This window comes from Roseibium sp. QJM3NY_11, from assembly GCF_056173175.1.
The window spans coordinates 1,000,344-1,058,014 of the sequence record NZ_CM149660.1 but is presented as its reverse complement, the minus strand read 5'-3'; the positions used below and the strand labels follow the sequence as shown (position 1 = coordinate 1,058,014).

Below are 57,671 nucleotides of genomic sequence, written 5' to 3'. Positions count from 1 at the left end.
ATTTCGGGGTGGTCATGACCTTCAACCTGTGTATCGGCATCTGCACGCCACCGGTCGGGTCGGCCCTGTTTGTCGGCTGTTCGGTCGCCGGAGTGAAAATTGGTGAAGTCATCCGGCCGATGCTCGGTTTCTACGCCGTGCTGGTCGCGCTGCTGCTCGTGGTCACCTATGTGCCGGAACTGAGCCTGTTCCTGCCGCGCGTTCTTCTCGGTTACTAGGAAAATTCATGAAATCGCTGAAAGACTGGCAGTTCGCCGGCCGAACCGGCACGGGCTTCGCCGTGGATGTCGAAACCCGGCACCGGCTCGAAATCAGGGTTCTCGAACAGGATCTGATCCGGGTCAGCCTCCTGAAGGACGGTGCCTGGCGGCTCGACCGCACCTGGGCCATCGCGCCCGCCGCCGATGTCCCCTGGGAAGGCCGGCCCCGGGACGATCTCGACGGCTTCACCTGTCCTAAATTCGTGCTGGACACGCAGGAAACCCGCATCGTTCTTGAAACGGACTGTCTCCGTCTGACTGTCGAAACGCCGCTGGCTCTGGTCTGGGAAGCGCGCACCGCGCCCGATAGCCCCTATCGCGAAATTGCCCGTGACCGGCCCCAGGATGCCTACATGATCGGACGGCGGGACCATCGAAAGTACCATTACATGCGCCGGTTCGACGGCGAGCGCAGCTACGGTCTCGGCGAGAAGACCGGACAGTTGGAGCGCTCCGGGCGCCGCTTCGAGATGCGCAACCTGGACGCCATGGGCTATGACGCCCGTTCAACCGATCCGCTCTACAAGCATGTTCCGTTCACCATCACCGATCGCGGCGAACTTGGCGCATACGGTCTCTATTACGACACGCTCGCCCCGTGCTGGTTCGATCTGGGAAATGAAAAGGACAACTACCATCCGCCCTTCCGGTCGTTCCGCGCAGATGACGGCGACCTGGACTATTATTTCAGCTGGGCACCGACGGTCCTGGACATCACCCGGCGGCAGCACTGGCTGACCGGCGGCACCGCCTTCATGCCGCGCTGGGGTCTCGGCTATTCCGGTTCGACCATGGCATACACGGATTCCGACAACGCCCAGGAGCGTCTGATGGAATTCCTGGACAAGCTCTCCGACGAGCAGATGCCCTGTGACAGTTTCCAGCTGTCCTCCGGCTATACCGCGATCGGGGCAAAACGCTACGTATTCCACTGGAACACCGACCGGTTCCCGGACGCGGAAGCCCTGACGGAGGCGTATCGCCAGGCCGGCATTCACCTGATTGCCAACATCAAGCCTGTTCTGCTTGACGATCACCCGCTCTACCGGGACGTGCAGCAGGCCGGATTGTTCATCAGCGACAGCGAAACCGGCTCCCCGGAACAATCCCCCTTCTGGGACGGCACCGGCTCGCATCTGGACTTCACCAATCCGGACACCGTGACCTGGTGGCAGACAAACCTGCACGACCAGCTCTTCGCCAAAGGCATTCACTGCACCTGGAACGACAACAACGAATACGAGGTCTGGGACGACGAGGCGATTTGCGCCGGGTTCGGTGATGCCATTGCGGTCAACCTGATCCGGCCGCTGCACAGCCAGCTCATGACGCGGGCGTCCTTTGATGCCCAGCGGGCCGACAAGCCGGACGAGCGGCCCTATCTGATCTCCCGCTGTGCCTGCCCCGGCACACAACGCTATGCCCAGACCTGGACCGGCGACAACTACACCTCCTGGCAGACGCTGCGCTGGAACATACCCATGGGTCTCGGCCTCAGCCTGTCGGGTTTCTACAATATCGGCCACGATGTAGGCGGCTTCGCCGGCCCCCGCCCGGAACCGGAGCTGTTCCTGCGTTGGGTGCAGAACGGCATCTTCCATCCACGCTTCACCATCCACTCCTGGAATGACGACGGCACGGCCAACGAAGCCTGGATGTATCCGGAAATCACGCCGCTGGTGCGAGACGCCTTGAAGCTGCGCGCACAGTTGATCCCCTACCTCTACGGTCTGCTCCACCAGGCGGTGACCGATGGCGAACCCATGCTGCGGCCGTTGTTTCTCGATCATCCGGACGACCCGGCCTGTCGCGCGGCGGAGTTCGACTTTCTGCTCGGCAAGGACCTTCTGGTCGCAACAGTCGTGGAAGAAGGCGCCACCTGCAGGAAGGTCACGCTTCCCGCGAACGCCGAAGGCTGGTGGGCTTTTGACGGCAGCCGGTGGTATCCCGGCGGGCAGGTGATCGAGGTTCCCGTCTCCCTGGAGACGATCCCGCTGTTCGTGCGCGGCGGCGCGGTCCTGCCGCTCGCGGCGGCCGGCCTGCGTTCGGACCCGGCCTCGGACACAGACCGGACCTGGCGCATCTATCCGCAACCCGATGGCACGCCCGACAGCGTCACGCAGTTCTATGACGACGACGGCACAAGCCCCGATGCGCTGACCGGGGACCATTGCCTGACACGGCTCGCGCTCGCCCGCAGTGACGGCGCGGTACATCTGGACTGGCAACGGAGCGGACACTGGCAGCCGGCTTTCGAGACGGTGTCCGTCTGGCTTGCGGAACCGTCCCCGCTCATCGTCAATGGCGCTGTACACGCCCCTTCGGACTCGATCCGCTTTCTGACCACGGCAAGGTCCTGACACCTCTGCCCCTCACTCACGCGGGCGATGTCCGACCGGCACGTCCTGGCCTTGCGTCAGGATACCGGCGGACACGTTCGAATGAGGTGGACAGCATCTGACCGGTTAACCGCGTCAGTCCTTTATGACCTTCAGGTCAGCCGGGTCCTTTTGGCGCTGCTGGCCTGAAAGCTCTCCGCAACGCAGGGCGGCGGCCTCGACCGTGCGTTTGACGAGATCGTGAATGCCGTGCTCGTCCGCCATGAATTCCAGCATGCCCGCTTCCGTGGTACCGCCCTTGGAGGTAACCGCGACGCGAAAACCGGTGGCATCCGCCTCCGGCTCCGCAAGCATGCGTCCGGCCCCGGCGATCATCTTGATGGCCAACTCGTGTGAAAGATCTTCCGGCAGGCCGAGTTCGAGGCCCGCTGCGGCGAAGGCTTCGGCCATGGCGAAGACATAGGCCGGCCCCGCTCCGGAAAGCGCGGTGACAATCGGCAGCAGGTCTTCTTCCGGCATTTCGACAACCGTGCCGACGCACGTCATCAGCCTGACGAACAGCGCCTTCTGATCGTCACTCAACTGCCCGTTCGTGACATAGGCGGTGATCGCGGCGCCGACCGTCGCCGGCAGGTTCGGCATCGCCCGGACGATGGGGGTGCCTTTTGAAAAATGCGACTCGAAAAGGGAAAGCGGCTTGCTGGCGGCGATCGACATGATCAGCGTGCCGCCGCCGCCATACGCTTCCAGAGACGGCAGGATCTTGTCGACATCCGGCGGCCGGGTTGCGATCACGATCCCGGCCGGCTGATCGGGAAAGGGCTCGTTGAGATGGATGCCTTCGACGCGCGTCAACCAGTCGGCCGGTCTCGGATCGCGAACGAACAGCGACTCGGCCGCGATCCCGTCCGCGAGCCAGCGCGACAGAAGAGCCTTGCCCATAAAACCACACCCGACAAGGCAGATACCCCGGTCCACAAGGTTTGTCATACGTCCCCTGCATTCGATTGAGGATGATCTGTTGCGCCTGACCGGTCCGGCAACCCAATTGCAGCCACCTCAGCCCGAATCTTTCACGCATTTACCATTATAGCGCAACAGTACACAGCGCCACTGGAAATCAGTAGTAAGAGTTTTGAGGGCGGCGACGATCCGTCAAAGGACTCGAAAGACACGATTGCCTGTCGTGTCCTTTGGCGGACTGCGCAAACTGCTTGGGAATATTGTTATCGGCCAGTGTCAGACGGGGATCAGGCACCCCAGGTGTCGCGGAGCCGGTAACCGCCGGGCCAGGGGTCGCCCGGGTCCAGCATGTGCTGGTGAATTCCCGTTATCCAGCCCCGGCCGGAAATTTCCGGAATGATGCCCGCGCCGTCGCCGACCGCCGCATCGGCAACGATCCGCCCGGTGAAAGAGGAACCGATGATGGAAACCGCCTCGAAGGTGTCACCGACCGTCATCTGCCCCCTGGCCGCCATCAGCGCCATGCGCGCGGACACGGCTGTCCCCGTCGGTGAACGATCGATCTTGCCCGGTTGAATGGCAACCGCGGAGCGGCCGTGCAGGCCCGTGTCGTTCCGTGCCACGGGGCCGCAAAAGGCGCAGAATGAAATGTGATCCCAGCCCGGGTTTTCCGGATGGGAAAACCCGATCTGCGCATTGGCCGCGTTGGTGATCCTGACACCCAGGCGCGCAAGGTCCCCCGCCTCGTCCTCGGCAATGGCAAAGCCCAGCGCCTCCGCGTCGACCATGACGAAACTGTCACCGCCATAGGCGGTATCCACCGTCAGGGTCCCAAGCCCCTCCACCTCGAGCGGCACCGACATTTTGCCGGCAAAGCTTGCCACGTTCCGGACAAAGATCCGCTCTGCCTTGCCATTGCGGCACTCGGCCCGGACCCGGACCAGACCGCCCGGCGCCTCCAGCACCATGTCCGTGACCGGCTCGTTCATGGGAACGATACCGCTGTCGAGCAGCACCGTCGCCACGCAGATCGAGTTGGACCCGGACATGGGCGGCGTGTCCTCCGGTTCCATGATGATGAAAGCCGCGTCCGCGTCGGGATGTTTCGGCGGCACCAGCAGATTGACATGCCGGAACACGCCGCCGCGCGGTTCGTTGAGCATAAAGTTGCGCAAGGTCCCGTCGCTGGCGATGAAGCTGCGCTGATCCCAGAGCGTGTCTCCGGGCGGCGGCGCGACCCCGCCGACGATGACATCGCCGACCTCGCCTTCCGCATGGCAGGAAATCACGTGAACGGTCTTGCTGCTGCGCATGATGCTCTCTCAGGAATACCGGGCGACCGGGTCGCCCAATGCGTCGAGGATAGGCGTTATGCCGAGGCCCGGACGCTCGGAAGCGGTCATCCGGCCATTAATCCGTTTTGGCGCGCCCTCGGCAATATCGACGGTGCCGTAGCTGTTGAAATCTGTCGCCGAGAACGTGAATTCGGCCGGCGTCGACCGGGCCAGATGGGCAATCGCCGCGGTGGTGATGTCACCTCCCCAGGTATCCTCGATGGTCATGGGAAGGCCGTGGGCGACGCACAGGTCGCGCATCAGCCTGGCCGCGGTCAGCCCGCCGACCTTGGAGATCTTGAGGTTGATGCAATCCATCGCATCTTCCGCGATGCCGCGCACCAGCGTGTTCGGTCCGTCGATCACTTCGTCCAGGATGAACGGCAGGCCGGTGCGGCGGCGGATGGAAACACTCTCCTCATAGGTGAGGCAGGGCTGCTCGATATAGACGTCCAGATCGGAAACGGCGCCGACCACCCGGGCCGCCTCGTGCCGGGTCCAGCCGGTGTTGGCGTCCGCGACCAGGAGGTCCGAGGCTTTCAGAACGGACCGTGTCGCGCGAATGCGCTCGATATCGTCATTGGCATCCCCGCCGACCTTGAGCTGGAACTTGGTGTAGCCCTCTGCGGCATAGCCTTCGATCTTCTTCGCCATGACCTCCGGGTCTTCCTGGCTGATCGCCCGGTAGAGCACCACATCGTCCTGGGCCGCGCCGCCGAGGAGAACATAGACCGGCAGTGACGTGGCCTTGCCGAGCAGATCCCAGCAGGCAATGTCGATCGGCGCCTTGGCATAAGGATGACCGCGCAAGGCCGCGCCCATCACCCGGTTGATCTCACCGATGTTCAGCGGATCCATGCCGATCAGATGGGGCGCCAGTTCCTGCAGCCCGGCGCGCACGCCGAGCGCGAAACTGGGTAGATAGGCGGATCCCAGCGGACAGCATTCCGCATACCCTTTCAGACCCTCATCCGTCTCGATCTCGACAACGGTGCTGTCGAACACCTCGACGAAGTTTCCGTTGGACCAGCTGTAGCGCCCTTCCTTGAGTGGAAGGTCGACCTGATAGACATTGATGGCCGAGATTTTCATGAAAGTTCTCCTTGAAAGCTGCCTTGGAAACGGCGCGCTGAAAAAGCGCTGATATCGATGGGGGGCGGTGTTTCGCCGGAAAGGCTGGCCACCAGTTCCGCGGTTCCGGCGGATTGGGTCAGCCCCAGATGGCCATGGCCGAAGGCGTAGAGGATCCGGCGATCCCGCGGTGAGCGGTCGATGACGGGAAGGCTGTCCGGCAGAGACGGGCGGAACCCCATCCACCTGGTGCCGTTTTCCGTCTTCAGCTCGGGAAGAAAGCTTCGCGCTTTCTGAAGCAGGATGTCGGCACGTTTGTAGTTGGGCGGCAGGTCGAGCCCGCCCAGTTCGACCGCGCCGCCGACCCTGATGCCGCCGTTGATCTTCGTCACCACGAAACCGTGCCCTGAAAAGGTCAGATGCGTGCGCAGGTCCAGGGCGCCTTCGGGCAGCGTTGTATTGTAGCCGCGCTCTGTTTCCAGGGGGATCCGGTCGCCCAGCGTCCGGGCAAGACGGTGGGACCAAGCCCCTGCGGCAACCACGACATTGCGAGCCAGCATGGTGCCGGCCGAAGTTTCAATCCCGACACCGGCCTCGCCCGGCGTCAATACTCTTGCGGCACAATCGGCCATCCGGCCGCCGCGTTCCAGGAACACGGACCGGAGCTGCCCCAGCCAGCGGGCCGGATCACAGGTATTGACCCAGTCGTGCGTGAACCCGGCATGGGTGAAGCGGTGATCCAGACCAGGCTGGATTTCGGCGATGGCTTCGGGACTTTCGAGAAGGTCGAAGCGTATCGCGTGATCGCGCCGCAAGGCCCAGCCGGCAAGACTGGCGCGGTATTCATGTGCGCCCTCATAGAGTTGAAGCTGGCCCTCGGGCTGGATCAGGCCGGCGCCTCCGACATCGGCAACCTGCCGGTCCAGGGCCGCGCGCGACAGCTTCATCAAGGCGGCCTGCGCGGTCAGGGAGGCCTTGAAGCGGTCCGGCCGGCTGGCCCGCCAGAAGCGCAACATCCAGGGTGCGATCCGGATGGCATAGCCCGGCGGGATCGACAGGGGGCCCAGCGGATCGAGCAGCCATTTCGGCGCGCGGCGCATGATCCCCGGCGTCGCCAGCGGAACGATATCGGCAAAGGCAAAGGCGCCGGCATTCATGTCCGATGTCCGCGCGGTCTCCCGTTCACGGTCCAGCACCATGACCTGCCGGCCCCGCGCCTGAAGGGCGAGCGCGCTGCTAAGGCCGATGATCCCGGCGCCGATCACAACACTGTCGTGGACCTGTGTGTCCGTCATGAATGATCAAACCTGCAAAAATGCGCGGGACGGCGGCCCCGCAAACCGGCTGACATCTCGTCCTCGATTACGAGGATGTGTCCTGAAGGCGGATGCCCGCGCGATAGGGATCGGCGGCGTCGAACATCAAGGTGGCGCGCGATGTCACGAAGGCCTGACCGGTGATTGTGGGGATGACGCCGCCGCCCGGACCGGGCTGGTAACTGATCCTGTAGGTGCTGCCGATCACGCTCTCCTGAACGTAGTCCTGGCCCGGCGCCAGCTTTCCGTCCGCCGCCAGGCAGGCCAGTTTCGCCGAACAGCCCGTGCCGCAGGGCGAGCGGTCGTAGGCGCCTCCCGGACACAGCACGAAATTGCGGCTGTCGGCCTCCGGATTTTCAGCCGGTCCGAACAGCTCGATATGGTCGATCCAGGCACCGTCCCTGCCCGTCACGTTCGCCGTCTCCAGTGCCGTGCGTATGGCAAGCGTCAGGTCGGTCAGCGGGCGGATATTGGCTCCGCTCAGCGCGACCGGGCTTTTTCCGACCAGGAAAAACCAGTTGCCGCCCCAGGCGACGTCGCCGGTCACCGGCCCGACCCCGTCGACCTCGACGGTGACGTCCTTGAGGTGCCGGTCGCTCTCGACATTGACCACCGACACCGTGTTGGCATCCAGAAGATCGATCCCGACCCTGCCCACCGGCGTGTCGAGACCGTGCCGGCCCGGCCCGATCCGTCCCAGATGGGCCAGCGTGACCCCGAGGCCGATGGTGGCATGGCCGCACATGCCCAGGTTCCGAAGGTTGTTGAAGAAAATCACCCCGGCCGCACACCCGGGATCGTCCGGCGGTACCAGCAGCGCCCCGATGATCGCGTCGTGTCCGCGCGGCTCAAGCACCACGGACGCACAGAAATCGAGATGCTCCGCCTGCAGCCGCGCCGCCCGCTCGGCCAGCGTGCCCGATCCAAGGTCGGGACCGCCGTCAAGCACGACCCGGGTCGGTTCACCGGCCGTATGACTGTCGATTACGCGCATTCGCCGATCACGCCTCCCTGCTTCGACCAGTCCGCATACCAGGCCTTGAACAGGCTGTACTGAGCCTCGACATAGTTGCGTTGCGCATCGCTCAGCGCGTCGGTCTCGTTGAAATGCAGGCGGTATTCGTCTTCCCCGTTCAGCACCATCAGGTGCTTGTAGTAAAGCACGAGATCCGGGCCCTCGTCGAAGCTGGAAAGCACACCGAGCGCCTCTTCCAGTTCCTTGGCTCTCAGGCGCGCTTCCGCGTGGCCTTCCGCCGCCTTCCTGCACAGTGCCACCAGATGCAGCACTTCCCTGGGCAGGGCATTGCCGATGCCGGTGATCGCACCCGTCGTGCCGCAATTGACGTAGCCGTGATAGACGGCGGTGTCGACGCCGACCATCAGGGTCACCTGGTCGTCCTGGGATGTTATGTTTTCCGCGGCATAACGCAGATCGTCGAAGCCGCCGAATTCCTTGAAGCCGATCAGGTTCGAAAACTCCGCGCGCAGGTCGAAGAACAGGTCTGCGCGGGTGGCGAAACCGTAATAGGGGCTGTTGTAGATCACCGCGGGCAGGCTCGGCGCGGCCTTGAGGATGGCGCTGAAATGATGCCTCTGCGCGATCACCGAACTGCCGCGCGACAGCACCCGCGGAATCACCATCAGCCCGTGCGCGCCGACCCTTTCGGCATGCGCCGAAAGGGCGACGGCGGCCTTCGTGTTGACGGCGCCAGTGCCCACGACCACCGGCACACCGGCCCGGACCAGACGCTCGACGCCTTCCATGCGCTCGCCGTCCGTCAGAAGCGGCCAGTCACCCATGGACCCGCAATAGACGACCGCGGACATGCCCGCATCGATCAGTTCCCTGCCCTTCTTCACGAGAGCATCGAAATCCGGCGAGCGGTCGGCCTTGCACGGGGTCATCAGGGCAGGCATCGTGCCGGAAAAGATATTGGACGTCATTGTCTACTCCTTGAAGGGTCGGGCCCGCCGCCACGGATTGCGCGTGGCGGACATGAGCCCCTGGGTCGGCGGATGGCCAATCGGAATCCTGCGGATCTCCAACAGTTCATCTGCCTGTTAAGTGTTCGGTCAACCGCCTGTGCTCACGCGCCTGCAGGATGCTCCGGGCCGACGGCCGATTATCGCGGCGGATCAGCGGACGTTTGCAAGAAACTTGCGGGTGTTTTCAGAGACCGGCTGACCGAAGATCTGATCCGGCGGACCGATCTCTTCCATCACACCGGACTGGAAGAACGCGACCCGGTCGGAGACGTCGCGGGCAAAGCCCATTTCGTGCGTGACGCAGATCATGGTCATGCCCTCGTCGGCCAGCAACCGCATGGTGTCGAGCACTTCGCCGACGAGTTCCGGATCGAGCGCCGAAGTTGCCTCGTCGAACAGCATGTAGGTCGGCTCCATGGCAAGCGCCCGGGCAATCGCGAGGCGTTGTTGCTGTCCGCCGGACAGGGCATTGGGAAAGACGTTGAGCTTGTCTTCCAGCCCGACATGTTTCAGTTGTTTTTCCGCAATCTGCAACGCCTCGGCTTTTGACTTGCCCTTGACGATCCGGGGAGACAGCGCGACGTTTTCAAGCGCTGTCAGATGCGGAAAGCTGTTCCATTGCTGAAACACCATGCCGAGTTTCTGGCGCAGCTTGTTGATGTCGGTGCCCTTGGCGTGGACATCGGTGCCGTCGACGATCACGGAGCCTTTGTCGATCGGCTCCAGAGCGTTGATGCAATAGAGCAGCGTCGACTTGCCGGAGCCCGACGCGCCGATGACGGAAAGCACCTCGCCCTTCTGAACGTCCAGATCGATGCCCTTGAGCACTTGCAGGGAACCGAAATATTTCTCAAGGCCGCGTATCTCGATCATTGAGCCCACCTCTTTTCAAGTTTTGCGGCAAAGCGCGAGATCGGGAAGGACAGCGCGAAATAGAACGCGCCGGCAATGGAGAGGATCAGGAACGGGTCCTGGGTCCTAGTGATCAGGATCTGGCTGGCTTTCAGCAGTTCGACATACCCAAGCACGGATACCAGGGCGCTGTCCTTCATGACGCCGAGCGCGACCCCGACCCAGGCCGGAAACACCGCCCGCCCGCCGATGGGAAGCACGACATAACGCATGTCCTGCCAGTAGCTCATTCCCAGTGACCGGGCCGCCCGGCGCATCGGCTGCCCGACAGCCTCGATCCCGCCGCGGGCGACACTGGCGACAAGGGCGGCGGTGTAGATCGTCAGGATCACCACACCCGATCCGAACGGATCCAGGTTGAGACCGGCGATCGGGGCGAAATTGTAAAACAGCACCAGTTGAATGATCAGCGGCACGGAGCGGAAGACATCGAGCACCGGGGCCAGCAGGACAGTCGCCCAGACCCGGCCCTCGTAAAGCAGCCAGCCGAACACCGCGCCGAGCACCGTGCCGATGGAAATCGACAGGGCGGAGATCCACATGGTTCTGAGGGCGGCTTCTCCCAGAAACCACAGATCGTTGATGTTGAAGCCGGAAAAGAAGTTGAGTGTCTGGTTCATACCGGTCTCCTCAGTATCGGAACAGGCGCATGGCCAGAAGCCGGGAAGCAAGGAGAATGAACTTCACGATCACATAATAGATCACGGCGGTCATGGCGAAATATTCAAAGATCCGAAAGGTACGACTGGCGAAAAACTGGGTCTCGCCCGAGAGCTCGCGGAAACCGACCAGCATGCCGAGCGACGACATCAGCACCGCCCAGACAAGCTGATTGGTGAGCGGGTGATAGACGATCCGGAACACCTGCGGAATGATGATGCGCGTATAGGCCTGAAACGCAGTCATGCCGAGTGAGCGCGCCGCACGCAGCTGGGTATCGGGCACCGCCTGAAACCCGCCGCGGAAATTTTCCGCAAGATAGCCGGCGCAATTGAAACTGAGGCCCGCGAGCACGATCGCGAACGGTGTCAGGTGCAGGCCGAAGGCCCCCAGACCGAAGCCGAAGAAAAACAGCTGGAACAGGGCCGGCGTGTTGCGCGCCAGCTCCACCCAGGCCGTCGCAAGCCAGTAGAGCGGCCCCTTCAGCTTCATCCGGATCAGCGCCAGGCACAAGCCGATGACGATACCGAGGACCATCGCAAGCGTGGCGACCTGAAGTGTCAGGAGCCCCGCTTCCAGCAGGTCCGGCAGGTTTTTCAGGACCGGCCGCCAGTGGAAATTATAGTCGAACATTGATCTACCGATAGCTCCGGCTGGATCCTCCGGATCAGGGCAAGGCGGCGTGTTCGCATGGCAGGGCGTGACACCTTCCCTCGACGAGAGGGATGGGTGAGGAGAGTTCCCCGGCGTATCTGCCAGATCCGCCCCCTCACCCGCTGTTTCACGCCGGCCGCTCACCGGGAGTGAGACGGCCTCGGGTCAAAGACGCCATTCGAACACGCGCACAGCCCGTTTCCAGACGGAACGCTTCAGGTCCGCGACTTAGTACATCACACCCGGAATGCGCAGTTCGGGAGCTTCGCCGCCGACATATTTGCCCCACAGCTCCTGGTACCGGCCGGATCGCGCCTGATGGGTGACGAACAGGTTGAGGAAATTCAGCCAGGTCACGTCTTCGCGTTTGCCGACAACGGACGTGTAATCCGTGGTCCAGGGCATGCGCGGGCCGGCGTCGATGGTGTCATACTGATCGGCAATCGGCTTGACTGCCGTGTTTGTGGTGATACCGATATCGGCCTTGCCCTGGGCCACGGCCAGGAACACTTCATTTTCGGACTGGTAGCCCTGGTAGAGATCCTCCTCGCCCCATTCGGCGGCGATCTTCAGCCATTCCTGTTCCGGCACGGTGCCGATGGCCGCCGCGACACGCTTGCCGCGGATGTCTTCGAACGTCTTGATACCACTATCGGAATTGACCACGCCCTGGGCATAGTAGATTGCGTAGGGAATGCTGAAGCCGACCGTCCGTGCGCGTGCAAGACTGTCGGACGTTGCACCGAAGACCACGTCGGCGCGCCCGGTGACGATCACCGGCAGGCGTTCAGCCCAGGTCAGCGGCAGAATGACCGGTTCGACTTCCAGGGCAGCCGCAAGGTCGTTGCAATAGTCAACGTCATAACCGGCAGGTTCGTTGTTTTCGTCCCGGTAGCCGATCGGCGGAAAATCGAGCACCACGCCGCAGCGCAGTTCACCCCGGTCGACAACATCGTCGAGCGTGTCGGCTGTTGCCGGAACCGCTGTGGCGATCGACACGGCGGCCGCGGCCAGAAATTTCTTGAACATGAGTTCCCCTCTTCCTTTTTTCGAAGATTTTTGGTCCCCGGACCTCTTCCGACCCGGGCCTGATTTTGCATGTCAAACTCCGGTCGTATCCTGACCGGTTGCGAAGCGTGCCCGGCGCCGGGGCGTCCTCCTTCCCCGGAAAATCGTCTGGCCCGATATTGATAAACCAGATTGGATCCAATATTCAATATGAAATATTCAAAATGAATTTCACTTCAAAGCAATGCGACCTTCCCCTAAAAGAAGGCCTCAGGGAGAAACGGCTTATGAAACTGAAATCGATGGATATTTCCGCGACCGCCTCGGCGTCTTCGATTGTCTTCGACGCGCTCCGGAAAGCCATTATCGAGGGCCAGATCGAGGAAGGCGAACCGCTCCGCCAGGACGAAATCGCCCGTCTGTTCAACACCAGCCGGATTCCGGTACGCGAGGCGATCTCGCGCCTCGAGGAACAGGGCCTTGTCAGGACCCGGCGCTACAAGGGCGCCGTGGTCGCCGGGCTGTCGGCGAAGGAGACCGCGGAGATCTTCGACCTGAGGGCCCTGGTCGAGCCGGAAATCATCCGGGATGCGGTGCCGCGCATGTCGCGGCAGCTGCTGGCCGGGGCACGCGACAAATGCGCGGCCTTTTCCGCGGCCACGGATCCGATGGCCTATGGCGATCTCAACCGCGCCTTTCACGAAACGCTGTACAGCGCGAGCGACCTGAAGTTCTTCCAGGAGATCGCCGACAATGCCATCGACCGCGTCGAACGCCAGGTCCGCGCACAGCTCGTCATGTCCGACGGCATGGACCGTGCCGGCCGCGAGCACTTCGCCATTCTGGAAGCCTGCGAAATCGGTGACGCGGACCTCGCCTCGACGCTGACCCGCGAACACATCCGGGGCGCGAAGGAGTCCTTGCTGAAGCATTTGCCGGACCTGCCGACCGAAACGTGATCGCCGAAACTTCGCCGGCTCCGGCAGACCCTGATTGAACTCCTTGGCCCTCGGGACGTTTTCCCGACGGAAGCGAACCAAGGAGGTCACCCAGGTGAACATTGCATCAAATCGCTCCGGCCCGTCCCGCGCCGCGCTCAAATCCGCCTTGATGGCGGCTGTCGTCCTGACTGCGACACCAGGTGTCGCCGCTCAGGAGCATGAAGACTGCATCGTCCGGCCGCGTCAGGATCACGGTGACAGTCGGTCTTCGGAAAACATGGAGACACAACCTCTGTCCGACTGCAAAGGCGTTCTAAGGCCCGAACCGGTCGGTGACGGAGAGCTTGTCGAACCGGCGCCGCAAGCAGGGCAAACACCCGTGATCGAACCTGACGAGGTGCCGGAGCAGCCGCTCCGGGACTGACGGCAACCGCATAAAAAAAAGAGGCCGGTTCGGGGAACGCGAACCGGCCTTGCAGTGGGAGTCGGGACAGAATTTTCAGGCATTCGCCTTCAGGTGATCCTTGCGGCGATGCTCTTGGTCTTGCAGTAGCTCTTCAGGCCTTCAAGGCCCTTCTCCCTGCCGAAGCCGGATTTCTTGTTGCCGCCGAACGGCACTTCGACCCCGCCCGCGAAATATTCGTTGATATAGATCTGGCCGGCATCGATCCGCCGCGCGAGCTGATGGGCCCGGGCGAAATTCGACGTGTAGATGCCGGCGACCAGTCCGTACTGGCAGTCATTGGCCAGTTCCAGCGCATGGTCGGCATCATCGGCCACCTGGACGGTCAGCACCGGCCCGAAGATTTCATCCTGAGCCAGCTCATCGTCGGCGGCAACCGCATCGACGATGGTCGGCTCGAAGAACCAGCCCTTGCCCGTCGCCGGATCGTGGGTCACCGACCCGCCCGCAATGATGTTCGCACCGCGCTCCCGTGCCCGGTCGATGAAGCCGGCGACCTTGGCCAGATGGCCGGCGGAATTGATCGGGCCGACATCCGGTTTTTCAAGACCGTGCCCCAGTATCAGGGCATTCACCCGCGCTGCCAGATCTTCGACAAACTGCTCATGGATGCTCTTTTCGATCACGAGGCGCGAGCCTGCCGAACAGATCTGGCCGGCATTTTCGTAGATTGCCCCGAGCACGCCGGTCAGGGCTTGCTCCCGGTCGCAGTCGGCCAGCACCACCACAGGCGACTTGCCGCCGAGTTCCAGCACCACGCGGGTGATCTCTTCGGCCGCCGTTTTCATCACGGTCCGGCCGGTCTGAATCGACCCGGTGAAGGTGATGTGATCGACATCCGTGTGCGCGGTCAGCGGCGCCCCTGTTTCCCGGCCGGTTCCGGTCACCACGTTGCAGACACCATCCGGCAGACCGGCATCGCTCAGGATCCTGGCCAGCAGCAGCGCGGTGAACGGGGTCTGTTCCGCCGGCTTGGCCACCACGGTGCAGCCGGCTGCCAGCGCCGGAGCGAAGCCGCGCGCCGCCGTCGAGATCGGAAAGTTCCACGGGATGATATGCGCCGTGACCCCGACCGGCTCGTGAATGGTGTAACCGATATGATCCGGCCCGAGCGGAAAGCTGTCGCCCTGCAGCTTGTCGCAGGCGCCCGCGTAATACTCGAAGGTCCGCGCCGCGCCGCGCACGTCGCCAAGCGCCTCCTGCAGTGGCTTGCCGCTGTCGAGGGTCTCGGTGACGGCCAGTAGATCGAGATTGTCCAGGATCAGTGCCGACGCTTTCTGAAGGATCCGCGCCCGCTCCACAGGTGCAGTGTCCCGCCAGACGGTCTCGAACGCCGCGCGCGACGACATCACGGCCTGGTCAACGTCTTCCGCCGTGCCTGCGGTGAACCGGGCGAAAGCCATGCTCCTGCCCGGGTCGAAACTTTCCAGGGTCCGGTTGTGCGACGGCTGCGCGAACGCACCGTCGATGAAATGACCGAGTGGCAGCGCCTTGAGCGTGCCGGTCTCGGCGTATTCTTTCAAAAGGTCGATTGCTGAAGACATGCTCAGCCCTCCCTGGAACTGATCTTGTAGGCGGATTTCGCCAGCCAGTCCGGGTTGATATCGACCCCCCAGCCGGGCGCGTCTGTGACTGTCACCTGGCCGTCAGTGACGTCGTAGGGCGAGGCCCTGAAAAGCCCGTACTGCCACGGATAGTAGTCTTCCTGCTCGATCGAGAATTCCAGGTACTTGCCGGCATTCGGAATGGCCCGCAGCAGATGCATGGTGAACAGGGTCACCAGTGACAGATTGGCCGCATGCGGCGTGCAGGGAAGGCCGGCTTCATGGGCCATCCGCGCCACTTTCATGGTGCGCACCATGCCCCCCAGATAACACACGTCCGGCTGGATCACGTCGACGACACGCTGATCGATCATGCGTTTCCAGTCGACCAGCGAACAGTCCTGCTCACCGCCGGTGACGTCGATCTCCAGCGCGTCGGTCACCTCTTTGGTCTGGTCGTAATGCCAGTACGGGCAGGGCTCCTCATAGTGGGAAATGCCGTGATCCTGCAGGACCTTGCCGACCTCGATGGCCTTTGCCGGCGAATAGCAGGAATTGGCGTCCACGAGCAGCGCCGTGTCGTCACCGAACGCCTTGCGCATCGTCGGCACGATTTCCTCCGTCCGCCCGGGCCATTCGTCCTGATCACGGCCGCATTCGGCCCCGATCCGGAACTTGAAAGCGTCGAAGCCGAAGAGGTCCTGCTGCCTTTTCAGCCGCTCCGCCTCGTCCTTCGGTGTGATGTCGCGTTTCATGGATGAGCCGTAGGCCCGGATCTTCCCGGGCGCGCCGCCGAGCAATTCGCAGACCGGCTTGCCTTCCAGTTTGCCGCGCAGGTCGAACAGCGCCGTATCCAGCCCGCCCATGGCCCGGCGCAGATAGGCCCCGGGGAACTTGTGCTCGCGGTCCGGTATGATGTCCATCAGGTGGTCGATGTCGAAGGCATCCTGGCCGAGCGCATAGGGCGCCACCTGCCGGTGCACAACTTCCGCAGTAATATCCGCAAAATAGGGTGCCACCTGCCCCCAGCCCGTTGCACCGCTGTCCGACGTGACCCGGACAAAACAGACAAATTCATCGGTAAACGTTTCAATTGATTGGATTTTCATCTTTTTTCCACGGACCCTGGTCGCGGCCCGTCCCGGCGGGTTTGTGATTGGCTAAAGGTCAACCTACCTGGAATTGGACTTGATATAAGATCCGTTTTGAGCAAACTCTCATACCAATTGGACCGGGAGCCAATTGGAACAGGAGCCTGAATGAAGCGCCATGCCGGTGCGGTGCTGTCCTCGATCAAGATCGACAAGACCGCCGACAGGAAGATAGCCATCCAGCTCTACATGGCCTTGCGCGACCTGCTTCTGACCGGAGCACTGACGCCCGGCGACCGGCTGCCGGCGACCCGCACGCTGGCGCAGGAGATCGGCGTGTCGCGGACCACCGTCATCGACGCCGTCGACCGGTTGATATCCGAAGGCCTTCTGGAAGCCAGGGTCGGCGCGGGCACCTATGTCGGCAAAGCCCTCAATGCCCGCCTGGCGCCAAAACCCCTGCGGGAGGCGAGCGATGTCGCTGCCGTCGTGCCGCGCCTGTCCCACGCCGCCCGCCACGCGATCCCCGATCTGGCGCCGCGCACGCGGCTGCCGCACAGGTCCGAGGCCTTCGTCACCGCGCTGCCGGCGCTCGACGCCTTTCCCATGGCCCAGTGGGCAAAGCTGTCCGCCCGCCACTGGCGCAAGGACCGCGACCACATCACCGGCTATGGCGAACCCTTCGGCTATATGCCGCTCCGCCGGGCGATCGCCCGCCAGCTCAATGCCTCGCGCGGCATCCGCTGCAACCCGGAGCAGATTTTCATCACAAACGGCGCCCAGCGCGCTTTCTCCCTGGTGGGCGGCATGCTGGTCAATCCCGGCGAACCGATCTGGTTCGAAAACCCCGGTGCGATCGGCGCCCGCAATGCCTTTGTCGCGGTCGGCGCCAATCCGGTCTCCGTCGCCGTGGACGAGGAAGGACTCTCGGTGGAGGACGGTCTTGCCAAGGCCCCCCATTTCCGTCTGGCCTTCGTCACCCCGTCGCACCAGCAGCCCCTCGGCCATGTCATGAGCCTGCCGCGTCGGCTGGCGCTCCTGAAAGCCGCCAACGACGCCGACGCGCTCATCGTGGAGGACGACTACGACGGCGAATTCTATTACGGCGACCAGCCGCCCCCGACCCTGAAAAGCATCGATACCCACGGGCGGGTCATCTATGTCGGCACATTCTCGAAATCCCTGTTCCCTGCCCTCAGGCTCGGCTTCGTGCTGGTTCCGGAGGGCCTGATCGAGAGTTTCGAACAGGTCTGCCTGACCTGGCTCAGCGGGGTTCCGACGGTCACACAGGCCATTGTCGCCGAGTTCATGGACGAGGGCATGTTTGCGACCCACATCCGCACCATGCGCCAACTCTACAAGCATCGCCACGATACCCTGATGGCAGCGGCCGCCGGCCTTGCCGGCGATATCAACCTGCAGCCGACCAGCAGCGGCTTCCATGCAATCGGCCTGTTGTCCTCCCGCCTCGAAGAAGGCAAGATCGTCGAAGGGGCCGCGGCCCACGGTATTACGGCGGCACCACTGACCCGCTACGCCGTCGCCCCCATCTCCCAACGCGGCATCGTGCTAGGATTTGGCAGTTGCGCGCAGGATGAGATCAGGAAAGGCATCGATGTTTTGAAGACCATTCTGCCGGACTGCAGCGCGAGCTGACTCGCGACACGTTTAAATTGGACTGCTAAATTATCTGCAATGGATATATTTGGCAGGCCAATTCAGACCTAGGCTTTCAGGCGGTTTGTTTACTGTGTGTGTTCAGGAGGACGTTATGCATTTGAAAACAAAACTGGCCGGCCTAATGGCCGCGACCATGCTCGCAAGCGCAGGGACCGCCCAGGCGGAAACGCTGCGCTTGCTGACCTGGGGGTCCTACGCCCCCGACGCACTGGTTCAGAAATTCGAAGAAGAATATCCCGATATCGATGTTGAGGTCACCTTCTCCAACAACGAGGAAATGATCGCCAAGCTGCGGGCGACCGGCGGTGCCGGTTTCGACCTGGCACAGCCGAGCCACGACCGGATCTACGCGGCTCAACTGGAATATGACATCTACAAGCCGCTGGATCTTTCCAAGATCGATACCGGCGTGATGGAAGCCAAGCTGCTTGACGGCGTCAAGGCGAACACCACCATCGACGGCGGCGTCTATGCGGTGCCGCACCAGTGGGGCACGTCCGGCCTGATGGCCGACAAGACCAAGGCACCTGACCTGAAGAGCTGGGCGGATCTGTGCGACCCGGCCTACAAGGGCAAGACCTCCATGCGTCTGAAGCGCACGATCCTGCTCGGCACCGCCTACGCAATGGGCGAAGACCCGTTCGCGGCCTATGACGATCTGGAGAAATACCAGGGTATTCTCGACAAGGTCGCCGACAAGCTGATCGAGTGCAAGGCCAACATCAAGGCCTACTGGAAGGGCGGCGACGACCTGTCCGCCATGATGCTGTCGGGCGAAATCGTCGCTTCGGAAACCTGGGATTCCACAGCCTACAAGCTGTTCGACCAGAACCCGAACATCGTCTTCGTCCCGCCGGAGGAAGGCGCGCTTGCGTGGATCGATACCTTCGCGCTGCCGCGCAAGGCCAAGGCCGATGACGCCGCCTACAAGTGGATCAACTTCGTGCTGCGTCCGGAAAACGTCACGATGATGTCGGCAAGCACCGGTGCCATTGCCGCCGTCAAGGGCGGCAAGGACCTGCTGCCGAAAGACAAGAAAGCTGCCGTCAATGCCGCCTTCACCGATGCGGACATCGACAATCTGAAGTTCTTTGCCAACATTCCTCCCGGTGTCGAGGACATGGAAGGCAAGACACTGGAAAAGATCAAGGCAGCCACCGGCGGCTGATCCGGCGACACGCCGCCGGGGTCGCTTCGATCCCGGCGGCGCCTTGTCAAAAAAAACTGCAAAATCCTTCCGGGGGATGCCGCCTTTACGGCATCTCTCCAACTCACTGTCCCTTTCAGTTGGCGCGCATTCATGATTCAAGATACCCCGAGCTACGACCTGGAATGTCGCGACATCGCCAAGACATTCGGCACCTTCAAGGCCGTGAAGGGCGTATCATTCGAAATTCCGAGCGGCTCGTTTTTTTCCATTCTCGGGCCGTCCGGCTGCGGCAAGACCACGTTGATGCGCATGATCGCCGGCTTCGAGGAGCCCACCGGTGGCGACATCAGGATCAAGGGCAAGTCGGTGCTCGGCGTTCCGCCGAACCGGCGCAATGTCAAGATGGTGTTCCAGCACCTGGCGCTGTTCCCGATGATGAATGTCTTTGAAAACATCGCTTACGGCCTGCGCTGCGCCGGGTTCGGCAAGGCCGAAATCAGACGCAAGGTGCATGACGTCCTGGACCGGATCGCCCTGCCCGATGTTGCCGGGCGCGAAATCCACCAGTTGTCCGGCGGCCAGAAGCAGCGCATCGCCATTGCCCGCTGCATGGTGCTCGACCCGGACGTCCTGCTGCTCGACGAGCCTCTCGGCGCACTCGACCTGAAGCTACGTGAGGCGATGAAAATCGAATTGAAGCTGCTGCAGCACCAGTTCAACACCACCTTCATCTACATCACCCACGACCAGTCGGAAGCCCTGGTGATGTCGGACCATGTCGCCATCATGAATCAGGGCAAGTTCGAGCAGATCGGCGCGCCCCAGGAACTTTATCACCGTCCCGGAACCGCCTTTGTCGCCAGCTTCGTCGGCGACAGCAACCGCTGGTCCGGGACCGTCAAGGCCAGCGACGGCACCGGCGGCAAGGTGGAAACCGATCAGGGTCTGGCCATGAGTTTCAGCACAGCCGGCGGCCAGACAACCAGGGACGGCGACAAGGTCGACATATTCGTGCGTCCGGAGTTCATTCGAACGGTACGGGCCGCTGAAGCCGGCACCGCGCCGGCGGACGACAACAGCCTCGACGGTGTCGTCGACAGCCTGCTTTTCAATGGCGCCAACAGCCGCGTGCTGGTGCGCACGAACAGCGGTGAACTGGTTGAATCCGATGTGACGATCACCGGGGACAACGACCTGAAACCCGGCGAGGACGTCCGTCTGGTCTGGTCGTCGAAACAGGCCATGTGCTTCGCCCGCCAGGAGACTGCGTGATGCGCAGCAGGGACATCAAGAGGCTGTCGCTCATCCTTCTGTTCGCGCCCTTCGCCCTCTGGATCATCCTTCTGATCCTCTTGCCGCATATCGGCATGGTGCTGCTGTCGCTGAAGGAAAAGGTCGCCCCGCGCGTCTATGAATACAGCTTCGCCAACTACCTGGAATTCATCAACGAACCGATCTACTGGAACACGCTGCTCAGAACCGGCTCCATGTCGCTGCTGGTCACGGCCCTGGCGTTGCTGATCGGCTTCCCGATCGCCTATTACATCGCCAAGATTGCCGGCCCGCGCGCCCGGGGCGGCCTGTTCCTGCTCTGCCTCATTCCGCTGTGGGTCAGCGACCTGATCCGCTCCTTCGGCTGGATCCTGCTCCTGCGCGAAACCGGTATCATCTCGAAATTCCTGCTGTGGACCGGGCTGACCGGTCAGCCGATCGAATTTCTCTACAACGACGCCGCCGTCATCGTCGGTCTCGTCTACACCGTGATCCTGTTCATGATCGTGCCGCTGGTGTCCACGCTCGACGGCATGGACAATGCCATGATCGAGGCCGGTTACAATCTCGGCGGCAACAGTTTTACCGTGCTGCGGCGGATCATCATTCCCTATGCCATGCCGGGCATCGTCGCCGGCTGCATTGTCACCTTCATGCTGACGGCGGGGTCCTACCTGACGCCGATCCTGCTCGGCGGCAAGAATTCGAGCTGGTTCACGGAGCAGATCTACAACCAGTTCATCACCCGCTTCAACTGGGAGGGCGGCGCCGCCTTCGGCATGCTGCTGCTTGTGTTCACCTCCGCCGTCATCTGGCTCGGCCTCAGGCTCAGCGGCCAGACCCTCGCCAACACCGTCGCCAAGAGCTGAGGAGGCGAAGATGCAAAAGACCTCCCCCCTCCTGTTCGGCTACCGGCTCTATGTGGCCGCGTTCTTTGTCTTCCTGGCCGCGCCGCTGATTTCGGCCGGAGCCTTCGCCTTCAACGACAGCCTGTTCCCGGCCCTGCCCTGGCAGGGGTTCACGCTGGACTGGTTCTTTTCCGACACCGAACCGAAACTCGGCATGTTCCACGACCGGCGTCTGCTGCAGGGTCTCTACTATTCCTTCGTGATCGCGATCTTCGTGGCGTCCCTGTCCGTCCTGGTCGGCACCACCAACGCCTTCCTGTTCGTGCGCGGCGAGTTTCCGGCCAAGAATTTCTTCTACATCCTGATGGTGCTGCCTCTGGTGATCCCCGGCGTGATCCTCGGCATATCCATTCTGGTGCTCGCCAGCGACACGGCGAACTTCATGGAAGACCGCTACGGCCTGGACCTGGAATTCCTCAGGCCCGGTCTCCTGCTGGTGGTGCTGGGACAGTTTTCCTTCATCACCACGATCACCTCGCTGGTGATCACCGCACGGCTGAAGAAATTCGATGCCACCATGGAGGAAGCCGCCTTCAACCTCGGGGCAACCCGGGCCCGTGTTCTGCGCACGGTCACCCTGCCTTTCCTGCGTCCGGCCATGATCGCCGCCGGCATTGTCGGCTTTCTGGTTTCCTTCGAGAATTTCAACACCACGCTGTTTCTGGTTGGCTCGGAGGCACCGCTGACGATCACCATGTATGACCGCATGGCCAAGGTCGGTTCGACACCGGTTCTGAACGCGGTCTCCTTCGTTCTCATGGTCGGCTCCGGCCTGCTGGCGCTTCTGTCCATCCTTGTCCAGCGCGACAAGCCGGCGAACTAGATCGTAGGGGTAGGAGACACCATGACGGAGTTCGACTTTGTCATCGTCGGCGCCGGATCGGCCGGCGCCGTGCTCGCCGACCGTCTGTCAGAAGATGGCCGCTACACCGTCTGCCTGCTGGAAGCTGGCGGCTCGGACCTGAATGTCTGGATCTGGATGCCGATCGGCTACGGCAAGGCCTTCTACAATCGCAACATCAACTGGATGTACCGGACCGAGCCGGATCCCGGCCTCGGCAACCGCACGGGCTACTGGCCGCGTGGCAAGGTCCTGGGCGGTTCCAGTTCGATCAACGCGATGGTCTATATCCGTGGCCAGCATGCCGATTTCGACGACTGGAAAGCCCTTGGCAACACCGGCTGGGGCTGGCCGGACGTGCTGCCCTTTTTCAAGCGCTCCGAAACCAACGAGGCCGGCGCCTGCGACTACCGGGGCGGCGACGGCCCGCTGCATGTGTCCAGCATGACAGACAGTGCCCATCCCCTGTGCGCGCAGTTCCTGAAAGCCGGCGAACAGGCCGGCTTCCGCGTCAACCCGGATTTCAACGGCGCCGACCAGGAAGGTGTCGGATACTATCAGATCACCGCCAGGGATGGCTTGCGCATGTCGACCGCACGGGCCTATCTCGCCCGGTCGCGCAAGCGCGGCAACGTCAGCATCCGGACCCGTGCCCACACCACCCGGCTGATCCTGGAAGACGGCAGGGCCACAGGCGTGGTCTACAGCCGGGGCGGATCGGAAGAGACCGTTCGCGCCCGTCGGGAAGTGATCCTGAGCGCAGGCGCCGTCAACTCGCCGCAGATCCTGATGCTGTCGGGCATCGGCGACGGCACGGCCCTGAAGGCTAAGGGCATTGCTCCGGCCCTGCACGCGCCCGCCGTCGGCCGCAACCTGCAGGACCACCTCGGTCTCGACTATCTCTACCGTTCCAAGGTGCCGACCCTGAACCAGCAGCTTCATCCCTGGTGGGGCAAGCTGGCGCAAGGACTGCGCTACGCCCTGACCCGTGGCGGCCCGCTGTCGCTCAGCCTCAACCAGGCCGGCGGTTTCCTGAAGAGCAATCCGCGATGCGCGCGGCCGAACATGCAGATCTATTTTTCGCCGGTCAGCTACACAAGGGCGCCCGAAGGCCAGCGCCCCCTGATGAATCCGGATCCTTTTCCCGGCTTCCTGCTCGGCTTGCAGCCGACCCGCCCGACCAGCCGCGGACATGTCGGCCTGCGCTCTGCCGATCCGTTCGACACCCCGGAAATCCATCCCAATTCGCTCAGCACCGACCACGATCTCACCGAGATGATCGAGGGCTGCAGGCTGCTGCGCAAGATCGCGGCAAGTCCCGCGTTGCAGGCCGTCATCGAAGCGGAAATCGCGCCCGGCCCCTCTGTCCGGAGCGACGAGGACATGCTGGAAGACGTGCGCAGCCGCTGTTCAACGGTCTTTCATCCGGTCGGCACCTGCCGCATGGGTCCCGACCGTGCGGACAGCGTCGTCGATCCGAGGCTGAGGGTCCACGGTGTCGGCGGCCTGCGTGTCGTCGATGCCTCGATCTTTCCGACAGTGACCTCGGGCAACACCAACGCACCCGCGATCATGGTCGGGGAAAAGGGCGCCGACCTGATCCTTGAAGACACACGGGCCGCGTGAAGGAGAACCGATGTCACGAGAACTGTTCGCCGACGGGTTCAAGACGACCCCCTACTGGCAGGACACGGCGCCAAAGGTGCCCCTCGACGAGGTGCCCCTGCCCGAGGAGATCGACACACTGATCATCGGCGCCGGTTACACCGGCCTGAACGCGGCCCTGGAAACGGCGCGCGAAGGACTGGGCACCCTGGTGCTCGACGCCGAACAGCCCGGCTGGGGCTGCAGCCTGCGCAACGGCGGTCAGCTTTCGACCAGTCTCAAACCTTCCTTTGCCAAACTCACGCGCCGCTATGGCAAGGAGCTTGCCACCAGTCTGTGCGAGGAGGGCCAGGCCTCGCTCGACCACATGCATGCCCTGTCAAAGCAAGACGGCATCGACATGGGTCTGCGGGAAACCGGACGGTTCCACGGCGCCCACAAGCCCCGTCTCTACGACACGCTCGCCCGGGAATGCGCGGAAGGACATCCGGTCTGGAAAACGGACACCTTCATGGTTTCCAAAAGCGACATGGCATCGGAACTCGGTACGGACGCCTATCACGGCGGCATCGTCTATCCTCGTCACTGCAGCATCGACGTTTCCCGGTATCATCCGTCCCTGCTCCGCAAGGCCATCGGCGCCGGAGCGCTGGTGAAGGGTCTTTGCCGGGTTTTGCACATCGAGCGCCTGGCGACCGGCTTCCGGGTCCTGACCAGCGAAGGCTCGGTGAAGGCGGGCAAGGTGATCCTGGCCGCCAACGGCTACGCCGGGCCGCTGTCCCCCTGGCACCAGCGCCGGATCATCCCGATCGGGTCCTATGTCATTGCCACCGAGGAACTTCCGAAAGAGACCGTCGACCGGTTGTTTCCGACAGACCGGGTGCTCTCGGACACCCGCAAGCTGGTCTATTATTACCGCCTGTCCCCGGACCGCAAACGCATCCTCTTCGGCGGCCGGGTCTCCCTGAGTGAAACCGACCCCCGCAACAGCGCGCTGAAACTTCACCGGGACATGACAGCGCTCTTCCCGGAACTGGCGCGCGTCAGGATCAGCCATGCCTGGATGGGGTTTGTCGGCTACACATTCGATGCCCTCGCCCATGCCGGCGAGGACAACGGGCTCTATTTCGCCGGCGGCTATTGCGGCTCTGGCGTCGGCATGGCCAGCTATCTGGGCATGCGCATCGGCCGCAAGGCGGCCGGCCGCGAGAAAGCCCCGTCGGCCTTTGAACGCATCCCCTTCCCGACACGTCCGCTCTATTCGGGCAAGCCCTGGTTCCTTGCCCCCTCGGTGCTGGTCTACCGCCTGCGCGACCGCTTCGGTGTCTGAAGTCATCTGCAATCCATCCGGTCCCTTGGATGGCTCGAAATGACGACGGGGTGGCGGACCACGTCAATCAGGTTCGCAGACCGCCAAACGCGGTTTCCGGAGGGACTTGTGTCAATTTCAAAACACGCGCTCAAACAAGAATTATTGACCGCAATAAAACAAACAATTTTTCGACAAGAAAAATGCCCGCAAAAGGTTTGTTATCCAATTAGTTCAACCAAAAACGCCTTGCCGCCCTCTTGAAAGCGCCTGGTCGCGACATTGGCAGGACCCTGCTTTCTCGGGCAGCGCCAGTCACGGACGTCCGCCGGCATGCCCCACCAGCCTCCAGGCTTGCCGCAGCGAGCCGGGATGCCTCGATTGCACCCTGGCGGGCACCAGGGCTTCTGATGTATCGCTTCTGCGCTTCGCTTCTGTAATATCGCTCTCGAAATGATGGCATGAGAGCGACCTTCAGCGGCACATGGCGGCCGATCAGACAGGGCGAGTGAAACGTGGACGAAGCGGATCAGCAGGACGGATTGCGAATACTGCAGCTGGAAGGGCCGAGTCTGCGCGCAGAAGCGCTGAGCGCCGTTCAGCAGCAGGTTGTCACTTCGGTCCAGGTCCGCATCGATTTCCTGAGCGGCAAGGGAATTCTCTTCGGTTACGAGACACCAGACGGCAACCGTCCGAACACCAACGGAAACGCCGTTCACTTGTGGCCGGTGTCCGCGAACAGCGTGCCTTTCGGCGTGACATCTCAAATCGGCACGGAGATCCAGGGCGACACCCCCTCCGGCGATCAGTCGATCGAAAGCGGGATTTCCCTCGGCGCCTATGTCCTCGGATATGCGGCCGGCCCCGAAGATCCGGGCAACACCTGGTCGCCCTATGTCAACGTCGTTGCTTCCGCCTATATTCCAGCCGCGACCACCCGGGACACGGCAGCGGACAGGCGAACCAGCAGCATCCGAACCTGTTTCGTCGGCCAGAACACGCTGGCCTTCCACTATTCATTTCTTGCGGGTTTCAACCCTGAAGCCGCGAAATCCTGGGTGGGACTTTGGGAGGGCGAGGTCTCGCCCTACACCGCGCCACCTCGCTGGTTTTCACAGATCACCTTTACCAGTTCCTCAAGCGACGCTTACCTGGGCGGGCTCCAGCTTGCCGAGGGAACGACCTATACGCTCGCCCTGTTCTCCAGCGGCTTTTCCGAAAAAAAGGCTGAGCTGCAGTTGCAGCGGCTCGCCAGCATGGTGGTCTTTGAACGCACCGCGTAAGCAGGAACCAATTCCGCTCCGGCCTTCTCCACTCCCGCCTGAACAGAACCCCTCAAATTATTGAGTTACCTGTATAAATATAGATAATAAAACAGATATTCATAGATTCCGCTAAGTTAATATCAAAAAATACAAAACGCCATTCTTGCATGCGCAACTGATTAGTGTACTGTGATTAATTACAAGTTTTGCATCAGAAACTCCTCTCGCGCACGGCAAGGGAGTTTCCATTGTTTGAGCCGAGTGCCCGGACGAGCGGTTGCGCGCGCCGGTCAAGAAAATGATTTTTGGAGGAAAGAAAAATGCCGGAGTCCCCCGTAAGCAAGCTGTTTCAGGTACCTGCGCCACAGACAGTCCGTATCAACACGACTTTTCCGCCCACCGGCAAGGAGATCGGTGTCAAATACGACACGCCCAACGGCAACCAGCCCAACACTTTCAGCAACGCCTTGTGGATCTGGCAGACCGGAAACCAGGTCCCCTGGAATTCCGCGGGAGAGTCCACCCCCATTCCGGGCAACTCACCCAGCGGCGATCACGTATTCACAGGCGTCGACATCACGCAAAATTCCTATCTGATCGGTTATTCCGTCGGACCGAAGGGGGACTCCAACTGGTTTTACCCCAATGTCGTTGCCACGGTTTTCATTCCAGCACTTGGCGGTTCCCCGGCGACCTCGGAAGAGGAGCAGCAGGGTGACATCTTCAGCCCCAGCGTCAATATGTTCAGCTTCGGCGCGAATTACATATCGACGAAATACGACATGCTCGCCGGCTTCAACCCGGAAAAGGCAAGGACCTATGTCGGTATCTGGGAGGGGCAGACCGCTTCCTATTCGCAACTGCCGAAGTGGTATGGCCCGGCCACCGGTTCGAATTCGTCGGGCATCGTCTCGATCACCAATATCAAGGTCCTGCGCGGCACGACTTACACGATCGGCCTCTTCGCTTCAGGCTACGATTCAAACCCGTCGAACCTGAAGCAGACCGCGCTGGCTGCCACGAGCACCTTCACCGTCTGACAAGAGCCGCGACTGCGCGACCGGAGTGCTTGACTTTGCCTGTTCCGGGGATACCCCGGAGCACGGGAGAGTTTTGCCGGGATTTCACCTTGGGGAGGGGCATCCATGGCTTTTTTTACCCGCAAACCCGACGGATTTCCGTCCTACTACCTTGCGGACAATTCCGGATCCGTTGGCGCCGCGGCGTTCCTGCTGGGCAAGGACGCCAAGTCCGCCGACGCCACGCTGACCATTGATCAGGCGCTGAAAACCGCCTCGCTCGGCGGTATTTTCATTTTTTCGCCCAGTACGCTCGACATCGGAGATGCCGCCGCGCAGCAGGCCTTCGCGTTGGGGATCTGGTCCCTGGTCGCGCGCGCGCCGGCAAACCGCGGCATTGTCTGGATCAGCGACCCGAAGACCCTGACCGATCGGGATCTGGTGCCGTTCCTGGGCCTGGCGGACGACGGCAGCTCTCTTGCCTCCGGCCTCGTCAACGGCCTGGTCGTGTCGGCCATGTTGCTGTCGGTGGCGAACGGCATGAAAGTGTCGCTGGACGGCACCACCCTGAAACTTGCAGGCAGCAGCAGCAGCGGCATCGGTTTTTCCGGCGACGACGCCCCGGTCATGCGCGACGCGGCGGACGGCGAAATCGGCTTCGCCGGAACAGAGCGCGGCTGTATCAGCTTTCTCCCCTACATCCAGCGGCGGCCCTTGAACGACGAGTGGAACTGGGGCTTTCATTTCATCAGCAGGAACGACGCGTCGACGACAGGCATGTCCTCCGAATGGCTGCCGCTCGCCGGCATCGAGAACGGCAGCGACATGATCGGCTTTTCGGCCCGGTTCGACCTGGCCGACACGCTGAACACGATCGTGCCGCTCAATGGCACGGCATCGGACACACCCCGCTCCGGTCTCTGGTTCACAGGATCGAATATCGACAGGTCCCGCACGCTGCTGCGCTCTCACTACCGGACGGTCAGCGGGGACAAGGTGACCCTCTACCCGGTCGGCACGGACACGAGCGGACCGGGCCTTGCGACCGCAGGTTTCATCTTCTCGGTCGGCGAGCGTGTCTCAGAGACCACGGTCGATTTTCATGCCGGACCGTTCGGCGATTTCGTGATCGACACGCCGCCCGGACCGAACGGCACCACCGCCGAACTGCTGTGCGGCCTTTCCGGGGCCGAGTTTGTTTCGGTTCTGCCCGGACAATCGGCCGACACCGCCGCCCGCATGCGCTTTTTTCCCTACAAGCCCGCCTATACGGATGTCTTTCCGCCCATCGTCGCCTCGCCCACCGGGCCGCAGGCCGACACACTGACGCTGCTCACAAGCGAATACACCACATCGTGGGTGGCCATCATGCCGCCGGCCGCGGGTCAGGCGAGCTATGCGGCCCAGCCGGCCGGCGCCGCGCTCTTCGGCTACGATCCCTATGTCTGGGCGAAGCAAAAGGATGTCCTTGGCCACGTCGATCCGGGCCAGAAACTGCCCTCCGACGGCAGCATCGCCTTTCCGATGGTGCCCTATGCCGGCTTTCAGCCGTCGAGCCTGCCGACCGGGTTTGATGAAGACAAGAGCCGCGATTTCGAAAGCATGATCGTGGGGCCCACGCGCCGCGGGGAAATCGGCCCTCCGACCGGCGACGCGGTGCTGTCCGCAAGGGCACACGCTTCCGGCAAGGCCCATTTCAGCGGGCTTGCCGCATCCGGAGCCCGCGATGGCGAGACCCGGTTCACGACCCCTTCGGGACTGATCGCCACGATCGACACGGCAAGCGGCAGCGCGGACTGGCTTGAAATTCTGCTGGGCCAGATCACCACACCCGAGGCCAGCACGATGGCTTTCGAGAAGCCGACCGAAGCGCTCCAGGGTGCTTTCCAGACCAATGATCTGTTCCTGGTGGTCGCCAACGACAAGCATCTGGTGCGCGACGGGGGCAGCTTCGAGAACACGCTCAATATCGGAGGCTGGACGCTCGGCGCAAACATCGGCCAGTCGCCGCAATACGGCGATTACGCCAACGTGATGATCGTCAAGGGCAGGCGCGGCAGGCTCTACGATCCCGATCTTCCCAAGGATCAGAACCTGGTCGCCAACCCGTCCAAATGGACGTCGGCGGGTGTGTTCGCGGCACCGACAACGCTCCAGCGCAGCGACACGCCGGATTCCGCGCAGCTCATCAATCTGTCGCAATGGCTGCAGGATTATTTCGAAGACGCCCTGGCCCAGCCGGACAAGGAGAGTTTCAGGGCCTTCAATGACATCGCCCGGGACGAGAACTGGACCGGGGTTATCGTCCTGCGCGCCAAGATCGTCAGCCCGCCGTCGGACCTGGCCGGCATCTCCGCGGGCGTTCGCGATGTGGACCGCTACTATGCCCACCATTTCGCCATCCGGATCAGCCAGATCAGGAGCGATCCGAACGGCAGCGGCATTTCCATTGACGGGCAGAGTTCGGTCTATGGGCTGATCTACTACGAAGACAGCGCCTATGTGCCCCCCAAGACCGGTGAACCGGTACAGCCGGTCGTGCCGCAGCCCGCCGCGGATTACGATTTCATCACGCTGACGCTGAAGGTCCTCTTCGAGAACACTTCGGTCAAGACCTTCTCCAGTTATACCCAGCTCACCATGAACCGGTTGTTCGGCAGCCTGGTGACCGACATGGGCACAGGGGGCAATCCCTACAACTCCGTCGTCCTTGCCGGAACCTTCCAGGACAACAACGACAAGCCGACCTACGGCATGAAGACCGCCGGCGACTTCATCTACAACATGACAAACAACGTTCTGGAGAAAGTCGAGATCATCTCAGCCGAGATGCTGACGATCGCGCCCGGCCCGCCGAGCACCCAGATATGGTTCGCCCTGAACGGCTTTCTCGGCTTCCACGTGATGAAGACGATCGAAGGCGAGCCCGTCGACTATTATTCGTTCGGCGGCGAGACCGGCAAGGAACAGCCGCGCACGGGACTGAGCTTTTCCAAGCTCGGGCTCGACATGTCGTTCGATACACCGGATCCGGACGCACCGCCGGAAGTGGTCAGGAACCGGGTCATCGACTTCAACAGCTCGCAGATCGGGTTCAACATTCAGGCCAGCACGCCGCGTCCCGGCAGTTTGTTCGAAGCGTTCTCGCTGGACCTTGAAGGCCTGGTCAGCGGGCCGTCCGACGGCGACAGCCCGGCAGCGCTCGGCTATCTCGATGTGGTCACGAACGCCCGGATGGGCGGCCTCGGCAAGACCTGGAACGGCCTGAAGTTCCGCCTGAACCTGGGATCGGCGGGAGAGTTGGCGGGCAAACTGGGGCTGAACGCCTATCTCCTGCTGGCCTGGGCCCCCGACAGCACCGCGGGACCGGACGTCAACAACGTCATCAACTACCGCGCCACCACCGGGCTGCACATGCCGGGTACATCGAATGGCGCCCCCCTGATCAGCCTGCAGAATGTTCTGGCGATGTCCTACGGAACGATCCAGCTGCTGTACGAGGACAAGCCCGGCACCCTGCTGCACCCGGCAACCTTGCACCCTCTGGTCCCGCGAACCGCGCTTGCAGGGCCCGCCGACAAGCAGTTCATGCTGCTGCTGAACGAAATCGCCATCAAGTTCATGGGGCTCCTGAAACTGCCGCCCAATGGCAGCACCGCTTTCTACCTGTTCGGCGACGCCGATCCGGGTGCCAAAGACAAGACAGGGCTGGGCTGGTACGCGGCCTACAACAACGAGCCGAAGAAGCAGGACGACGCCGAAACCCGGGGGACGAAGCCATGAACGTGCAGCCGAAACCGGGATTTGGTGTCTTTGCCGACGGCCGTTCGCTCGCCGATCTGATCAAGGATTTCGCGGCTTCCGCCGAAGCAACCAACACCAACCTGTCAGCCGAGGGGCTGACGAAACTGAAGACGTGGATCGGCGACAGCAAGCTCCGCTATTTCGTCTACAACGCCAAGGGGTTTGGCAATCAGGCCAACACCGTGAACCTGATGAAGCGCCTGCTTCAGCTCGGTTTCACAAACAACATCGAACTGATCTACGACACCACCGGACACGAGGAAATGACGGTGCTGCAGAAGCTCGCCGTTCTGCTGCCCGGCCTCGATCCCGCCAACCCCCAGCCCTATGAGCTGGCTCCCGGGACCGTGATCACGTTTTTCCCCTACACCGAGAACGGTGAACGGAAGGTGACCGGTCTGGAAGGAGAGCTGCCGCTTTGTATCAACGGCGGTTCGGAGATGAAAAGAGAGGCCGCTCCGAACCTTGCCGACGTGTTCAAGGTCGATTTCTATCTCCAGGTCCAGCCCTACATGTGGGAGATCGTCAACCGGGTCGACAACCCGCGCAGCCTGCTGCTTGCCAAGGACGCGGATGAACCGATCGTGCTGCCGCAACAGGCAAGCCTGCAGGGGAAGCTTTATACCTACCGGGCCTTCGCCATGGCGCAACCAGCGGTGCCGAACTGGACCCAACTCCTCGAAATTCCTGAAAATCTGACCAACCGGAACAGCATTGCCGTCGCAAAGGTCCTCTCGGAAGCCGCTGTCGCGAAAAAGATCACCATGGCCCCGGCCTATGGTCTTTATGACAAGCCGTTCGGCAATCCGGTCACCGGAACCGCCACCAACATCGCCTTCCAGTACATTTCGGCAAATGCGCTCGCGCAATCGAGTGGCACGCTCGGCAAGGCCCCGGTCGTGATAGCGATTCTGAGCAATCTCCAAGAAACAACCTGGCAGAGAATTGCGTCCTACTACCCGCTCGCCGACCAGCCGCCGGTCAGGCCGGCCCCGCCGCCATCCAAAAGCAGCAGCGACAGCGACAGCAGCGGAGACGACGACTTCGGCTACGGGTACGAATCCGAAGAGGACGAATTCGACGAGACCCTCTTCAACGTCCAGTCCTGGTGTTATCTGAACGGCCTGGTCCGGCCGGATGCGGATACTGGCAAGGAAGGCCGCATCCATATCGCGCCGACCATGGAACCGGCCGAGCTTGAGAGACTGATCGCCACCCTGACGGATAAGGACGTTCTGGTCATCGGCGCCCCGCTGATGCCCCAGGATGCCTTCAACTATCTCTATTCGATCGCCGGCATCCCGTCCATGTTCGAAGGTCAGGGCACGGCCAATCTGGCTCTGAATCTGGGCAAACCGTTTTTCAAACTCAACACCAAGAAGGTCAAATCCTATCCGTCCGCCTTCGGCAACGGGTCGGATGACCGTGCCGCCGTGATCAGCGCCAGGGCGGCAGAACTGGAGTCCCTGACCTACGACAATATTCAACTGGGCTATTACGATTTCAAAACCGGCTCGAAGAAAGGCGATCTAGTCGTTGCACTGTCCGAAGTGATCGGCCAGATGACGCGAGGTGCCAAAGGCTTCAGCGAATACTTCGAGGAGATCGAACGGTTTTACGGTGCCAGCGCCAATGACAAGCTCCTGCAGGCACTGGTCTTCCTGGTAACAACCCAGGTGGAGGATGCCGGTGGGACACCTCACGCCTTGCGCCGGTTGGCCGTGGCGGCTCTGGAAGAGGGCGACACCCCGCTCGACAAACTCTACCAGCAGATCGAGAACGCGATCAGCAAGGGCGTTCTGTCGCTGATCCCGACGGTCATTCCGGACGGCCCCTTCGCCGAGTTTCTCACCGCAGTGATCGAGGGCAGCGATTTCAACATCGGTTCGCCGACCTCGCCCGTTCAGGTCACCTTCCCGGCTTCGCGCGACAAGATCACCGTGACCGGCCGGACACAGGACTTCCTGGGCATTCCGCTCAAGGCCACCGTCGTCTTCACGATGAACGAGAACGGCAAGGACATCGACGCCGCCTTCACGCTCTCGGTGGGGGAAGTCTCCCTGGCCGGCGTGCAGTGGTTCAAGCTGGACTGCCTGAAGGTCGACGCGACCATTCCGGGCAATGACAACCGGATGCACGGCACGATCTCGTCGAAGATCGAGATTGGCGGCAACCCGGTGTCGTTCGATCTGGCGTTCCCGAGTTCGGCTGACGGCAAGGTTGTCATTGATGGCGATTTTTCGGTCAATCCGCCTTCGCTCGACGACCTGTTCAAGCTGCTCGGCGGTCTGAATTTCATGACCACGCTGCCGCCGCAGATCTCTTCTGTGGCCAATATCGAACTAAGGAAGCTGAAATTCGGTTACGATTTCAAGGCCAGCCAGATCAACAGCTTTCAGCTGACGCTTGAAAACAACAAGCCCTGGCCGCTGTTCGGCAAGCTGGAACTGAGCAAGCTGGCCTTCGACATCGGCCTGATCGAGCCGACAGGCGCGCGACAGATCACCTGGAAGGCGTCGACGAATGTCGTGATCGGCTCTGCCGGTGGCAGCGTGGACGTCACCGTCAGCTACCCGAAACTGACCGTCACCGCGGGACTGAAAGACGGCGGCCCGCCCATTCCGGTCGGCGATCTCGTCACGTTTTTCCTGCCCGACAACTACACGATCAATCTGGCCGCCGTCGTCTCCAGCTTCGACATGACGGTCACGCCCGGCGAGAAGGGCGCGGCGACCATCTACAAGGTGAGCGGCGGGCTCACCATGGACGACGCGGTCTGGAAACTCAGCCTGGGCATTGCGAGCTTCGCGCTGACCAACGTCTTCCTGATCGTCGAGGGCCAACAGGGCGAGACCGAGAAGCAGACGGCGGTGACCGGCGCGCTGACAGCCAACACAAAACTGGATTTCAAGACCGACTCCGGCGCCGACCTGGCCGTTCCGTTCACCATCACCGCGGCCTATCGCGAAAAGGGCGTCTGGTTCTTCAGCGGCAAACAGGGCGACAAGCCGATCCGTGTCAAGCAGATCGTCCAGGCGTATCTCGGCGACAACTGGTGGGTCGACGGGCTGCCGAACCTGGATATCTCCGATCTGGCCTTCACCCTTCAGACACCCGAGAAGGGTGCCGATCCCTCGAAGGCGTCCTCCTACATGGTCGGCGGTTCCATCCGCGTCTGGAACACGCCCCTGGGCGACAGTTTCGAGACCGTCATCACCGGACGCTTCGGGCGCGGGCAGGTCGACCAGACGAAGCGGATGTTCGCGGCGATGGGCAGCCGGGCTCTGGTTCCTGTCCTGAACGACGCCGGCGCGATCGTCCCCCTGGCCGGGCCCGCGCGAAACACCGAACTGCTGGTCACCGATGACGGCAGCTACGGCATCGTGACCGCCGACATCACCTGGAACAACATCGAGCTGCAGCTCTATTACAACTACGCGCCGAACAAGCGTCTCTACGGGTTCTACTGGAAAATCCTGCACGGCGAAATCGACAGTTCGACCAACACGGCGACGATGACCTTCACGGATTCCACCACGCTGGGGTCGATGGTCGAGATATTCATTTCATGGCTGACGGGCTCGAAGTTCGGCCTCGGCGCGCCGTGGAACCTTTTGAACAAGATCAAGCTGTCCAATTTCAAGCTGATCTGGAACTTCACCGACAAGACCGTCCAGTTCGACATCGAGATCGGCCCGATCGATCTGATCTTCGCGCGGATCGACAGTTTCGGCATCAAGTACGAGCCCTCCGACAAGAGCGTGAACGTCACGCTCAAGGGCAGTTTTCCGTGGATGCAGTTCGTCTCCGCCGAGGAAGCAGGCGCCAACACCACCGATCAGCTTGGCTGGAATGCCGCCAATCCGAGCGAGACACCCGCGCCTCCCGGCGGCGGCAACAAATATCTGGACCTGCGCCTGCTCGCGGCGGGCCAGCATATCAAGGTCGCTGGCCTGCAGGCGGTGAAATCCGTTCCCGAGGCCATCAAGATCCTGGGCGAGTTGCCGGTCCCCAAGGACGGGGAATTGCCGCAGATAGGCTTCGATCCGACGAACAACTGGATGTTCGGCACCGATTTCGGCATCCTGAAAGTCGAGAGCGCCAATTCGAAAAGCGGCGAACTGACCGTCCTGGTGTCCGACGAGGGCGGCGCAAAATACACGTTCACCCTGCAGATCGTGTTCACCGATCCCACGCTCTACGCATTGAGGATCGCCCTGGACAAGGACGCCCCGGCGGCCAAGATCTTCGCCGGTCTCGACTTCCAGATCATGTACCGGAAGCTCAGCGAAGGCCTGGGCGTGTTCTCCGCCGAAATCGTGCTGCCCACGATCATGCGCCGCATCGACGTTGGCGCGGTGACGATCACGCTGCCGACCTTCGGGGTCGAGATCTATACCAACGGCGATTTCAAGTTCGATATCGGCTTCCCATGGAACGAGGATTTCTCGCGCTCGTTCTCGGTCGAGGCGATCATCCCGCCGGGAATTCCGGTCCTTGGATCGGGCGGATTCTACTTCGGCAAGCTGCCCGCGATCGCGGTCGACCAGTTGCCGAAGGCCACCAACGGTTTCTTCAACCCCAACATCGTCTTCGGCTTCGGCGCGCAGATGGGCCTCGGCAAGTCGATCGAATACGGGGTGCTCAAGGCCGGTTTCAGCATCACGGTCTTCGGCATCATCGAAGGCATCCTCGCCAAGTGGAACCCCTATGACAAGGTGTCGACCGGTGGCGGGGGCGGTGCTCTGGCGCTTTCCGGCGAATATTTCTTCTGGCTGCGCGGCACCTTCGGCGTCCTGGGCCACGTCTACGGATCCGTCGACTTCGTGGTGGTCAAGGCCTCCGTGGACATCCGGCTGAAGGTCTATGTCCAGGTCACGCTCGCCGCCTACGAACCGATCCCGGTGACCGTGTCGGCCGAGGTCACCGCCAGTGCCAGCATCACCATCAATCTCGGGCTGTTCAAGATCCATCTGAGCTTCAGCTTCGCGCTGAAGATCACCGAAACCTTCGAAATCGGCTATCTGCAGAATCCTGCCGACGCACCCTGGCAGGTCGAGAAGAGCACCGATGGCGGACGCCTGTTGGCCCCGTTCGCCGAACGCATGAACATGCGCTCGCACAACGCCTTCGACGCGCGCGGGCTGCGACTGCTCGCAACGACCGTACCGGTCTGGTCGCGGCTGGACCCCCGGCCGGCGGAACAGCGCGCGCCGCTCACCGCCTATGCGGGCTTCGGCCTGACCGTCGCGGGGGACCGCGCCTTCGACAAGACCGGCGCGCCGAACCTGGCACTGCAGTTCCCGGCCTATATCGCCAGCCTCTTCATCGAGGGACCCGGCGCCGCCAGCCAAGACGATCCCGCGAACATGTTGCGGGCCGCCGGCGCCGCGGCGGACACGTCCTTCGACCTGCTCGCCAAGATGGTCGCCCGCTGGGCCATCGCCTCGATCCAGAAGCAGAACGTCACTGTCGACGCGGTCGACGGCATCCAGGTCGATGACATGGACCTCGCCGGGCTGATCGAAGCGCTCGGCGATGGCAAGAGCAATCCGATGCCGATCACCTCGGCGGACGTTGAGACCTTCCTTGGCGGCCAGTTCAAGATGACCGTCAGCCTGCCGACCGACGACAACACGGTCCAGGCGGCCTATTTCCCGATGCCGATGGGCCTGGGTGTCAAGGCGCCCAAGATCGGCAACCAGGCCGCGCTCGACTACGCCTTCGGCGGCTACAACGCCGTCGATCCGGACTTCATCAGCTGGCTTCGGGACTATTTCGATCAGCTCGCCGTTCAGGTCCAGAAAGAAGAACACCCGATCGAGGACGCCGTCGTCCTCGGTACCGGCGATGTCTCGGTCGCCAGTTTCATCCAGGGCGACTATTTCGTGCTGGTCATGAGACAGATGCTGCAGGCCATGCGCGAAGGGCTGCGCGACTTCAAGTATCCGCTCGCCCCGGCCGCGCTGCCGAACGATATCGTGAGCTGGGTCAACACCACCGGTGAGCTTGAAAAGATTGGCCAGCCGTTCTCGCTCTACGACCTGTTCAAGGGCAACGAGACCGCTGCCCTGGCCGCCGGCAAGGTGATGAAGTTGCCCTTCGTGCAATTGACCCTGTCGGACGGGGACACTTTCACATCGCTGGCCGAGGGCAAGGGTTACAGCGCCACCGAGCTTGCGAGCGAAAATGCCACCATCGCCGGGATCCTGACCGCCGGCGTGCCGATCAGCTACAAGGGCGAAAAATATGTCACGTCCGGCTCCGAAACCCTGACGATCCTGGCCGGACGCATGAAAGCCACGCTGGCGGAAATGCTGGCGGGAACCGACATCCTGACCCATGACGGCCTGCTGTTGCCGTTGAGCGCCCTGACCCTGCCGCTGCACGGCTACACGACCCGGTCCGGCGACACCCTGGGCAGTGTCGCCGCCGGGCACGGATTGACGATCAACGATCTTGCCGGCGTTTCGCGCGGCAGCGTCCCCAATCCCGTGGGCACCGGGAACGGTGACGTGGCGGGTCTTTTCGAGGCGGGCACGAACGCGGTGCTGAACCTGGTCTACCTGCCCCGCTTCCCGGTCAGCACACTGCTGGCCGAGGTGCAGCGCACGGGAACCATCAGCCATCTGTCGGGCATGACCTCGCGCTATTACCTGCACGGACTGAGGCTGCCCACGGCAAAGATCACGCCGAAGAAACCGGGCATGTGGGTGGCGGACAGCGGCGGCACCCTGACCCTGCCGGACTTTGCAGGTCTCTATGCCCTGACCGGCCAGCAGATCGGCGTCGAGGCCCTGCCGACAGCGCCGCTGTCTCTGAACCTCACGGTTCCGGGCACCGTACCGTGGCTGTCGTTCGCGGGCGGTGCGACTCAGCTGTCCTTCGAGGTCACGCCGCCGGAGGAAAAACTGCCCGACGGAAACGAGAACTATCAGCGGCTCAAGGCGGTCTCCGACTATTGCCGCAAGAACGTGCTGGCCGCCGGTCCCCGAAGCATCTCGGCCACGGCCAGAGCCGATCAGGAGCCCGCGCGCTTCCCGCTGTCTTCGTCGATCCTCTGGCAGAGCCTGGCCGCGGTCCCGTTCCCGAACGGCCCCGTTCTGGACAATGCGGTGGCACGGATCTGGCCGCTGCCCGGCTCGATGGTCAGCCTGTCGTCTCTGGGCACCGACCAGAGCGGCCTGCTCAGCCAGCCGAGCCCCGCCTTCGTTCTTCAAAAGGTCACGACCGACCAGGCCACCGGTCTGCCGGTGGACGCCGACATGCAGGTCTTCGGCTGGGCCTCGAGCATTCGCTTCGTGGTCAAGAAACTGCCCGGTGGCGCCGCGACCTCCGCGGCCCAGAAAGACACCTACGAGATCACCGGCGCCAGTGCCGACGACACGGTGATCCTGGAACGGATCGTGCAGTATGTCACCCAGGACAGCGCGTTCGCCTCCATGGCCGTCGGCTTCCAGAGCGCCAGCGAAAGCACCGGCGAAGTCTTGCGCGCCGAGGTCGGACCGGGCGTCAGCTTCGGGATCTCCCAGTCCAACCTGTCGACCACCACGCGGCCGCCGGCGGGTTTCATCGCCGAAGCTGTGGCCGAACCGGCTCCCGCCAACCTGCTCAACAAGCCGACGGATCTGATTCGTCTGCTGTGGGAAGCCAGCATCACCCGCAACGGCGGCTTCTTCCTCTATTACTACGACGATGCCAGCAAGTCGGGTCTCCCGGACGAAGCCTTCAACGACAAGGGCGAGGCGGAGCTGAACCTGATCGTCCAGTACCAGCCGACCGTGCGCCTGCAGCCGTGGATGAACGCCGTCACGACGGGCGATCCGATCGACACGTCCGCGACCAACGTGGTGGCCAGGACCGACAGCACCCGGCTCGACCATGCGATCGCCGGCGTCGACAGCCTGAGCGGCATCGTCAGACGTTACAATTCCACCCTGGTTTCGCTGGTCGAGACGACGGCAGCGGCCATCGGCCTGATGGCCGGCGCCGTCCTGAAGCTGAGCAATGCCGTCTATCAGGTTCCCTATGACGGCTCCGCACCCGGTGGCAACCTGGATGACATTGCAAGCCATTTCGCGATGAAACCGCAGGACATCAGGGACGCCAATCCGCGCGTTCCCCCGGCATACTGGACCGACGGGCTGCCCAATGGCACGGCGATCCGTCTGCCGGATGTGGACCGCACTGTCGGCACCTCGCCAGGCGGCACCTCCCTGCAATCCATCGCGAGCTTCTACGGCACGTCGCCCCTCGCACTGGCCGGCGCCAACGCGGCCCGTCCCGGCCTCCTGGCCACCGGCGGGCAGGTCTCCCTGATGACCGGCCCGCTGGCCCAGCACGGGTCTCAGGCCGCCGGCACGCAGCCGGTGACCGCGGTCCGCGACGGCTTGCCGGAGATCCCGGACAACCCGAAAGATCCAGGCTTCGCGTCCGGTTATCTCCTGAACGACTACACGCTGCTGGCCTACCGGGTCGAGGCGAACGCCGATTTCATCGCGTCCAACCTGGGCCTGCCGCTGTCGCAACAGGGCAAGACCACACACCCGACGAACGACAAGATCCGGTTCGCGCGCCAGATGACGCCCGACGACGATCTGGTCTTCGAGACATCGGTGCCATATGTCGATCTCGCCAGGGACAAGCCGGTCGGAGACAATCCCTACGATGCCAACGGACGCCTGTTGCAACTGGCCTTCGGCTGGAACGACGTGTTCGGCAACAAGATGGTTTCCGACGTGGATCTGGGCACCACCGCGGCGGGCAAACTGAACGGCACGCCCAGCCTCACCGGTTACACCGACCTGGTGATCGGCGTGGCGCAATGGCCCTCGATCAGCGCGCACTGGACGGTGGCCGACACCGAACCGGCGGGCGATGCGTTCGTCCTGTCGGTCCGGCTTTCATTCGACGCACAGCCCTATCTGCCGGACCTGAACGACAAGACCGACGGATGGAAAGCGAAGGCCCGTGCCGGACTGGAGACGGTCACGGCGATCCTCAACCAGATCGCGGATCCGAGCGGACTGAGCTTCAGCATCGACACGACCCTGCTGCCCGATCCGGTAATGGTTCCCGAGGCACAGATCCTGCCTGCCTCCAACACTGCAACCCTGGCGGCCTGGCTGACGGCGATCAGGGCCTTCCTTTTGCGTCAGACCGGATCGGATCCCGCCGACAAGTTCGATAGCAAGACCGACTTCGTGATCACGGTCCAGGACAAAAAGTCCCGGGTTCCCGCAACAGAGGTCTTCGAACTGGAACTGGGCCTGACGATCGCCCGGACAAACGGTGTCGCGGAAGGCGATTTCGCGGCCATTCCCGGCGTTCGCAGCGTCCGCAGCAAAGTCGCGCCGCTCGCGGATGTCGGCTCGGCCGCAGACGGACTTCCGGGAGATGGAAACGTGCTGGCGAGTTTTGCCAAGGCGCTGGAGGACACGCTTTCGGTTCCCGGCAAGAACACGCTGAGCGTGGCCACCGGCACCAACCGCTACGCGCCCGGCGCAGGCGTGACACAGGCAGCCGTCTGGGCGGTCCGCCTGGGACAGAATGCTTCGGACACCGGCATCGGCTTCGCCGTGGCGGATCCGTCGCAGCCTGAAATCTTCGCACCCGAGCCGGTGTCGAACACCCTGATCTCGCGCACGGTGCCCATTTATCCCTATACGTCTCTGGACGACTATCAACCGTCGACAAACACCTTCACCACCACACCCGGTTCCAAGGCGTTCTCCGGGATCGATGCGGATCGCTGGGTGAAGGAATTCTTCGCCTTTTTCGACACGTTGCTGTCGCCCGAATACTCCTCCTCGATCCTGGTGATCGACGCGCGCGCCCAAAACAAGCCCGCTGGCGTCACCAGTTTCCTCACTGCATTTGCCGACCAGAAGGAAACCCTGGCCGGCATTGCCTCCAACCTGATGGCCGAAGTCTACCAGGGCCAGCCCGGCACCCGTCTGGCCTCCGCGCGCGAGGCGCTGAGGCAGAGCCTGCTCGAACGCTTGTCGAACCTCTACACGACACGCGCCGCCGTCAGCTTCGGCGCTCAGGTCAAGGCGAACATCCCGCAAACTCCTGACGAGAAGACACCGCAGCTTTACGGCAATCTGCAATGGGTGAGCGATCCTCAGAAACTCGCCAGCCTGGTGACCCTGACCTCCCCCAAGATGCCGCTTGCCGACGGTGACAACCAGCCGGTCACCTTCCTGCTGCAGTCGCCGCAGGTGCTCAAGGTCGACGGCACGGTCGTCGACGAGATCGAACTCGACCTCCGTTATGCCGGTGCGGCCCTGGAGCACCAGATCGCTCCGGTCCCCGGTGTCGAGGGAAACTATTACGCATCCAGCTGGCTGTCGCCGGTGGACAAGGCTTTCGCGCCGCTCGCCGGCGACCTCGGCACCTTCAAGGTACCGATCCTGCTGCGGGGCTTCCCGTCGACGCCGAGGATGGAAGCCCAGACGGGCGCCGCGACGCACCCTGCCTCCGAACACCTGTCCGATCTGACCCAGTGGACCTATGGCCTGACCTACAGCCTGGATTTCCATTATTCCCAGGACCGCGTCTACTCGGAGGTTCTCTACAACCTGATGGACAATGGCGCGGCTTTGCTGGCCTCGCTGACCGATGCCTTCCAGGGCCTGGCTCAATTCATCACCAGCCAGTCGGCGGTGGTCGAACTGATCAACGCGAATGTTCCCCAGATCAGTGCCGCCACCTCCGACCAGAAGAAGATCGAGGATGCCGCACTCGCACTCGGTGCCTTTTACAAGATGGCCACCGACATTGCCGCCCAGGCGGCTGGCGTGACAGCCGGTCAAGCCATCACGAAAGACGCCCTCGAAACCGCCAGCCTGAAAATGGTCTCCCGGCAAAGGGCGCTGGCTTCCGCCGACAGCTACGCATTCTACATCGAGGAAAGCGCGCAGACCTTCGAGTTCAACTCCACACCCGTCTCCGCCTGGATCGTCACGCTGACCTCCACGGACGGCGCGCCGCCACCGGAACTGACGGGCGATCCGGCAATCCGGATCGGCGGGTACCAACAGATCCTCGTGCCCGCCTTGAGCGATGCCGCCAAGGGTATCTATGCCTATGGCTATCAGTCCGGTCCGGATGACGCCTGGGCTCAGGGCGCCGCCCTTCAGGGGATTGCCGCGCGCAAGGTCGTTCTGCCCGGTCTCCAGATCCTCGATCAGCAGGATGCCATCTCGATCGTCCATCTGACCCAGAACGAGGACGTCGGCGGCAAGATCAACCTGCCGTTCGTCTACAAGACGCCCTCTGTCTCCTTCGGCAATCCGTTCCACCCGACGATTTCGACCAGCCAGCCGGTCGACATCGCGAAGCTGGGATCGCCGGACGGGCTTCCCGTGCGGCGATCGCTCGACGCGCAATTGACCGCGCTCTTCACGGCGCTCTTTGCGAGCGGGTTCAAGGGCGAGGCGACCATCCAGTTCGATGTGGGCTATTCCTACGCGTTCACGGGCGGGCTGGACAAGATGGCCGTGAGCATCCCCGTCGCCGTGCTGCCCCCCATGACTGTCTCGGTACCGGGAACCGGTGCGGGCCAGAAGGCGCCGCCGATATCCGGCATGATCACGACCCTCAGTGCCGCGATCCAGGACTGGTCACAGGCCTATGCCCCGTCCGGTCAGGACGGGAAGCTGGGCTTCAACCTGACCATCATGTCGAACCTGACCAGGGAACCCATGCCGCTGTTGAACCTGATGACGCTTGAACTGCGCGTCGACGACATCGTGCCGCCGTTGCCGAACCTGATCTGAAGCCCGCCGGAATCTCAGATCTGCGGCCGGCCGAATCCGACGCGCCTCCCCCGGCCTTGACGGATCGGAACGCGGCCATCCGTGGCGCGGCTCAAACGGATGCCAGATCAGTCAGATGCCGCGTCCTGACCCCGAAATTTCAGCAAGGCAAGCGCATTTTCATGGCAGACCATGGCGCGCTCCTCGCCGGACAGCGGGGCCTGTTCGATCCAGTCGCCGGCCTCGGACGCCTGTTCGAACGGATAATCGACTGAAAAAAGCACCCGGTCCGCACCCATCATGTCGAGGGCACAGCGCAGCGGCGCGTCGGCGCACATGCCCGAGGTGGTCACCCAGATATTGTTCCTGAAATACGCGGACGGATCCTTTTCGAGGCGCATGGGTCCCCGGTTGGAGATCTCCCAGCGGCTGTCGAGCCGCCACATCAGGTAGGGCAGACATTCGCCAAGGTGTCCCAGCACCAGCTTCGCACCGGGATACCGGTCGAATGTACCGGCAAAGACCAGCCTCAACGCATGGGTCGCCGTCTCCACGGTCCACGACCAGACCGGGCCCCAGAGCTCGGGATGCTCATGGTACATGTGCACCCGCTCCGGCGGGTTGTTCGGGTGGATATAGACCGGCACTTCCAGATCCGAGACACGCTCCCAGAACGGCGCATAGCGGTCATCGTCCAGATAGGTGCCGCCCGTCTGGCCATTGATCATCGCACCCTGCATGCCGAGCTGGGTGACGCAGCGCTCCAGCTCGTCTGCGGCGGCGGCGGGGTCCTGCATGGCAAGATGCGCGAAGCCACCATAACGATCCGGCCGCTGCGCCATTTCGGCCGCCAGGAAATCATTGACCTGTCGCGCCAGACGCACGGCGGTTTCGGTGCGCTTTTCCGCCTGGACACCGGGCCCCGCGAGGGACAGGACAGCCTTTTCGACGCCGATGCCATCCATGGCACCGAGCCGCATCTCGCCGAAATCCTCCAGCGCGGTCCGCGCCTTGCCGAACAGGTTCGGGCTGATGTTCGGCGCGGTCGTCGCCCAGTAGTCGACGAAATCGGGATGCATGAAGTGTTCTTCGAGCGCGATCTTCGGGGTCAGGGTCATTCCAGGTCCTTCAAAGTTCGAAAATCTTCTTGTCGGTCTTGTGCAGGCAATCGCCGACGCCGTCGGAGGTGACCAGGTAGTTGTCGCAGATCACCGCGAACACCCGGCCGTCGTCGTAGCCCGGGTGAACGGCCAGGCACATGTTTTCGGCAAGCGGCAAGGTCTCGTCGCTGCGGATCAGCGGCCGCTCCACCATCTCGCACCCCTGGCCATGGGCATAGAGCCGGATCTCCGGCGGCAGTCCGCGCGCTTCCATCCAGGCGTCATGCGCCGCCGCGATGTCGGCCGGGGCCGCTCCCGGCTTCATCAGCGACAGGGTGTGGTCCTGGGCGTCCTTCACATTCTGGAACGCCTGCAGCAGATGGTCGTCGGCCTTGCCCAGCACCATGGTGCGGGCAATCTCCAGATAAAACCCGCCGGGACCGTTGATCTCGATCAGCAGCGACATGTGATCGCCGGACTGGATCTCCCGGGTCTGAAACGGCCGGTTCATGAATCTCGACGGCTGGCCGAGAGGCGCGGACAGGCCGAGATAGATGCCCTGATCGGACCCGAGCCTGCGGCCGACGGCTTCCGCATGGGCGGCCACGTCGCGATCGGTCAGACCCGGCCGGATGAAGTCGCAAACCTCCTCGAACACCTTGTCCTGCAGAGCGGCGACCTGACGGATCAGCGCGATTTCCTCGGCGCTCTTGACGGCCTTCACCCGGTCCAGGGCGTCGGTGACGTTAACCGGATCGAACGCGGTCTCCAGCGCACGCATCAGCCCGTGCGGCAGCGCCGCCGGGCACACTGTTCCGACCCGTACAGCCCCGGCGTCCTTCAGGGCGCTCACCACGAGATCGCTGTCGTAATCGATGGTGTAGTTGATCGAGTGGAAGGACGGCGTGCCCAGGATCCGCTCGACACCGCGCGTTGCCGGTGCCGCCCGATCGGTCTTGCGGTCGGTACCGAAGGCCCCCATCTCGATCACCGTCATCGGCCGGTCCCGGAACAGGATCACCGTGCGCGGGTAGCCATTGTTGGCCGGCACATCGGTCAGCCAGCGCACGTAACCGCCCATCCAGTCCTCGCGCGCCTGGCAGACGATCGCATCGAGGTCATGCGCCTCCATGACGCCACGGGTGACGGCCCAGCGCCGCCCGAGCTCCCCCATCGAAACCGGAGAATTGGTCATCGGTCCAGCCTTCCTTTCAGTGCGGACACACCGCCTTTTGCATAGTCGGTCATGTTCGCCGCCAGGATCGGCAGCGCCTGCTCCCGGTAAACGTCGGAAAACCCGCCGATATGCGGCGTGACGATCAGGTTGGGCAGGTCCCAGAGAGGATCACCGGCCGGCAGCGGTGATCTGGAGAAGACATCCAGGGCCGCACCGGCGATGCGCCCGGCACGCAAGGCTTCTTCCAGCGCATCCTCGTCGAGACAGCCGCCACGGGAGATGTTGATCAGAATGCCGGTTGGCTTCATGGCGGCAATCACCGCCGCGCCGACGATGTGATGGGTCTCCGGGGTGTAAGGTGTCAGCAGGATCAGGAAATCCGCGGCGCCGGCCGCTTCGGCAAGCTCTTCGCGCGGGTGGATCTTCGCGAAACCCGGCGCTTGGCTGCGACCGCCGGAAACGCCGGTGACCGTCATGCCGAACGCCGCGAGAATGCCCGCGAGATGCTCCGCGATGGCGCCCAGGCCGACAATGCAGGCCGTGCGCCCGTTCAGGATCGGCTGCGGCCAGCGCTCCCAGGCATGCGCTTTCTGATTGGCCAGCATCTTCGGAAAATCGCGCAGCGTGGCCAGCATCATCATGACGGCCAGTTCCGACATCTGCGGCCCGTGAATGCCGTGGCAATTGGTGATCGCGATGTTTTTCAAGCCCTTCAGGTTATCCACCCCCGTGGTCAGAGCCTGTATCCATTCCAGCTTTTCGCAGGCCGAAATCAGCTTCGGGCTGAGATAGGGGGCAAGACCGACCAGAACCCGGGCGTCAGGCGCCAGGGCGAGCGCCTCCTCCTCCGTTGCTGCGGACTTGAATTCCAGATCAGGCACGGTCTCGGCCAGTCTGGAGGCATAGAAATCGGCGTTCGATTCCAGGATCAGGATCGACATCGGGTCCTCAATACAAGATGGATGGCAGCCACAGCGCCAGGGACGGGATAAGAAACAGGATCGCGATCAGGATGACCGGCGCGATCAGGAACGGCAGGATCGACCGGTAGAGCTCCTGCATGCGCACCTCCGGCATCTGGGCACGGATGATGAACAGGTTCATGCCGACAGGCGGCGTGATCAGGCCGAGTTCGACCAGGAGGGCGACCAGAACGCCGAACCAGACCGGATCGAAGCCGAAGCCGGTCACGATCGGCAGGAACACCGGCACGGTGATCAGCACCATGCCGATGCCTTCCAGGAAGCAGCCGAGCACGATGTAGATGACGACGATGATCGCCATCACCTGCCAGGCCGCAAGGTCCGCGGACTGGGCCAGCATGAGCAACGTATCCGGCAGCCGGGTCTGGACGACAAAATTGGCAAACAGCGTCGCTCCGATGATGATCATGAACAACGCGCAGGACACCAGAACGCTGGCCCTGATCGCATCGAAGAGGCCCGTCATCGAGAGGGACCCGCGCAGGAACCCCAGCAAGGCCGCCCCGAAGGCCCCGACGGACGCGGCCTCCGTCGGGCTGAAGATGCCCGCATAGATGCCGCCGATCGTCAGGATGAAGAGCACCATGAACTGCCACGGTCCCCGCAGCGCCCGGACCCGGTCCCGGAACGGGGCCGCGGCCTCGTTCGGCACGGAGGACCCGCGATGGGCCACGACCAGTGCCACGGCGACATACAGCAGAAGCAGCACCAGCCCCGGCAGCATGGAGGCCGCGAACAGGCGCGCCACCGACGTTTCGGTGATCGAACCGTAGATCACCAGGATGATGGAGGGCGGGATCAGGATGCCGAGCGATCCGCCGGCGGCCACGGACGCCGCCGCGTACCCCTCCTTGTAGCCCGCGCGCTTCATTTCCGGCATCGCGATCCGGGTCATGCTGGCCGCGGTGGCGACGGAACTGCCGCAGATCGCACCGAACGCTCCCGACGCCGCCAGGGTGGCCAGGCCGAGCCCGCCGCGCACACCGGACAGAATCACGCGCGCCGCATTGAACAGTTCCGCCGACATGCGCGATCCCGTGGCGATCTCGCCCATCAGGATGAACAGCGGCACGACGGAAAGATTGTAGTTGGAGGCAACGTCGAACATCGTGGTGCCCGCGATGAATTTCGCGGACATCAGGCTGTTCAGCGCCCAGTTGCCGACCAGGCCGATCACGCCCAGCGCCAGCCACACCGGCTGCCGCAGGAACAGCAGGATCAGCATCACGGCGATGCCGCCGAGACCGAGGACAAAAGTGCTCACAACCCGCCCTCTTCATCCGGCGCGGCCGGGGCCTTGCGAAGCGACTGGCGGAGCTGCAGCAGATAGGCCCAGAAAATGCCGACAAGCCCGGTAAAGGCAATCAGCCACAACGGCCACTTCGGGATACCCAGCTCCAGAGAGCGTTCGCCCCAGCGCCAGGCATCCAGTGCCGGTGCGATCATGGCCCAGCCGAAAAAGGCAAACAGAAGAACGCCCGTCAATGCCGCGACGACCGCGAGCCCGCGAAGAACCTTCTGCGGGAAAAAGGCGTCGGCCAGATCGATGACGATCTCTCCCCGGCGGGCCACCACCGGTGCGATGCCGAACACCGTCATGACCAGCAGCGAAATGCCGACCACGTCATACGCTCCCTGGATCGGGATATTGAAGACGGCACGCAGGACAATATCGCCGACCACCACGAGCATCATGACCGTCAGGGCGAGCCCCGCGATCAGATGCATGACCCGGGTCACGGGATCGGTCTTTTCTGGATTTTCGAACATCAGACGCGTCTTTCAGGTTGACGGTGCGGCCTGCCCGGAGGCAGGCCGCTGTGCCGTCATTTCGTGTAGGCCTCAAGGAAGCCCTGCGCCTTGTCGCCCGCACGTGCCTTGCCGTCCTCGACGATGGACGCGAAGGTTTCATGAAGGCTCTCGAGCTGCGCGTCATCCAGCGTGACGATGTTCACGCCCGCATCGGCCATGTATTTGCGGCCGTGCTGCTCACCCTCGTCCCACAGGGAGCCGAACCACGCGGCCCGGTCCGGACCGGTGGTCTCGTCGATCAGCTTCTGCATCTCCGGGGAGAGACGCTCATAGGCAGCATCGCTCATCACGACAGCGAATGTCGCCGATGCGAGCCCGGGTTCCAACGAGTACTTGATGACCGGTCCAAGGTCGAAGGCCATGGTTGCCTCGAAAGGAAAGGTGGCACCGTCGACAATGCCCTTGGAGAGCGCTTCCCCGGTTTCTGCCGGCGGTACCGGCACGGGCGCTGCCCCGAGCGTTTCGACGATCTGTTGCCAGGTCGAACCGGCATAACGCAGGCGGAGCCCGTTCAGGTTGCCCAGATCGCTCGGATCGGTGTTTGCCAGATTGATCTTGAGCGGCGGAGTGACCGCCATCCACAGAATGCGCGTTCCTTCATGCTCGCCGGCGATATACTCGGGCGCGAGTTCTGTCAGGCGGCGCGAGCTGACCGCGCTTGCATCCCCTTCGGAGGGATGGGTCAGGGGAAGCCCGGCCAGTTCCGTCATCGGAAACCGCCCCGGCGTGACCGCATGCAGGAAGATCGCGATGTCCGCGACGCCGGAGCGCACGATATCGAACTGCCGCGGAGCCGGTCCGAGCTGGCTTGCGGGAAACACTTCCAGCTCCAGTTCACCACCGGACTTGTCCGTGAGCTCTTCTCCCCAGGCATTGATAGCCTTTACGAACGTGTGCACCGGCGGCAGAAACGTGGTCACCTTGAGCGTTTCCGCCATCACCGGGCCGGTGAGCATGCCCACCATCAAGGCCCCGGCGACCGCCTTTGTTGTAGAATTCATCATCATATCCTCCTCCCAAATCGCAGCGGGGAACACCCGCCGGTCTCCCGCCCGGACCGGGCGGAAATTCTCAGTGCGTTCCGTCGGCCAGTTCCCTCCAGCGCAGCGCCAGTTCCGGCCAGTGCGCGGATCCGCCGGCCTTCATTGCCTCGGCGCTGCCGGGCGGCAGGTGATCCGTGATCCCTTGCGCATAGGCCGGCACCGCCTTCCAGGCTTCCAGCCATGCTCCGACGCGGGGAAATGTGTCCTCCCAGAGGCCGCTGAACCCCAGCCGGTCGAGCCGGTCGACATAGGCGGACAGGGCCACATCGCTGATGCCGGGGCTGGCTCCGTTCAGGAACGGCCCCTCCTCCAGTTCATTCTGCAGGTCGGTGAACAGGCGCCGCAGATAGATCAGCGCCTGTGCCACATAGGGCGAGGCAAGCCCGTTCTGGATCAGGTCCTTGCGTTTCTTTCCCATCATCGGATCGGGAAACCGGGCCGCCAGCGCGTCGATCTCGGCGCTGGTTTTCTCGGCCAGGATCTTGCCGCGCATCGCGGTAGAAAAACTGAGCGTGTTGATCGCCGCGTGAATGGGCAGGCACCGCAGCAGCCAATGCTCCGCGCGCACCCGGGCGCCCGCTTCTGCCGGCATCAGCCGGCCGCCGAAGTGTTCGCGGTCGAGATAGGCCAGGATCAGGCTCGACTCGACAACGACGAGACCGTCGTCGACCAGCGTCGGCACCACCGCGTCGGGATTGAGCTTCAGATAGTCGGGATCGAACTGGTCGCCCACCTGAAGGTTCAGCATGCGGCTTTCGTACTTGAGGTCCATCAGTGCGAAACCGATACGGACCTTCTGCGAACAGACGCTGGTGGGGGCATGATAAAGGGTGAGCATGAACGGCCTTTCAGAAATTTACCTTGTCGCCACCCTTGAGGCCGAGCATCTCGCGCGCCTCGTCGGGTGTTGCAACTTCGCTGCCGAGTTCTTCCACGATCCGGAGAATCTTGGCGACCTGCTGGGCGTTTGAGTCGGCGAGCTTGCCGCGGCTGATGAACAGGCTGTCCTCCAGGCCGACACGCACATGCCCGCCCATCTGGCTGGCGGTGGTTGCCATCGGCATCTGGGCCATCCCCGCGGCCAGAACCGACCAGCGATAATCGTCGCCGAACAGCTTGTCCGCCGTCTTCTTCATGAACACCAGGTTGTCGATATCCGCACCGATTCCACCCAGGATGCCCATCACGAACTGGATGAAGATCGGTGCCTTGAAGAGCCCCGCATCCATGCAGAATTTCAGGTTGTAGAGGTGACCGACATCATAGCACTCGTGCTCGAACTTGATGTCGTGCGGAGCCAGGGTCTCGGCGGCCTCGCGAATGTCCCTGAACGTGTTGCGGAAGATATTGCCGTCGGAATTGGCGACATAGTCGCGTTCCCAGTCGAACTTCCAGTTCTCGTAGCGTCCCGCGAGCGGATGAAACGAGAAATTCATGCTGCCCATGTTCATCGAGCACATTTCCGCGCTGAACGTCGCCGCGGGCCTGATCCGGTCCTGAATGGAAAGCGACAACGATCCGCCGGTCGAGATGTTGACGACCGCGTCGGTCGCCTGCTTGATGCGCGGCAGGAACGGCGCGAAGTCGGCGGGATCGACGGAAGGCGCCCCGGTCTCGTTGTCGCGCGCATGCAGGTGCAGGATGGACGCGCCCGCTTCCGCGGCGTCTATGGCCTGCCGGGCGATGTCGTCATAGGTGTAAGGCAGCGCATCGGACATGGTCGGGGTATGGATCGCCCCGGTGACCGCGCAGGTTATGATGGTCTTGTTGCGTTTGCGAGCCAATGCCGCCTCCCTTTTCAAGTCTTGTTTTTCACAACCCGCCGAGACAGCGGGAACAGTTCCAGGCCTGTGCGCGCCTTCAGGGTTCCCCAGAGCCCCTTCGGCGCCTTGAGCATCACGACGATCGCCACCATCCCCAGGATCAGCAGGTAGGTAGATCCGAGATCGGCCAGGGTTTCGCGCAGCAGAAAGAACACGATCACACCGATGATCGGCCCTTCCAGCGTGCCGATGCCGCCGATCACGACGATGAAGATCACGAAGGCGGTCCAGTCGTTGACACTGAATGCCGCATCCGGCGAGATCCTGAGCTTTTGCAGGAAGATCAGCGCTCCGGTCATCGCGGTGAGCCCTGCCGTGAGCACATAGACCGCAAACTTGTGCCGCCAGATGTCGATGCCGAAGCTTTGCGAGGCCAATTCGCTGTCGCGGATCGCGGTCAGGGCCAGCCCGCTGCGCGAGCGCAACAGGGCGTAGATCACCACAAGCACCAGCACCGCCATGCCGAGCGCCAGCCAGTAGGTGGTCGCCTCGCGCATCGACCGGCTGGAGGCGATCGATTTCACGAGCGCGACCGGCAGGCTGGTCCCCGATCCGCCGCCAAGCGCGGATACCTGGGCAAAGGACAGGCGGAAGACCTCCGCCATCACCCATGTGCCGATCGCGAAATAGGCCCCGCGCAGCCGGAAGATGAGCAAGGCGACCGGAACGGCCACCAGCGCTCCGAGGACCCCGGCCAGCGGAATGGCCGCGAGCGGCGACAAGCCGGCGAACATCGCCAGGGCGAACAGCATGTAACCGCCGAAGCCGACAAACGCCTGCTGGCCGACCGAGACCAGACCCGCATAACCGGCGAGCAGGTTCCACAGGCACGCCAGCGAAAGATAGAGAAAGATCTCGCTGAGGAGCCGCATGTCGGCGCGTCCGGCCCACCACGGCGCGGCGACCAGCAGGACCAGGACCACAAGCCCCAGGACCGCCGCGGTCACGGCCGTCTTCGAGGATCGCGAAATCTTGTGAGTGTGTGCTGTTGTCATCAGTCGATCCTGGGAAACAGGCCGCGCGGGCGGACGGCGAGCACGAACAGAAAGGCAAGGTGGCCGGCAAGCAGCTGCCATCCCGGATTGATCTGGGCGCCGATATTCTGGCTGACGCCCAGGATGATGCCCCCGATCAGGGTGCCCCAGAGATTGCCGAGGCCGCCGATGATCACCGCTTCAAAGCCGAAGATCAGCCGACCGGGCCCGATCGACGGATCGAAACTCGTGCGGATGCCGAGAAACACGCCGGCAATGCCGACCACGGCCAGGGACAGGGCCATGGCCAGTCCGAAGACATGAGCCTTGTTCAGACCCATGAGCTGGGCAATGTCCTGATTGTCGGACACCGCACGGAAGGCCCGGCCGAGGGCGGAGTAATAGAAGATCCACTGCAGGCCGGCGATGACAGCCACCGCGACGGCGAACATGAGCAGCGGCAGAACCCCGATATTGAGATCGCCCGGCAACGACAGGCTCGCGGTCTCAAGGGCACCGGCACTCATTTTCTGCGGGTCGGCGCTGTAGATTTCCAGAAGACCGTTCTGGATGATCACCGACAGGCCGAAGGTCACCAGCAGCGGCGGCAGGATATCGTCGCCAAGCGTGTGGTTGAGGATGCCGCGCTGAAGAACGTACCCGGTCGCCGCCATCACCGGAACAACCAGAACCAGGGCCGTCAGAGGTGACAGGCCCAGCGTGGTCGTGATCGTCAGGCCGAGAAACGCCGCCAGCACGATGAAGTCGCCGTGCGCGATGTTGACCAGCCGCATCACGCCGAAAATCAGCGACAGGCCCGCGGCGAACAGCGCGTACAGGCCGCCGAGCAGAACACCTTGAACAATGGCGTTGACCCAATCCATCTCAAACTCCGAAATAGGCGGCGCTGATGGCTTCGCGGGACAGCTCCTGTGGCCGCCCCTCCAGCGAAACACGGCCTTCCTGAAGGCAATACACCCGGTTCGACACGCTCACCGCCTTGGCAATGTCCTGTTCCACGATGATCGCGCTCATGCCTTCGCCGATGATTTCCGGCAGCGCTTCGTAGATGGACTTGATGATGATGGGGGCGAGGCCGAGGCTGATCTCGTCGAACAACAGGATGTCCGGATTGGACATCAGCGCACGTCCGATCGCGACCATTTGCTGCTGTCCGCCGGAAAGTGCGGTCGCCGGGACGGCCCGCCGTTCTTTCAGGACCGGGAACAGTCCGAAGACCTTTTCCAGAGACCAGGGACCCCTGCGGCCCATCTGACCGCCGATGATCAGGTTCTCTTCGACGGACAGGGACTGAAACAGCTGGCGGCCTTCCGGCACCATCGCGATTCCCAGGCGTGCGACCTGGTCCGCCCTGAGGGCGCCGATGGCCTGGCCTTTCCAGGTGACCATCTGCGGCCCGTTCGACAGAAGCCCCGTGATCGAGCGCATCAGCGTGGTTTTTCCGGCTCCGTTGGCGCCGATGATCGCAATGACTTCCGCCGGATAAACGTCGATTGTGACCCCGAAAAGCGCTTGAAAGTCGCCGTAATGCGCTTCCAGGGACCGGGTGGAGAGCAGCGCGTCAGGCATCGGCATCCACTCCCATGTAAATCTCCTGCACCGCCTGGCTGGACATGGTTTCCTTCGGGTCGCCATCGGCAATCTTCCTGCCGAAGTCGATGACGATCAGCCGGTCCACCACGGACAGCAGGGCATGGACGATGTGTTCGATCCAGATCAGGGACAGTCCGGTCTTGCGAATGGTGTTGATGGTCGCGACCAGGTCGTGACATTCCTTTTCCGTCAGGCCTCCCGCGATTTCGTCGAGCAGAAGCACCTGGGGCCGCGCGCACAGGGCCCGGGCCAGTTCCAGCCGCTTGCGTCCCAGCAGGGTCAGACTGCCGGCCGGGTCGTTGGCCTTGTCGATGAGGCCCGTCAGTTCGAGAACTTCAAGGCAATGGGCATTGGCGGATGAAAGCGTGTTCCTGGTTCCGTGCGTGGCCGCCACAAGGGTGTTCTCGAACACGGTCATCGCCGAAAACGGCTGGGGAACCTGAAATGACCGGGCGATGCCGGACCGGCAGCGCCGGGCCGCGCTCTGGCGCGTGACATCGCGGTCCTTCAACAGGATCTGTCCCCTGTCGGCATGAACCGTGCCTGTGATCAGGTTGAACATGGACGTCTTGCCCGCGCCATTGGGGCCGATCACGCCCAGGGCTTCGCCATGGCCGAGCTGATAGCTCAGCTCGTCCGCGACGGTGATGGCCCCGTAGGCTTTGGAAACGCCCTTGAGTTCCAGAACTGCTGTCATTCAACTCCGCGCCTTTAAGTCTGATCCGGAGACGCACGGCCGCTGGGCCGTGCGTCTTGTCCAGTTAGCCGAGCAGCTTCAGCGTGCCCGTCGTGGAGATTTCCGGAGCGCTGTGATTGGACGTGATCACCAGCTCCATGCCATTGGCCCCCTTTTGCCACTGGCCGGCGACCAGAGGTGTCTTGGAGACGTTCTTGACCGGACCCAGGCCCCAGTTGATGTGGCCCACGACGGTTGCCAGATCGGTGGACGAGATCGACTCCAGGATCGCGTTCGGATCGTCGAGGTCCGCACTGCGGCGGATCACGTCGGTCGTCACCTCGAACAGTGCGTGCTTGAAGCCGATCGGCTGGGTCCACGGGCGCCCGGAGGAGGCCGTGTAGCCGTCGGCAAGCTGCTTTGCCGACATGCCGGTCAGGGACGAGGAGAATGGATGATCCGGCGTCCACCAGATTTCCGAGGTCAGACCATCGCCGCGGTCTCCCAGGGATTCGATGAACGAGGGGAACAGCAGTGCCTTGCCGAGCGTGGCCACCTTGGGGGAGAAGCCCTGTTGCGCCGCCTGCGACCAGAACGTGGCGAAGTCCGGCGAGATCATGTTGCCGGTGAGGATCTCGCAGCCTGCGGCCTTGAAGGCCGAAATCTGCGACGAGAAATCATCGGTGAGCGGCTGGTAGCGGCCCGGATTCGTCAGCTCGAACCCGCTGCCGACCAGAGCGGGCGGGAAACCGTGGACATCGTCGCCCCATGCGTTGCCGTCGGCATCATTGGGGAACAGTCCCCCCACCTTGCGCGCAACGCCGCTTTCTTCCCACAGGCCGAGGAAGGCCTTGATGACGTCCTCCAGTCCCCAGAAGAAGTGATAGGTGTAGTCGAAGCCCGTCGCCGGGTCGCCGTTGCGGCCGAAGAAATAGGGCTGCCAGGGGCAGTCGGTGGTGATGCAGGGCACCTCGTTCAGTTCCGCCTGGTCGGACACCGGATTGGTCGTGTCCGGGGTCGAGGCACCGACGATGATGTCCACCTCATCGCCCAGGATCAGCTCCGAAGCCACTTCCGCCGCGCGGTTCGGGTTCGACTGGCTGTCCTTGGAGATGATCTCCACCTGATAGGTCTTGCCGTTGTTTTCGATCCCGCCGGCGAGCGCCTTCTGGACACCGGCGAGGACGTAGTCATCGGCCTCCGCGAAACCGGCCAGCGGTCCGGTGCGCGGGCTCACGTGCCCGATCCGGATGATCGGGTCCGCGGCGTAGGCGCGTGTCCGGGTCAAAATGGCGGGTGCCGCCAGTCCGACCGAAGCTCCGGCCAGGAACGTGCGGCGATTGATACCTTCTGTCTTCCGAAATAGCGTCATCGATTTTCCTCCCAGATGCGCTTGGTACGGCAGGCTGTCAGTCGGGTAGAATCGTCTCGAGCCTCCGCAGATGAGTGGCCACGCGCCGTCGGACATCCTCCATGTCCTCCGGCGTCCAGCTCATGAACCCCTCGCCGCTTTTCATGCCGAGCTTTCCGGCTTTCACCAGGTCGCGCAAATACGGCGAAGGCGCCGGCCGGTTATCCAGATCGGCCAGCACATTCTCATGGATATCGAGTGTCAGGTCGGTCCCGACGAGATCGGCGTTGGCGAGCGGGCCGAGCACCGAAAGGCGGCGCCCGAAACTGGCGTTGACGACCTGATCGACCGCTTCCGCCGTGCAGACCCCGCTCTCGACCAGGTAGATGGCCTCCCGCCACATGGCGTGCTGCAGCCGGTTGCCGATGAACCCGGCAACGTCCTTTTCGACCCGGACCGGCGTTTTTCCGACGGCGTCCAGCAAGGCCACCGTTTCCTCGATCGCGGCTTCCGCGGTCCACTCGGTGCGGATCACCTCGACCAGGGGGATCATGTGCGGCGGGTTCCACCAGTGTGTCCCCAGCGCTCTGGTCTTGTCTTCCAGATCGGCAACGATGGACGTGATCGGAATCACGGACGTATTGGAGGCGAACACCGCGTCCGGCGGTGCGAACCGTTCCACATCCTTGAAGAGGGCGCGCTTCAGGTCGACCTTTTCCGGCGCGGCCTCGAACACGAAATCCACGCCCCCGACACAGGTGGCGATCTCCGGATCCGGCGCGATCCGCAACACGGTCTCGTCTATTTCCCGCGTTTCGGCGCCCATTGCCTCGAGACTTGCCGCCACCCGGCCGTGCAACGCGTCCAGACCGGCCGAAACCGGATCGTACACCCGGACACCGTGCCCTGCCCGCGCAAAGGTCAGGGCGATGCCGTGCCCCATCAGACCGGCACCCAGGACAGCGATGTTGAGGGACTTTGCCATCGTCTAGCCCGCCGTGTATCCGCCGTCGGCATAAAGGATATGCCCGGTGTAGAAATCGGAAGCCCGGGAGGCCAGAAACAGCAGGGGACCGATCAGGTCCTCCGGCTCGCCGAGGCGCCCTTTGGGTACGCGGGCGAGAAATCCGTCCCGGAAGCCTTTGGCCTTGTCGTTGTCCTCGAACATCCAGGCGGTCAGCGGCGAGCGGAACACGGTCGGCGCGATCGCATTGACCGTGATGTTGTCCTCGCCGAGTTCGCAGCCGAGCGCCTTGGTGATGCCGTCGACCGCCGCCTTGGAGGCGCAATAGGCCGTGTAGCCAGCCGGATGACCCAGCAGCCCCCGCGCGGAAGAGACCAGCACGATCTTGCCGCCGCCCGGCTGCGCCTTCATCTGCCCTGAGGCCGCCCTTGCCAGAAGCCAGGACTGGGTGACATTGGCGTTCATGACGTTTTCGAAATCGCCGGGGGTCAGGTCCTCGATCTTGGCGACCTTGTTCATGCCGGACGCCACGACCAGAACATCCAGCGACCCGAACCGCTCGACCGCGCGCTCGACCAGTTGGCCGCACGCCGCCTCGTCGGACGGGCGTATGGCCATCGACGCGACTTCGGCGCCGAGGGCCTCGCACTCGGCCGTGACCGACGTCAGCGCGGCTTCATTGCCCGCGGCAAGCACCAGCTTGCAGCCCGCCCCGGCAAGCGCCTTGGCGGCAACCGCTCCAAATGCCCCGGAAGCGCCGGTGACCAGGGCCACCTTGCCCGACACATCGAAGAGACCGAGGGGATTGGTCCAGTTGTCCGTCATCGGCTCGCTCCCGGCGGGTAGGGCAGGACCACAAGCATGGTACAGATGTGGTTCGTCCGGTTTTCGATCGTACGCACCTCGTCGGGCGCGATCGTGCAGCTGTCGTATTTTCTCAGGACCGTTTCCCGGCCCCCGGTTTCGACGGTCATCTCGCCGTCCAGCACGACATAGA

Annotated in this window: 43 protein-coding genes (2 of these 43 cut by a window edge); 15 read left to right on the top strand and 28 right to left on the bottom strand. The window is 62.9% G+C overall.

Translation table 11 applies throughout. The features are described 5' to 3' along the window. Positions 1-218, top strand: partial view of a TRAP transporter large permease gene (locus tag AC0VX3_RS04820; RefSeq protein ID WP_342895530.1) — the 3' portion only. Its footprint begins 1,084 nt before the window's first position; the window shows 218 of its 1,302 coding nt (coding positions 1,085-1,302); its start codon lies off the left edge, out of view; the stop codon is at positions 216-218. 8 nt (positions 219-226) lie between these two features. Continuing rightward, positions 227-2,620, top strand: a complete 2,394-nt coding sequence (locus AC0VX3_RS04815; protein ID WP_475523768.1) for a glycoside hydrolase family 31 protein — start codon at positions 227-229, stop codon at positions 2,618-2,620. A gap of 114 nt (positions 2,621-2,734) precedes the next feature. On the opposite strand, the gene AC0VX3_RS04810 is transcribed toward AC0VX3_RS04815, so the two are convergent. The 10 genes from AC0VX3_RS04810 to AC0VX3_RS04765 all read right to left on the bottom strand — a co-directional run bounded on the left by AC0VX3_RS04810 (position 2,735) and on the right by AC0VX3_RS04765 (position 12,524). After that, a complete protein-coding gene (locus AC0VX3_RS04810; RefSeq protein WP_475523767.1) occupies positions 2,735-3,541 on the bottom strand; it encodes a pyrroline-5-carboxylate reductase family protein in 807 nt (268 codons plus the stop codon). A 308-nt stretch (positions 3,542-3,849) separates the two neighbouring features. Next, positions 3,850-4,875, bottom strand: a complete 1,026-nt coding sequence (locus tag AC0VX3_RS04805; RefSeq protein WP_475523766.1) for a trans-3-hydroxy-L-proline dehydratase — start codon at positions 4,873-4,875, stop codon at positions 3,850-3,852. A 9-nt stretch (positions 4,876-4,884) separates the two neighbouring features. Continuing rightward, positions 4,885-5,988: a cis-3-hydroxy-L-proline dehydratase gene (locus AC0VX3_RS04800; protein ID WP_342895534.1), complete on the bottom strand. Its 1,104-nt coding sequence runs from the start codon at positions 5,986-5,988 to the stop codon at positions 4,885-4,887. Further along, positions 5,985-7,262 (bottom strand): NAD(P)/FAD-dependent oxidoreductase, encoded by a 1,278-nt coding sequence (locus AC0VX3_RS04795; RefSeq protein ID WP_475523765.1) that lies wholly within the window; start codon positions 7,260-7,262, stop codon positions 5,985-5,987. Before AC0VX3_RS04795 ends, AC0VX3_RS04800 begins: the two co-directional genes overlap by 4 nt. 67 nt (positions 7,263-7,329) lie before the next feature. Then, a complete protein-coding gene (locus tag AC0VX3_RS04790) occupies positions 7,330-8,277 on the bottom strand; it encodes a 4-hydroxyproline epimerase (RefSeq protein WP_475523764.1) in 948 nt (315 codons plus the stop codon). Next, the gene (locus AC0VX3_RS04785; protein WP_475523763.1) at positions 8,268-9,227 is read right to left on the bottom strand and encodes a dihydrodipicolinate synthase family protein; all 960 of its coding nucleotides are present in this window, start codon (positions 9,225-9,227) and stop codon (positions 8,268-8,270) included. Before AC0VX3_RS04785 ends, AC0VX3_RS04790 begins: the two co-directional genes overlap by 10 nt. Positions 9,228-9,419: 192 nt before the next feature. Continuing rightward, a complete protein-coding gene (locus AC0VX3_RS04780; protein WP_342895538.1) occupies positions 9,420-10,142 on the bottom strand; it encodes an amino acid ABC transporter ATP-binding protein in 723 nt (240 codons plus the stop codon). Next, a complete protein-coding gene (locus AC0VX3_RS04775; RefSeq protein WP_475523762.1) occupies positions 10,139-10,801 on the bottom strand; it encodes an amino acid ABC transporter permease in 663 nt (220 codons plus the stop codon). Before AC0VX3_RS04775 ends, AC0VX3_RS04780 begins: the two co-directional genes overlap by 4 nt. Positions 10,802-10,811: 10 nt before the next feature. Beyond that, the gene (locus AC0VX3_RS04770) at positions 10,812-11,474 is read right to left on the bottom strand and encodes an amino acid ABC transporter permease (RefSeq protein ID WP_342895540.1); all 663 of its coding nucleotides are present in this window, start codon (positions 11,472-11,474) and stop codon (positions 10,812-10,814) included. Between the two features lie 249 nt (positions 11,475-11,723). Beyond that, entirely contained in the window at positions 11,724-12,524 is an 801-nt protein-coding gene (locus AC0VX3_RS04765; protein WP_342895541.1) for a transporter substrate-binding domain-containing protein, read from the bottom strand. 266 nt (positions 12,525-12,790) lie between these two features. Here AC0VX3_RS04765 and AC0VX3_RS04760 point away from each other — a divergent pair, with 266 nt between their 5' ends. Together AC0VX3_RS04760 and AC0VX3_RS04755 are read left to right on the top strand one after the other, a co-directional pair. Beyond that, a complete protein-coding gene (locus tag AC0VX3_RS04760) occupies positions 12,791-13,462 on the top strand; it encodes a GntR family transcriptional regulator (protein ID WP_475523761.1) in 672 nt (223 codons plus the stop codon). Positions 13,463-13,556: 94 nt separating this feature from the next. Next, positions 13,557-13,868: a hypothetical protein gene (locus AC0VX3_RS04755; RefSeq protein WP_475523760.1), complete on the top strand. Its 312-nt coding sequence runs from the start codon at positions 13,557-13,559 to the stop codon at positions 13,866-13,868. An 89-nt stretch (positions 13,869-13,957) separates the two neighbouring features. On the opposite strand, the gene AC0VX3_RS04750 is transcribed toward AC0VX3_RS04755, so the two are convergent. Continuing rightward, positions 13,958-15,451 (bottom strand): aldehyde dehydrogenase family protein, encoded by a 1,494-nt coding sequence (locus tag AC0VX3_RS04750; protein ID WP_475523759.1) that lies wholly within the window; start codon positions 15,449-15,451, stop codon positions 13,958-13,960. A 2-nt stretch (positions 15,452-15,453) separates the two neighbouring features. Beyond that, the gene (locus tag AC0VX3_RS04745; RefSeq protein ID WP_475523758.1) at positions 15,454-16,560 is read right to left on the bottom strand and encodes a mandelate racemase/muconate lactonizing enzyme family protein; all 1,107 of its coding nucleotides are present in this window, start codon (positions 16,558-16,560) and stop codon (positions 15,454-15,456) included. 150 nt (positions 16,561-16,710) lie between these two features. Here AC0VX3_RS04745 and pdxR point away from each other — a divergent pair, with 150 nt between their 5' ends. From pdxR to AC0VX3_RS04690, 11 genes are all read left to right on the top strand, one after another. Then, the gene (gene pdxR, locus AC0VX3_RS04740) at positions 16,711-18,198 is read left to right on the top strand and encodes a MocR-like pyridoxine biosynthesis transcription factor PdxR (protein ID WP_475523757.1); all 1,488 of its coding nucleotides are present in this window, start codon (positions 16,711-16,713) and stop codon (positions 18,196-18,198) included. 115 nt (positions 18,199-18,313) lie between these two features. Then, the gene (locus AC0VX3_RS04735) at positions 18,314-19,390 is read left to right on the top strand and encodes an extracellular solute-binding protein (protein ID WP_475523756.1); all 1,077 of its coding nucleotides are present in this window, start codon (positions 18,314-18,316) and stop codon (positions 19,388-19,390) included. A 135-nt stretch (positions 19,391-19,525) separates the two neighbouring features. Next, positions 19,526-20,644 (top strand): ABC transporter ATP-binding protein, encoded by a 1,119-nt coding sequence (locus tag AC0VX3_RS04730; RefSeq protein ID WP_475525134.1) that lies wholly within the window; start codon positions 19,526-19,528, stop codon positions 20,642-20,644. Beyond that, positions 20,644-21,513 carry an ABC transporter permease gene (locus AC0VX3_RS04725; RefSeq protein WP_475523755.1) on the top strand — a complete coding sequence of 290 codons (870 nt, stop codon included), beginning with the start codon at positions 20,644-20,646 and terminating at the stop codon, positions 21,511-21,513. The genes AC0VX3_RS04730 and AC0VX3_RS04725 overlap by 1 nt, the downstream gene beginning before the upstream one ends. A gap of 10 nt (positions 21,514-21,523) precedes the next feature. After that, positions 21,524-22,375, top strand: a complete 852-nt coding sequence (locus AC0VX3_RS04720) for an ABC transporter permease (protein ID WP_342895550.1) — start codon at positions 21,524-21,526, stop codon at positions 22,373-22,375. A 21-nt stretch (positions 22,376-22,396) separates the two neighbouring features. Then, the gene (locus tag AC0VX3_RS04715; RefSeq protein ID WP_475523754.1) at positions 22,397-24,019 is read left to right on the top strand and encodes a GMC family oxidoreductase; all 1,623 of its coding nucleotides are present in this window, start codon (positions 22,397-22,399) and stop codon (positions 24,017-24,019) included. A gap of 10 nt (positions 24,020-24,029) precedes the next feature. Next, positions 24,030-25,328, top strand: a complete 1,299-nt coding sequence (locus tag AC0VX3_RS04710; protein WP_475523753.1) for an NAD(P)/FAD-dependent oxidoreductase — start codon at positions 24,030-24,032, stop codon at positions 25,326-25,328. A gap of 494 nt (positions 25,329-25,822) precedes the next feature. Next, a complete protein-coding gene (locus AC0VX3_RS04705) occupies positions 25,823-26,590 on the top strand; it encodes a hypothetical protein (RefSeq protein WP_475523752.1) in 768 nt (255 codons plus the stop codon). Between the two features lie 302 nt (positions 26,591-26,892). Continuing rightward, on the top strand, positions 26,893-27,612 hold the full coding sequence (locus tag AC0VX3_RS04700) for a hypothetical protein (RefSeq protein ID WP_475523751.1): 720 nt from the start codon (positions 26,893-26,895) through the stop codon (positions 27,610-27,612). A gap of 105 nt (positions 27,613-27,717) precedes the next feature. Beyond that, positions 27,718-31,374: a hypothetical protein gene (locus AC0VX3_RS04695; RefSeq protein WP_475523750.1), complete on the top strand. Its 3,657-nt coding sequence runs from the start codon at positions 27,718-27,720 to the stop codon at positions 31,372-31,374. After that, positions 31,371-43,178, top strand: coding sequence for a LysM peptidoglycan-binding domain-containing protein (locus AC0VX3_RS04690; protein ID WP_475523749.1), 11,808 nt, complete (start codon positions 31,371-31,373; stop codon positions 43,176-43,178). The genes AC0VX3_RS04695 and AC0VX3_RS04690 overlap by 4 nt, the downstream gene beginning before the upstream one ends. A 107-nt stretch (positions 43,179-43,285) precedes the next feature. Here the strand turns inward: AC0VX3_RS04690 and AC0VX3_RS04685 are convergent, their stop codons facing one another. The 16 genes from AC0VX3_RS04685 to AC0VX3_RS04610 form a co-directional block, all read right to left on the bottom strand. After that, positions 43,286-44,275, bottom strand: coding sequence for an amidohydrolase family protein (locus AC0VX3_RS04685; protein WP_475523748.1), 990 nt, complete (start codon positions 44,273-44,275; stop codon positions 43,286-43,288). Between the two features lie 10 nt (positions 44,276-44,285). Next, entirely contained in the window at positions 44,286-45,452 is a 1,167-nt protein-coding gene (locus AC0VX3_RS04680; protein ID WP_475523747.1) for a M24 family metallopeptidase, read from the bottom strand. Then, a complete protein-coding gene (locus AC0VX3_RS04675; RefSeq protein ID WP_475523746.1) occupies positions 45,449-46,375 on the bottom strand; it encodes a D-2-hydroxyacid dehydrogenase in 927 nt (308 codons plus the stop codon). The genes AC0VX3_RS04680 and AC0VX3_RS04675 overlap by 4 nt, the downstream gene beginning before the upstream one ends. Before the next feature lie 7 nt (positions 46,376-46,382). Continuing rightward, positions 46,383-47,681, bottom strand: a complete 1,299-nt coding sequence (locus tag AC0VX3_RS04670; RefSeq protein WP_475523745.1) for a TRAP transporter large permease — start codon at positions 47,679-47,681, stop codon at positions 46,383-46,385. After that, positions 47,678-48,187 carry a TRAP transporter small permease gene (locus AC0VX3_RS04665; protein ID WP_342895585.1) on the bottom strand — a complete coding sequence of 170 codons (510 nt, stop codon included), beginning with the start codon at positions 48,185-48,187 and terminating at the stop codon, positions 47,678-47,680. The genes AC0VX3_RS04670 and AC0VX3_RS04665 overlap by 4 nt, the downstream gene beginning before the upstream one ends. A 56-nt stretch (positions 48,188-48,243) precedes the next feature. Further along, complete coding sequence (locus tag AC0VX3_RS04660) at positions 48,244-49,230, bottom strand: TRAP transporter substrate-binding protein (RefSeq protein ID WP_475523744.1); 987 nt, start codon at positions 49,228-49,230, stop codon at positions 48,244-48,246. A 70-nt stretch (positions 49,231-49,300) separates the two neighbouring features. After that, complete coding sequence (locus AC0VX3_RS04655) at positions 49,301-50,110, bottom strand: glutathione S-transferase family protein (protein ID WP_475523743.1); 810 nt, start codon at positions 50,108-50,110, stop codon at positions 49,301-49,303. Positions 50,111-50,120: 10 nt separating this feature from the next. Continuing rightward, positions 50,121-51,056, bottom strand: coding sequence for a 3,5-dioxohexanoate:acetyl-CoA acetone transferase (kce, locus tag AC0VX3_RS04650; protein WP_475523742.1), 936 nt, complete (start codon positions 51,054-51,056; stop codon positions 50,121-50,123). Positions 51,057-51,070: 14 nt separating this feature from the next. Further along, on the bottom strand, positions 51,071-52,090 hold the full coding sequence (locus tag AC0VX3_RS04645; protein WP_475523741.1) for a branched-chain amino acid ABC transporter permease: 1,020 nt from the start codon (positions 52,088-52,090) through the stop codon (positions 51,071-51,073). Further along, the gene (locus AC0VX3_RS04640) at positions 52,090-52,953 is read right to left on the bottom strand and encodes a branched-chain amino acid ABC transporter permease (protein WP_342895590.1); all 864 of its coding nucleotides are present in this window, start codon (positions 52,951-52,953) and stop codon (positions 52,090-52,092) included. The genes AC0VX3_RS04645 and AC0VX3_RS04640 overlap by 1 nt, the downstream gene beginning before the upstream one ends. A gap of 1 nt (position 52,954) precedes the next feature. Beyond that, on the bottom strand, positions 52,955-53,665 hold the full coding sequence (locus AC0VX3_RS04635) for an ABC transporter ATP-binding protein (protein ID WP_475523740.1): 711 nt from the start codon (positions 53,663-53,665) through the stop codon (positions 52,955-52,957). Beyond that, positions 53,652-54,380 carry an ABC transporter ATP-binding protein gene (locus tag AC0VX3_RS04630; protein ID WP_475523739.1) on the bottom strand — a complete coding sequence of 243 codons (729 nt, stop codon included), beginning with the start codon at positions 54,378-54,380 and terminating at the stop codon, positions 53,652-53,654. The genes AC0VX3_RS04635 and AC0VX3_RS04630 overlap by 14 nt, the downstream gene beginning before the upstream one ends. Positions 54,381-54,444: 64 nt before the next feature. Continuing rightward, positions 54,445-55,731, bottom strand: coding sequence for an ABC transporter substrate-binding protein (locus tag AC0VX3_RS04625; RefSeq protein WP_475523738.1), 1,287 nt, complete (start codon positions 55,729-55,731; stop codon positions 54,445-54,447). A gap of 37 nt (positions 55,732-55,768) precedes the next feature. Next, positions 55,769-56,695, bottom strand: coding sequence for a 3-hydroxyacyl-CoA dehydrogenase family protein (locus tag AC0VX3_RS04620; RefSeq protein ID WP_475523737.1), 927 nt, complete (start codon positions 56,693-56,695; stop codon positions 55,769-55,771). A 3-nt stretch (positions 56,696-56,698) separates the two neighbouring features. Further along, positions 56,699-57,499: an SDR family NAD(P)-dependent oxidoreductase gene (locus AC0VX3_RS04615; protein WP_475523736.1), complete on the bottom strand. Its 801-nt coding sequence runs from the start codon at positions 57,497-57,499 to the stop codon at positions 56,699-56,701. Further along, positions 57,496-57,671 carry the 3' portion of a cupin domain-containing protein gene (locus tag AC0VX3_RS04610; protein ID WP_342895596.1) on the bottom strand. The gene runs 175 nt beyond the window's last position, so 176 of the gene's 351 nt are visible here — the last part of the coding sequence; its start codon lies beyond the right edge, outside the window — the gene reads right to left on this strand; its stop codon occupies positions 57,496-57,498. The genes AC0VX3_RS04615 and AC0VX3_RS04610 overlap by 4 nt, the downstream gene beginning before the upstream one ends.

What these genes read in the sequence shown, in the direction of transcription:
- AC0VX3_RS04790 (WP_475523764.1), bottom strand. Translation starts at nt 8,277, where the DNA reads ATGCGCGTAATCGACAGTCATACGGCCGGTGAACCGACCCGGGTCGTG.
- AC0VX3_RS04635 (WP_475523740.1), bottom strand. Translation starts at nt 53,665, where the DNA reads ATGCCGATGCCTGACGCGCTGCTCTCCACCCGGTCCCTGGAAGCGCAT.
- AC0VX3_RS04715 (WP_475523754.1), top strand. Translation starts at nt 22,397, where the DNA reads ATGACGGAGTTCGACTTTGTCATCGTCGGCGCCGGATCGGCCGGCGCC.
- AC0VX3_RS04675 (WP_475523746.1), bottom strand. Translation starts at nt 46,375, where the DNA reads ATGTCGATCCTGATCCTGGAATCGAACGCCGATTTCTATGCCTCCAGA.
- AC0VX3_RS04655 (WP_475523743.1), bottom strand. Translation starts at nt 50,110, where the DNA reads ATGCTCACCCTTTATCATGCCCCCACCAGCGTCTGTTCGCAGAAGGTC.
- AC0VX3_RS04720 (WP_342895550.1), top strand. Translation starts at nt 21,524, where the DNA reads ATGCAAAAGACCTCCCCCCTCCTGTTCGGCTACCGGCTCTATGTGGCC.
- AC0VX3_RS04725 (WP_475523755.1), top strand. Translation starts at nt 20,644, where the DNA reads ATGCGCAGCAGGGACATCAAGAGGCTGTCGCTCATCCTTCTGTTCGCG.
- AC0VX3_RS04660 (WP_475523744.1), bottom strand. Translation starts at nt 49,230, where the DNA reads ATGAATTCTACAACAAAGGCGGTCGCCGGGGCCTTGATGGTGGGCATG.
- AC0VX3_RS04765 (WP_342895541.1), bottom strand. Translation starts at nt 12,524, where the DNA reads ATGTTCAAGAAATTTCTGGCCGCGGCCGCCGTGTCGATCGCCACAGCG.
- AC0VX3_RS04805 (WP_475523766.1), bottom strand. Translation starts at nt 4,875, where the DNA reads ATGCGCAGCAGCAAGACCGTTCACGTGATTTCCTGCCATGCGGAAGGC.
- AC0VX3_RS04630 (WP_475523739.1), bottom strand. Translation starts at nt 54,380, where the DNA reads ATGACAGCAGTTCTGGAACTCAAGGGCGTTTCCAAAGCCTACGGGGCC.
- AC0VX3_RS04800 (WP_342895534.1), bottom strand. Translation starts at nt 5,988, where the DNA reads ATGAAAATCTCGGCCATCAATGTCTATCAGGTCGACCTTCCACTCAAG.
- AC0VX3_RS04640 (WP_342895590.1), bottom strand. Translation starts at nt 52,953, where the DNA reads ATGGATTGGGTCAACGCCATTGTTCAAGGTGTTCTGCTCGGCGGCCTG.
- AC0VX3_RS04745 (WP_475523758.1), bottom strand. Translation starts at nt 16,560, where the DNA reads ATGAAAATCCAATCAATTGAAACGTTTACCGATGAATTTGTCTGTTTT.
- AC0VX3_RS04645 (WP_475523741.1), bottom strand. Translation starts at nt 52,090, where the DNA reads ATGACAACAGCACACACTCACAAGATTTCGCGATCCTCGAAGACGGCC.
- AC0VX3_RS04625 (WP_475523738.1), bottom strand. Translation starts at nt 55,731, where the DNA reads ATGACGCTATTTCGGAAGACAGAAGGTATCAATCGCCGCACGTTCCTG.
- AC0VX3_RS04775 (WP_475523762.1), bottom strand. Translation starts at nt 10,801, where the DNA reads ATGAACCAGACACTCAACTTCTTTTCCGGCTTCAACATCAACGATCTG.
- AC0VX3_RS04700 (WP_475523751.1), top strand. Translation starts at nt 26,893, where the DNA reads ATGCCGGAGTCCCCCGTAAGCAAGCTGTTTCAGGTACCTGCGCCACAG.
- AC0VX3_RS04785 (WP_475523763.1), bottom strand. Translation starts at nt 9,227, where the DNA reads ATGACGTCCAATATCTTTTCCGGCACGATGCCTGCCCTGATGACCCCG.
- pdxR (WP_475523757.1), top strand. Translation starts at nt 16,711, where the DNA reads ATGAAGCGCCATGCCGGTGCGGTGCTGTCCTCGATCAAGATCGACAAG.
- AC0VX3_RS04735 (WP_475523756.1), top strand. Translation starts at nt 18,314, where the DNA reads ATGCATTTGAAAACAAAACTGGCCGGCCTAATGGCCGCGACCATGCTC.
- AC0VX3_RS04750 (WP_475523759.1), bottom strand. Translation starts at nt 15,451, where the DNA reads ATGTCTTCAGCAATCGACCTTTTGAAAGAATACGCCGAGACCGGCACG.
- AC0VX3_RS04710 (WP_475523753.1), top strand. Translation starts at nt 24,030, where the DNA reads ATGTCACGAGAACTGTTCGCCGACGGGTTCAAGACGACCCCCTACTGG.
- AC0VX3_RS04760 (WP_475523761.1), top strand. Translation starts at nt 12,791, where the DNA reads ATGAAACTGAAATCGATGGATATTTCCGCGACCGCCTCGGCGTCTTCG.
- AC0VX3_RS04795 (WP_475523765.1), bottom strand. Translation starts at nt 7,262, where the DNA reads ATGACGGACACACAGGTCCACGACAGTGTTGTGATCGGCGCCGGGATC.
- AC0VX3_RS04695 (WP_475523750.1), top strand. Translation starts at nt 27,718, where the DNA reads ATGGCTTTTTTTACCCGCAAACCCGACGGATTTCCGTCCTACTACCTT.
- AC0VX3_RS04665 (WP_342895585.1), bottom strand. Translation starts at nt 48,187, where the DNA reads ATGTTCGAAAATCCAGAAAAGACCGATCCCGTGACCCGGGTCATGCAT.
- AC0VX3_RS04685 (WP_475523748.1), bottom strand. Translation starts at nt 44,275, where the DNA reads ATGACCCTGACCCCGAAGATCGCGCTCGAAGAACACTTCATGCATCCC.
- AC0VX3_RS04615 (WP_475523736.1), bottom strand. Translation starts at nt 57,499, where the DNA reads ATGACGGACAACTGGACCAATCCCCTCGGTCTCTTCGATGTGTCGGGC.
- AC0VX3_RS04815 (WP_475523768.1), top strand. Translation starts at nt 227, where the DNA reads ATGAAATCGCTGAAAGACTGGCAGTTCGCCGGCCGAACCGGCACGGGC.
- AC0VX3_RS04680 (WP_475523747.1), bottom strand. Translation starts at nt 45,452, where the DNA reads ATGACCAATTCTCCGGTTTCGATGGGGGAGCTCGGGCGGCGCTGGGCC.
- AC0VX3_RS04810 (WP_475523767.1), bottom strand. Translation starts at nt 3,541, where the DNA reads ATGGGCAAGGCTCTTCTGTCGCGCTGGCTCGCGGACGGGATCGCGGCC.
- AC0VX3_RS04770 (WP_342895540.1), bottom strand. Translation starts at nt 11,474, where the DNA reads ATGTTCGACTATAATTTCCACTGGCGGCCGGTCCTGAAAAACCTGCCG.
- AC0VX3_RS04690 (WP_475523749.1), top strand. Translation starts at nt 31,371, where the DNA reads ATGAACGTGCAGCCGAAACCGGGATTTGGTGTCTTTGCCGACGGCCGT.
- AC0VX3_RS04620 (WP_475523737.1), bottom strand. Translation starts at nt 56,695, where the DNA reads ATGGCAAAGTCCCTCAACATCGCTGTCCTGGGTGCCGGTCTGATGGGG.
- AC0VX3_RS04780 (WP_342895538.1), bottom strand. Translation starts at nt 10,142, where the DNA reads ATGATCGAGATACGCGGCCTTGAGAAATATTTCGGTTCCCTGCAAGTG.